General features: G+C 40.7%; 61 protein-coding genes and 5 riboswitches (2 of these 66 only partly in view). Of the genes, 14 read left to right on the top strand and 47 right to left on the bottom strand.

The window, feature by feature from the left end; genetic code table 11:
• The 5 genes from ptsP to MHI23_RS06685 all read right to left on the bottom strand — a co-directional run.
• On the bottom strand, window positions 1-1,585 hold the 5' portion of the coding sequence (ptsP, locus tag MHI23_RS06705; RefSeq protein ID WP_024426847.1) for a phosphoenolpyruvate--protein phosphotransferase. 134 nt of this gene lie to the left of the window's left edge; 1,585 of the gene's 1,719 nt are visible here — the first part of the coding sequence; the start codon lies at window positions 1,583-1,585; the stop codon falls past the left edge of the window.
• Complete coding sequence (locus MHI23_RS06700; protein WP_003211078.1) at window positions 1,585-1,851, bottom strand: phosphocarrier protein HPr; 267 nt, start codon at window positions 1,849-1,851, stop codon at window positions 1,585-1,587. The genes ptsP and MHI23_RS06700 overlap by 1 nt, the downstream gene beginning before the upstream one ends.
• A 93-nt stretch (window positions 1,852-1,944) precedes the next feature.
• Window positions 1,945-4,044: a glucose-specific PTS transporter subunit IIBC gene (ptsG, locus tag MHI23_RS06695; protein WP_024426846.1), complete on the bottom strand. Its 2,100-nt coding sequence runs from the start codon at window positions 4,042-4,044 to the stop codon at window positions 1,945-1,947.
• 202 nt (window positions 4,045-4,246) lie between these two features.
• Window positions 4,247-5,101 carry a transcription antiterminator gene (locus tag MHI23_RS06690; protein ID WP_024424695.1) on the bottom strand — a complete coding sequence of 285 codons (855 nt, stop codon included), beginning with the start codon at window positions 5,099-5,101 and terminating at the stop codon, window positions 4,247-4,249.
• A 55-nt stretch (window positions 5,102-5,156) separates the two neighbouring features.
• The gene (locus MHI23_RS06685) at window positions 5,157-6,146 is read right to left on the bottom strand and encodes a LacI family DNA-binding transcriptional regulator (protein WP_034623345.1); all 990 of its coding nucleotides are present in this window, start codon (window positions 6,144-6,146) and stop codon (window positions 5,157-5,159) included.
• A 93-nt stretch (window positions 6,147-6,239) separates the two neighbouring features.
• On the opposite strand from MHI23_RS06685, the gene MHI23_RS06680 reads away from it, so the two are divergent.
• Window positions 6,240-6,383 (top strand): hypothetical protein, encoded by a 144-nt coding sequence (locus MHI23_RS06680; protein WP_162842493.1) that lies wholly within the window; start codon window positions 6,240-6,242, stop codon window positions 6,381-6,383.
• Between the two features lie 54 nt (window positions 6,384-6,437).
• On the opposite strand, the gene MHI23_RS06675 is transcribed toward MHI23_RS06680, so the two are convergent.
• The 6 genes from MHI23_RS06675 to MHI23_RS06650 all read right to left on the bottom strand — a co-directional run bounded on the left by MHI23_RS06675 (window position 6,438) and on the right by MHI23_RS06650 (window position 12,971).
• Window positions 6,438-7,532 carry a Xaa-Pro peptidase family protein gene (locus MHI23_RS06675; protein ID WP_034623347.1) on the bottom strand — a complete coding sequence of 365 codons (1,095 nt, stop codon included), beginning with the start codon at window positions 7,530-7,532 and terminating at the stop codon, window positions 6,438-6,440.
• Between the two features lie 104 nt (window positions 7,533-7,636).
• Window positions 7,637-9,556, bottom strand: a complete 1,920-nt coding sequence (locus MHI23_RS06670) for a heavy metal translocating P-type ATPase (RefSeq protein ID WP_342492389.1) — start codon at window positions 9,554-9,556, stop codon at window positions 7,637-7,639.
• 289 nt (window positions 9,557-9,845) lie between these two features.
• Entirely contained in the window at window positions 9,846-10,334 is a 489-nt protein-coding gene (gene stoA, locus MHI23_RS06665) for an endospore biogenesis thiol-disulfide oxidoreductase StoA (protein WP_041116461.1), read from the bottom strand.
• A gap of 54 nt (window positions 10,335-10,388) precedes the next feature.
• Window positions 10,389-11,705, bottom strand: coding sequence for a polysaccharide biosynthesis protein (locus MHI23_RS06660; protein WP_024424690.1), 1,317 nt, complete (start codon window positions 11,703-11,705; stop codon window positions 10,389-10,391).
• A 113-nt stretch (window positions 11,706-11,818) separates the two neighbouring features.
• Window positions 11,819-12,469 carry a cell wall hydrolase gene (locus tag MHI23_RS06655; protein ID WP_024424689.1) on the bottom strand — a complete coding sequence of 217 codons (651 nt, stop codon included), beginning with the start codon at window positions 12,467-12,469 and terminating at the stop codon, window positions 11,819-11,821.
• 307 nt (window positions 12,470-12,776) lie between these two features.
• Entirely contained in the window at window positions 12,777-12,971 is a 195-nt protein-coding gene (locus MHI23_RS06650) for a hypothetical protein (protein WP_024424688.1), read from the bottom strand.
• Window positions 12,972-13,138: 167 nt separating this feature from the next.
• On the opposite strand from MHI23_RS06650, the gene MHI23_RS06645 reads away from it, so the two are divergent.
• Window positions 13,139-13,327, top strand: coding sequence for a DUF2187 family protein (locus MHI23_RS06645; RefSeq protein ID WP_003211747.1), 189 nt, complete (start codon window positions 13,139-13,141; stop codon window positions 13,325-13,327).
• A gap of 123 nt (window positions 13,328-13,450) precedes the next feature.
• Here the strand turns inward: MHI23_RS06645 and MHI23_RS06640 are convergent, their stop codons facing one another.
• Both MHI23_RS06640 and MHI23_RS06635 read right to left on the bottom strand, forming a co-directional pair.
• A complete protein-coding gene (locus tag MHI23_RS06640; RefSeq protein ID WP_024424687.1) occupies window positions 13,451-13,669 on the bottom strand; it encodes a hypothetical protein in 219 nt (72 codons plus the stop codon).
• 379 nt (window positions 13,670-14,048) lie between these two features.
• Window positions 14,049-14,795: a glucose 1-dehydrogenase gene (locus MHI23_RS06635; RefSeq protein WP_171464184.1), complete on the bottom strand. Its 747-nt coding sequence runs from the start codon at window positions 14,793-14,795 to the stop codon at window positions 14,049-14,051.
• 168 nt (window positions 14,796-14,963) lie between these two features.
• Here MHI23_RS06635 and MHI23_RS06630 point away from each other — a divergent pair, with 168 nt between their 5' ends.
• On the top strand, window positions 14,964-15,326 hold the full coding sequence (locus tag MHI23_RS06630; RefSeq protein ID WP_034667321.1) for a winged helix-turn-helix transcriptional regulator: 363 nt from the start codon (window positions 14,964-14,966) through the stop codon (window positions 15,324-15,326).
• 431 nt (window positions 15,327-15,757) lie between these two features.
• Here MHI23_RS06630 and queF read toward each other — a convergent pair whose 3' ends face one another.
• From queF to MHI23_RS06605, 5 genes are all read right to left on the bottom strand, one after another.
• The gene (queF, locus tag MHI23_RS06625; RefSeq protein WP_024426839.1) at window positions 15,758-16,255 is read right to left on the bottom strand and encodes a preQ(1) synthase; all 498 of its coding nucleotides are present in this window, start codon (window positions 16,253-16,255) and stop codon (window positions 15,758-15,760) included.
• Between the two features lie 15 nt (window positions 16,256-16,270).
• Window positions 16,271-17,002 (bottom strand): 7-carboxy-7-deazaguanine synthase QueE, encoded by a 732-nt coding sequence (gene queE / locus MHI23_RS06620; protein WP_056766298.1) that lies wholly within the window; start codon window positions 17,000-17,002, stop codon window positions 16,271-16,273.
• Entirely contained in the window at window positions 16,995-17,435 is a 441-nt protein-coding gene (queD, locus tag MHI23_RS06615) for a 6-carboxytetrahydropterin synthase QueD (protein WP_024424684.1), read from the bottom strand. Before queD ends, queE begins: the two co-directional genes overlap by 8 nt.
• Window positions 17,436-18,092, bottom strand: a complete 657-nt coding sequence (gene queC, locus MHI23_RS06610; RefSeq protein ID WP_024424683.1) for a 7-cyano-7-deazaguanine synthase QueC — start codon at window positions 18,090-18,092, stop codon at window positions 17,436-17,438. It lies immediately after the preceding gene.
• Window positions 18,093-18,250: 158 nt separating this feature from the next.
• Window positions 18,251-18,295: riboswitch (PreQ1 riboswitch) on the bottom strand.
• A 71-nt stretch (window positions 18,296-18,366) separates the two neighbouring features.
• The gene (locus MHI23_RS06605) at window positions 18,367-19,410 is read right to left on the bottom strand and encodes a hypothetical protein (RefSeq protein WP_098677356.1); all 1,044 of its coding nucleotides are present in this window, start codon (window positions 19,408-19,410) and stop codon (window positions 18,367-18,369) included.
• A 244-nt stretch (window positions 19,411-19,654) separates the two neighbouring features.
• Here MHI23_RS06605 and MHI23_RS06600 point away from each other — a divergent pair, with 244 nt between their 5' ends.
• The 3 genes from MHI23_RS06600 to motB all read left to right on the top strand — a co-directional run bounded on the left by MHI23_RS06600 (window position 19,655) and on the right by motB (window position 23,693).
• Window positions 19,655-21,757 (top strand): ATP-dependent Clp protease ATP-binding subunit, encoded by a 2,103-nt coding sequence (locus MHI23_RS06600; RefSeq protein ID WP_024426836.1) that lies wholly within the window; start codon window positions 19,655-19,657, stop codon window positions 21,755-21,757.
• Window positions 21,758-22,135: 378 nt separating this feature from the next.
• Window positions 22,136-22,930 (top strand): flagellar motor stator protein MotA, encoded by a 795-nt coding sequence (gene motA, locus MHI23_RS06595; protein WP_024424680.1) that lies wholly within the window; start codon window positions 22,136-22,138, stop codon window positions 22,928-22,930.
• Window positions 22,923-23,693: a flagellar motor protein MotB gene (gene motB, locus MHI23_RS06590; RefSeq protein ID WP_024424679.1), complete on the top strand. Its 771-nt coding sequence runs from the start codon at window positions 22,923-22,925 to the stop codon at window positions 23,691-23,693. The genes motA and motB overlap by 8 nt, the downstream gene beginning before the upstream one ends.
• A 192-nt stretch (window positions 23,694-23,885) precedes the next feature.
• Here the strand turns inward: motB and MHI23_RS06585 are convergent, their stop codons facing one another.
• Entirely contained in the window at window positions 23,886-24,341 is a 456-nt protein-coding gene (locus MHI23_RS06585) for a MarR family transcriptional regulator (protein ID WP_024424678.1), read from the bottom strand.
• Between the two features lie 204 nt (window positions 24,342-24,545).
• Between MHI23_RS06585 and MHI23_RS06580 the strand changes: the two genes are divergently transcribed.
• A complete protein-coding gene (locus MHI23_RS06580) occupies window positions 24,546-26,051 on the top strand; it encodes an ATP-binding protein (RefSeq protein ID WP_024424677.1) in 1,506 nt (501 codons plus the stop codon).
• A gap of 46 nt (window positions 26,052-26,097) precedes the next feature.
• On the opposite strand, the gene MHI23_RS06575 is transcribed toward MHI23_RS06580, so the two are convergent.
• The 6 genes from MHI23_RS06575 to MHI23_RS06550 form a co-directional block, all read right to left on the bottom strand.
• Complete coding sequence (locus tag MHI23_RS06575; RefSeq protein ID WP_024424676.1) at window positions 26,098-26,340, bottom strand: aspartyl-phosphate phosphatase Spo0E family protein; 243 nt, start codon at window positions 26,338-26,340, stop codon at window positions 26,098-26,100.
• 300 nt (window positions 26,341-26,640) lie between these two features.
• On the bottom strand, window positions 26,641-27,171 hold the full coding sequence (locus tag MHI23_RS06570) for a cupin domain-containing protein (RefSeq protein WP_024426834.1): 531 nt from the start codon (window positions 27,169-27,171) through the stop codon (window positions 26,641-26,643).
• Window positions 27,172-27,187: 16 nt separating this feature from the next.
• The gene (locus tag MHI23_RS06565; protein ID WP_024424675.1) at window positions 27,188-27,826 is read right to left on the bottom strand and encodes a methylthioribulose 1-phosphate dehydratase; all 639 of its coding nucleotides are present in this window, start codon (window positions 27,824-27,826) and stop codon (window positions 27,188-27,190) included.
• The gene (locus MHI23_RS06560) at window positions 27,790-28,485 is read right to left on the bottom strand and encodes a 2-hydroxy-3-keto-5-methylthiopentenyl-1-phosphate phosphatase (RefSeq protein WP_125586309.1); all 696 of its coding nucleotides are present in this window, start codon (window positions 28,483-28,485) and stop codon (window positions 27,790-27,792) included. Before MHI23_RS06560 ends, MHI23_RS06565 begins: the two co-directional genes overlap by 37 nt.
• Window positions 28,485-29,705 carry a 2,3-diketo-5-methylthiopentyl-1-phosphate enolase gene (gene mtnW / locus MHI23_RS06555; protein WP_125586311.1) on the bottom strand — a complete coding sequence of 407 codons (1,221 nt, stop codon included), beginning with the start codon at window positions 29,703-29,705 and terminating at the stop codon, window positions 28,485-28,487. The genes MHI23_RS06560 and mtnW overlap by 1 nt, the downstream gene beginning before the upstream one ends.
• A 102-nt stretch (window positions 29,706-29,807) precedes the next feature.
• Window positions 29,808-29,909: riboswitch (SAM riboswitch) on the bottom strand.
• Between the two features lie 44 nt (window positions 29,910-29,953).
• Window positions 29,954-31,144: a pyridoxal phosphate-dependent aminotransferase gene (locus tag MHI23_RS06550; protein WP_169510677.1), complete on the bottom strand. Its 1,191-nt coding sequence runs from the start codon at window positions 31,142-31,144 to the stop codon at window positions 29,954-29,956.
• A gap of 163 nt (window positions 31,145-31,307) precedes the next feature.
• A riboswitch (SAM riboswitch) is annotated at window positions 31,308-31,467 on the top strand.
• 79 nt (window positions 31,468-31,546) lie between these two features.
• On the opposite strand from MHI23_RS06550, the gene mtnK reads away from it, so the two are divergent.
• Together mtnK and mtnA are read left to right on the top strand one after the other, a co-directional pair.
• Window positions 31,547-32,740 carry an S-methyl-5-thioribose kinase gene (gene mtnK / locus MHI23_RS06545; RefSeq protein WP_024426830.1) on the top strand — a complete coding sequence of 398 codons (1,194 nt, stop codon included), beginning with the start codon at window positions 31,547-31,549 and terminating at the stop codon, window positions 32,738-32,740.
• A gap of 6 nt (window positions 32,741-32,746) precedes the next feature.
• Window positions 32,747-33,808, top strand: coding sequence for an S-methyl-5-thioribose-1-phosphate isomerase (gene mtnA / locus MHI23_RS06540; protein WP_024426829.1), 1,062 nt, complete (start codon window positions 32,747-32,749; stop codon window positions 33,806-33,808).
• 24 nt (window positions 33,809-33,832) lie between these two features.
• On the opposite strand, the gene MHI23_RS06535 is transcribed toward mtnA, so the two are convergent.
• The 3 genes from MHI23_RS06535 to MHI23_RS06525 all read right to left on the bottom strand — a co-directional run bounded on the left by MHI23_RS06535 (window position 33,833) and on the right by MHI23_RS06525 (window position 36,763).
• Window positions 33,833-33,970 (bottom strand): hypothetical protein, encoded by a 138-nt coding sequence (locus MHI23_RS06535; RefSeq protein WP_162860203.1) that lies wholly within the window; start codon window positions 33,968-33,970, stop codon window positions 33,833-33,835.
• 89 nt (window positions 33,971-34,059) lie between these two features.
• Window positions 34,060-34,551 (bottom strand): methylated-DNA--[protein]-cysteine S-methyltransferase, encoded by a 492-nt coding sequence (locus MHI23_RS06530; protein ID WP_024426828.1) that lies wholly within the window; start codon window positions 34,549-34,551, stop codon window positions 34,060-34,062.
• Window position 34,552: 1 nt separating this feature from the next.
• A complete protein-coding gene (locus MHI23_RS06525) occupies window positions 34,553-36,763 on the bottom strand; it encodes a PAS domain-containing sensor histidine kinase (RefSeq protein ID WP_034623371.1) in 2,211 nt (736 codons plus the stop codon).
• Between the two features lie 293 nt (window positions 36,764-37,056).
• On the opposite strand from MHI23_RS06525, the gene MHI23_RS06520 reads away from it, so the two are divergent.
• Window positions 37,057-38,076: an acyltransferase family protein gene (locus tag MHI23_RS06520; protein WP_041116436.1), complete on the top strand. Its 1,020-nt coding sequence runs from the start codon at window positions 37,057-37,059 to the stop codon at window positions 38,074-38,076.
• Between the two features lie 28 nt (window positions 38,077-38,104).
• Here MHI23_RS06520 and MHI23_RS06515 read toward each other — a convergent pair whose 3' ends face one another.
• From MHI23_RS06515 to htpX, 5 genes are all read right to left on the bottom strand, one after another.
• Entirely contained in the window at window positions 38,105-38,278 is a 174-nt protein-coding gene (locus tag MHI23_RS06515) for a hypothetical protein (RefSeq protein WP_166644678.1), read from the bottom strand.
• Window positions 38,271-38,435 carry a hypothetical protein gene (locus MHI23_RS06510; RefSeq protein ID WP_087975542.1) on the bottom strand — a complete coding sequence of 55 codons (165 nt, stop codon included), beginning with the start codon at window positions 38,433-38,435 and terminating at the stop codon, window positions 38,271-38,273. Before MHI23_RS06510 ends, MHI23_RS06515 begins: the two co-directional genes overlap by 8 nt.
• Window positions 38,436-38,441: 6 nt before the next feature.
• A complete protein-coding gene (locus MHI23_RS06505; protein ID WP_024424666.1) occupies window positions 38,442-38,960 on the bottom strand; it encodes a YetF domain-containing protein in 519 nt (172 codons plus the stop codon).
• Between the two features lie 98 nt (window positions 38,961-39,058).
• Window positions 39,059-40,405, bottom strand: coding sequence for a TrkH family potassium uptake protein (locus MHI23_RS06500; RefSeq protein WP_080652937.1), 1,347 nt, complete (start codon window positions 40,403-40,405; stop codon window positions 39,059-39,061).
• 144 nt (window positions 40,406-40,549) lie between these two features.
• A complete protein-coding gene (htpX, locus tag MHI23_RS06495; protein WP_024424664.1) occupies window positions 40,550-41,449 on the bottom strand; it encodes a protease HtpX in 900 nt (299 codons plus the stop codon).
• Window positions 41,450-41,727: 278 nt separating this feature from the next.
• Between htpX and MHI23_RS06490 the strand changes: the two genes are divergently transcribed.
• Window positions 41,728-42,444 carry a DUF1836 domain-containing protein gene (locus tag MHI23_RS06490; protein WP_025092320.1) on the top strand — a complete coding sequence of 239 codons (717 nt, stop codon included), beginning with the start codon at window positions 41,728-41,730 and terminating at the stop codon, window positions 42,442-42,444.
• Window positions 42,445-42,566: 122 nt separating this feature from the next.
• A complete protein-coding gene (locus tag MHI23_RS06485) occupies window positions 42,567-42,761 on the top strand; it encodes an alpha/beta-type small acid-soluble spore protein (RefSeq protein ID WP_024424662.1) in 195 nt (64 codons plus the stop codon).
• A gap of 38 nt (window positions 42,762-42,799) precedes the next feature.
• On the opposite strand, the gene MHI23_RS06480 is transcribed toward MHI23_RS06485, so the two are convergent.
• The 4 genes from MHI23_RS06480 to MHI23_RS06465 all read right to left on the bottom strand — a co-directional run bounded on the left by MHI23_RS06480 (window position 42,800) and on the right by MHI23_RS06465 (window position 46,631).
• Window positions 42,800-43,978, bottom strand: a complete 1,179-nt coding sequence (locus tag MHI23_RS06480; RefSeq protein WP_149125709.1) for an anti-sigma factor domain-containing protein — start codon at window positions 43,976-43,978, stop codon at window positions 42,800-42,802.
• Window positions 43,975-44,730 (bottom strand): RNA polymerase sigma factor SigI, encoded by a 756-nt coding sequence (gene sigI / locus MHI23_RS06475; protein WP_003210952.1) that lies wholly within the window; start codon window positions 44,728-44,730, stop codon window positions 43,975-43,977. Before sigI ends, MHI23_RS06480 begins: the two co-directional genes overlap by 4 nt.
• Window positions 44,731-44,945: 215 nt before the next feature.
• Window positions 44,946-45,737 carry a TerC family protein gene (locus MHI23_RS06470; RefSeq protein WP_342492388.1) on the bottom strand — a complete coding sequence of 264 codons (792 nt, stop codon included), beginning with the start codon at window positions 45,735-45,737 and terminating at the stop codon, window positions 44,946-44,948.
• A 31-nt stretch (window positions 45,738-45,768) separates the two neighbouring features.
• Window positions 45,769-45,939: riboswitch (yybP-ykoY riboswitch) on the bottom strand.
• A gap of 77 nt (window positions 45,940-46,016) precedes the next feature.
• Window positions 46,017-46,631, bottom strand: coding sequence for a DedA family protein (locus tag MHI23_RS06465; RefSeq protein ID WP_025092317.1), 615 nt, complete (start codon window positions 46,629-46,631; stop codon window positions 46,017-46,019).
• 246 nt (window positions 46,632-46,877) lie between these two features.
• Here MHI23_RS06465 and MHI23_RS06460 point away from each other — a divergent pair, with 246 nt between their 5' ends.
• A complete protein-coding gene (locus tag MHI23_RS06460; RefSeq protein WP_125586319.1) occupies window positions 46,878-49,298 on the top strand; it encodes an EAL domain-containing protein in 2,421 nt (806 codons plus the stop codon).
• Window positions 49,299-49,532: 234 nt separating this feature from the next.
• Here the strand turns inward: MHI23_RS06460 and MHI23_RS06455 are convergent, their stop codons facing one another.
• The 3 genes from MHI23_RS06455 to MHI23_RS06445 all read right to left on the bottom strand — a co-directional run bounded on the left by MHI23_RS06455 (window position 49,533) and on the right by MHI23_RS06445 (window position 50,711).
• A complete protein-coding gene (locus MHI23_RS06455; protein WP_087975546.1) occupies window positions 49,533-49,997 on the bottom strand; it encodes a MarR family transcriptional regulator in 465 nt (154 codons plus the stop codon).
• Window positions 49,998-50,353: 356 nt separating this feature from the next.
• The gene (locus MHI23_RS06450) at window positions 50,354-50,518 is read right to left on the bottom strand and encodes a hypothetical protein (protein WP_024426818.1); all 165 of its coding nucleotides are present in this window, start codon (window positions 50,516-50,518) and stop codon (window positions 50,354-50,356) included.
• Between the two features lie 37 nt (window positions 50,519-50,555).
• Window positions 50,556-50,711 carry a hypothetical protein gene (locus MHI23_RS06445; RefSeq protein ID WP_087977671.1) on the bottom strand — a complete coding sequence of 52 codons (156 nt, stop codon included), beginning with the start codon at window positions 50,709-50,711 and terminating at the stop codon, window positions 50,556-50,558.
• A gap of 192 nt (window positions 50,712-50,903) precedes the next feature.
• Here MHI23_RS06445 and MHI23_RS06440 point away from each other — a divergent pair, with 192 nt between their 5' ends.
• Entirely contained in the window at window positions 50,904-51,233 is a 330-nt protein-coding gene (locus MHI23_RS06440; RefSeq protein WP_024424656.1) for a MerR family transcriptional regulator, read from the top strand.
• Window positions 51,234-51,267: 34 nt separating this feature from the next.
• Here the strand turns inward: MHI23_RS06440 and MHI23_RS06435 are convergent, their stop codons facing one another.
• The 7 genes from MHI23_RS06435 to MHI23_RS06405 form a co-directional block, all read right to left on the bottom strand.
• Window positions 51,268-51,666 carry a hypothetical protein gene (locus tag MHI23_RS06435; RefSeq protein WP_024426817.1) on the bottom strand — a complete coding sequence of 133 codons (399 nt, stop codon included), beginning with the start codon at window positions 51,664-51,666 and terminating at the stop codon, window positions 51,268-51,270.
• A gap of 290 nt (window positions 51,667-51,956) precedes the next feature.
• A complete protein-coding gene (mgtE, locus tag MHI23_RS06430; RefSeq protein ID WP_024424654.1) occupies window positions 51,957-53,315 on the bottom strand; it encodes a magnesium transporter in 1,359 nt (452 codons plus the stop codon).
• Window positions 53,316-53,523: 208 nt separating this feature from the next.
• Window positions 53,524-53,688, bottom strand: a riboswitch (M-box (ykoK) riboswitch).
• Window positions 53,689-53,821: 133 nt separating this feature from the next.
• Window positions 53,822-53,962, bottom strand: coding sequence for a hypothetical protein (locus MHI23_RS06425; protein ID WP_003212346.1), 141 nt, complete (start codon window positions 53,960-53,962; stop codon window positions 53,822-53,824).
• Between the two features lie 282 nt (window positions 53,963-54,244).
• Window positions 54,245-54,763, bottom strand: a complete 519-nt coding sequence (locus MHI23_RS06420) for a PepSY domain-containing protein (protein ID WP_024424652.1) — start codon at window positions 54,761-54,763, stop codon at window positions 54,245-54,247.
• Window positions 54,764-54,856: 93 nt separating this feature from the next.
• Entirely contained in the window at window positions 54,857-55,546 is a 690-nt protein-coding gene (locus MHI23_RS06415; RefSeq protein WP_342492387.1) for a PepSY domain-containing protein, read from the bottom strand.
• A gap of 66 nt (window positions 55,547-55,612) precedes the next feature.
• Complete coding sequence (locus tag MHI23_RS06410; protein ID WP_056766267.1) at window positions 55,613-56,962, bottom strand: ATP-binding protein; 1,350 nt, start codon at window positions 56,960-56,962, stop codon at window positions 55,613-55,615.
• 3 nt (window positions 56,963-56,965) lie between these two features.
• Window positions 56,966-57,457, bottom strand: partial view of a response regulator transcription factor gene (locus MHI23_RS06405; RefSeq protein ID WP_024424649.1) — the 3' portion only. It continues 195 nt past the right edge of the window; only the last 492 of its 687 coding nucleotides appear in the window; its start codon lies off the right edge, out of view — the gene reads right to left on this strand; its stop codon occupies window positions 56,966-56,968.

The following is a 57,457-nucleotide window of genomic DNA, read 5'->3' as shown; positions in this document are numbered from 1 at the left end:
ATGTTGCACTCATTGAGAATTCATCTAATCCTAATCCAAGTAGAAGTGGGATTGCGATTTCATCTCCTGCCATCTCTCCGCACATACCGACCCATTTACCCTCTTTATGCGCTGCTTCGATCACAAGCGTAATAAGACGTAAAATCGCTGGGTTGTAAGGCTGATAAAGGTAAGACACTCGTTCGTTCATTCGATCAGCAGCCATTGTGTATTGAATCAAATCATTCGTTCCAATACTGAAGAAATCTACTTCTTTTGCAAATTGGTCTGCGATGACAGCTGTTGATGGAATTTCTACCATCATTCCGATTTCAATGGAATCAGAAACGTCTGTACCAGCGGCAACCAATGCTTCTTTTTCTTCAAGTAAAATGGCTTTTGCTTCTCTAAATTCTGATAACGTCGCGATCATAGGGAACATGATTTTCAAGTTTCCATATGTACTTGCACGAAGTAAGGCGCGTAGTTGTGTTCTGAAAATCTCCTGCTCTTCCAGGCAAAGGCGAATGGCTCTATAGCCAAGGAACGGGTTCATTTCTTTTGGAAGCTGCAAGTAAGGAAGTTCTTTATCGCCACCAATATCTAGTGTGCGGACAACCACTGCTTTCCCTTCCATCTTCTCTAAAACTGTTTTATAGGCATCAAACTGCTCTTCTTCTGTAGGAAGCTGGTCTCTGCCCATGTATAAAAATTCAGTACGGTACAATCCGACTGCTTCGCCGCCATTTTCAAGTACACCTTTTACATCTTCAGGTGTTCCGATATTTGCAGCTAGCTCTACGTGAACGCCGTCTTTTGTAACCGTTGGCTGGTCAACAAGTTTCGCCCATTCCGCTTTTTGAGCTAAGTAGTCTTCATGCTTTTTTTGATACGCTTTCACTTCATCTTCAGAAGGCTGAATGATGACGTCGCCGCTAATACCATCCACAATGATCAGATCATCGTTTTTCACCGTTTTTGTTGCTTCTTTTGTCCCAACAACTGCTGGAATCTCCATAGATCTTGCCATGATCGCTGAGTGAGAAGTACGACCGCCGATATCTGTTGCAAAGCCTTTGACAAATTGTCTGTTCAGCTGAGCAGTATCAGAAGGTGTTAAATCTTCAGCAATGATGATGACTTCTTCAGAAATCATGCTTGGGTTTGGAATGTCAACGCCTAGCAAATGGCCAGTCACACGTTTCGTTACGTCGCGAATATCCGCTGCACGTTCCTTCATGTATTCATTGTCCATTGCTTCGAACATTGTGACAAACATTGTCGCTGTTTCTTTTAAAGCAAACTCAGCATTTACTTTATCAGATTTGATTTTATCCTTTACTGGGTTTAGCAGTTCAGGATCACTTAACACAAGAAGGTGGGCAGAAAAGATATCTGCTTTGTCTTGGCCAAGCTCTTTTAGCGCATGCTCTTTAATTGCTTCAAGTTCTTGTTTAGAAACATGAATTGCTTCTTCAAAACGCTTCACTTCTGTCTCTGGATCATTGATGTCTTTTTGGTGAACTGTTAAATCTGGTTCTTCCAGACGATACGCTTTTGCAATCGCAACGCCTGCTGAAGCACCGATTCCTTTCAGTTGTTGCATTACTCGCCTAGGCCTTCACTTTTCATTGTGTCTTTAAGCGCAGCAAGTGCATCATTTTCATCAGAACCAGAAGCAGAGATTGTGATTGTAGCACCTTTCGCAATTCCTAGAGACATTACACCCATAATAGATTTCAGGTTCACTGTTTTACCATTATATTCTAAGTTGATATCAGCATCATATTTACTAGCAGTTTGTACAAGAACTGTTGCAGGACGTGCGTGAATTCCAGAATCTGCAGTTACTTTGAATGTTTGTTGAGCCATTTTTATCAATCTCCTTTTTATACAATTAATACATCCACAATATTATATCATACTGCCGAGCTTGTCATCTAACAAGAACGGCAGTTATGAAAATTATTTTGAAATTTTCATGATGTTTTCTTGTCCAGCTTTGATTTCACCGGATGCTTGAAGGTCAATAAATTGTCCTTCACTTAAGTTGGTAAATACAATTGGAGTCATCAAAGATGGTACTTCAGACTTAATTTTATCAATATCAACCTCTAAAAGTTTTTGACCGATTTCTACTTGATCTCCCTCTTGTACAAATGCTTCAAACCCTTCTCCTTTGAGGCCGACCGTATCAATTCCGAAGTGGATCAAAATTTCAAGTCCACCATCAGACTGCAGGCCAATGGCGTGTTTCGTCGGGAACACATTTAAGATCTTCCCTCTTACCGGTGAAACAACCGTTCCATCTGTTGGCAAGATGGCGAAACCGTCACCCATCATTTTCCCTGAGAATACTTGATCTGGTACATCTGTAATTGGATGAAGCTCCCCTGTAATTGGTGAAGCAAAAATTTCTTCCCCTTGCTCATTTTGAAGCGGTTTTGCAATAACTTCTTCAACCTGCTGGCTGACTTCTTCTTTTGCAGAAGGGTCTTTCGCTGGACGAGGCGTGCGGCCTGCAATGATGTCCTGCATTTGTGTTTTTAAGTTATCAGAGCGAGGGCCGAAAATGGCCTGAATGTTGTTCCCTACTTCGAGAACACCAGAAGCGCCAAGCTTTTTCAAACGGTCTTTATCCACTTTCTTCTGATCATTCACAGTGACACGTAAACGCGTGATACAAGCATCCAGGTGCTTAATGTTTTCTTGGTCACCCATTGCTTCAAGGATTTCATAAGGCAAGTCATTACCTTTTTCAGACTTCGCCTCACTTGCTCCATCTGCTGCTTCATCCTCGCGGCCTGGTGTTTTCAGATTAAATTTGCGAATAGCGAATCTAAATCCGAAGTAGTAAATGACAGCAAGTACGAGACCTACTGGAATGACGAGCCACCAAGCGGTTCTATTTGGCAGGATACCAAATAGGAAGAAGTCGATTAACCCTCCTGAGAAGGTCATCCCGATTTTCACGTTTAGAATATCCATTATCATAAAGGATAATCCAGCGAATACACAGTGAATCGCAAATAATACTGGTGCAACAAACAAGAATGAGAATTCAAGCGGTTCAGTGATCCCTGTAAGGAAAGAAGTAAGGGCCGCTGATCCCATAATTCCTGCTACTAGCTTTTTATTCTTTGGTTTTGCTTCATGGTAAATCGCAAGTGCTGCTGCTGGAAGACCGAACATCATGAACGGATATTTCCCTGTCATGAATGTACCAGCTGTCAGCTGTACACCATCTTTGATTTGCGCCATGAAAATACGCTGGTCACCACGGACAAGCTCTCCTGATAAGCTCTTGTAGCTAAAGAACTCATACCAGAATGGTGAGTAGAAAATGTGGTGCAGACCAAACGGAATTAATGATCGTTCAATGACACCGAATACAAAGGCAGCCAGCGGCTCATTCGCTGCGAGCAGTCCTGTTGAAAATGAGTTCAGTGCACCTTGGATTGGCGGCCAAATGACTAGCATCAATAGCCCTAAAATAAGTGCTGAAATAGAAGTAACGATTGGAACAAAACGCTTACCAGCAAAGAAGCCAAGATATTGCGGGAGCTCAATTTTGTAAAATTTATTATACATATAAGCTGCTAATACCCCGACGATAATCCCGCCAAAAACGCCGGTAGACAAGGTCGGTATGCCGAGCATATTAATATATGCTGGATGGCTTTCCTTGAAGAACTTAGCCAGTTTGAGTGAATCAGATGGAATGGATCCGTTAGCCATTAATACGGCACTCATCGTGACGTTCATGACAAGGTAACCGATGATAGCGGCAATCCCTGCCACTCCGTCTCCATTGGCAAGACCGATGGCAACCCCTACAGCAAATAATAGCGGAAGATTCGAGAAGACGATGTTCCCCGCATTCTCCATGACACTTGCAACAAGCTGAATTGTATCATTGCTTAAAAATTGAGCTACATCAATCAGCTGCGGATTTTGCATCGCATTCCCAAGTGCCAGTAAAATACCAGCAGCAGGAAGGATCGCAACTGGAAGCATGAGTGCTCGTCCAATTTTTTGCAACACACCAAAAAGTGATTTAAACACTGGTTGAACCTCCTTTTGTTTTCGCTTACAACATACATTTGGGATGCTCCCTGACGTACATTTCATAATTAACCGTTTACATTTCACTTTCAAACGCAAAAAAAGGCATGGTGATCTAAGGTTGCGCAAATAACAGGATCTTATCCTGTATTTACCTTAAGTCACTCATGCCTGATCGAATCAGTTACACGTTTCAAGGAAACTATGAAATTTTATTTGTCAATCTGTACAGATGAAGTGTCAGGTAGACAGCCTCAGCATCCTGTACAGGCTTTTTCAATGCATGCTGCAAAATTTTGATCATTTTCCAAGCAGTATTGTAGCATAAAGGATATTCATTTTTCAATAGATGAAGCAATTTTTCTGGCTCCTCTAATGATTCTCCCCGTTTAATACGCTCAATTGAAAACGTAATATGGCGTAATAAGCGTAAATAATGAATACTTTCTCTGTCTACTTTCATATGAAATGAATCTTCAATGACTTGGACCATTTGTGTAATGAGCTGCGAATGACGGTTCACTTCAGATAATGGCCTATTCGTCAAAGCTGAATGGATATGGAGCGCTATAAAGCCAATTTCTCCTTCTGGCAGCTTCGTTTCGACATCTGGCCGCTCGTTAATCAGTTCAACAACTTCCTTTGCAACCTCGTATTCTTTCGGGTAAAGCGATTGCGTCTCAAGCATAAAAGGGTTCGTGATATCATAGCCTTGCTGCACCCGCTTAAAACTAAACGCAATATGGTCGGTCAGTGCAACATGTATATGCTCATTCAATCGTTGTCCCATTTTTTCTCGTATATGATAAATGACGTCATTGGCAAGCTCGATCATGTTCTCATCAATATGATGAAGCAGTTGTTTATATTCTGTTTGTTCCTTCGTGTTTTTTAACACAAACATTTTTTCAAACACGTCTTGATCGAGAAGATCCCCCGATTTTTTACCGAAGCCGATCCCTTTCCCAATCAGAACCACTTCGCCCAAAGAAGGGTGTCTTGCGATGATGACATTATTATTTAACGCTTTATCAACGGTGAAGGATTCCATGAACATCCCCACCTCCTTCTTATTCAATCCCTCTTATCGTACAAAACAGATGAAACGTGCGTCAACGATTGTTTTTCAAAACGGTTGTTGTTCGCTCAATCAGGCGAAATGGCAGCATTCTTTTTTCTGATTTCTCTCCCTTTAATGCCCGGTCAAACAAGTCAAACGCTTCCTGTCCCATTTGTTTGAGGGGAATATGAATGCTGGAAATCCCCAAAGCCTCACTCAATTGGTTATTTTGAAAGCTGAGTATGGCTGGTGATTCTCCTACTTTTATGTCATGACGCTGCGCCTCTAATAAAAAGCCGGCAGAGACTTCGTCATTTGTAATAAATAAAGCTGTAGGACGATTTTTCATTTCCTGCCATTCTGCAAATAATTGCTTCCCATCAAGCAGGGATAACTTCCCTTCGATGATCCACTTCTCATCAATGGTCTGCCCGAGCGATTGCATCATGTCTTGATAAGCCTGAAGTCGCGACTCGCTATTCGCTCCTTCTGTTCTGGCGAGAACGATCGCAATTCGTTGATGGCCGCATGCCGCCAAATGATGCAGGCCTTCCTTAAATGCTTGATCATGCGCAATCGACACGGTTGAGCATTGATCGTGCGGTGCAGGATGACAAAATATAATCGGCCCTGATTCCTGCCACTTTAAAATGTGACCATCACTTAACGCATTTGAACAAAATATTAAACCATCTACACGGCGCTCTTTTAAACTCATTAACGCTTCTTTTTCTTTTAATGGGTCATATCCTGTTTGAAATAAAGCAAAATGCATGCCGCGCGCCTGTGCTTTTTCTGCAATACCTGTGACGAGTGCGCTGAAATAAGAGTGTTCAATGTTTGGAAGGACGATGCCAAGCATATTCGAATAGCCCTTCGCTAAATGGACCGCCTGGATGTTTCTTGTATACTTGAGCTCTTTCATCGCTTGTAGAACACGTTCTCTTTTTTCTTCTTTAACATAAGGATGCTCATTCAACACACGTGATACGGTTGTCACAGATACGCCCGCTCTTTTCGCAATCTCCCTTATGTTTGCCATTTTTTCTCCTACTTTCTCTTGATATGGTAAGCGTTTCATACTTTAAGATGTATGTGAGCTGAACAAATCACTGGATGGAAAGGGGAATTCAAGATGGGTTTCATCATATGGATTATATTATGTATGACTGTTTTGTTTTCTGCTCGTTTTGCATTACATCCTTTAGGAAAAGAACATAAAATCAAACCGTTTCAATCAATTGATGATTTTTTTGTTGATAAGGATCGAGAAGAGTGATAAAAAATCACGATGACACTTCCAAGACCTGGACGTTCATCGTGATTTTTTTCATTACTTGATGATCGTCAGCTCTTTCGGATAATTGGTTAAGGTGACTGGACCATCTGCCGTAATGAGAACATCATCTTCAATTCTTACGCCGCCGACTCCTGGGACATAAATTCCTGGTTCAATCGTATACACCATACCTTCTTGCAGAAGGTCGTCATTTGCCTGACTCATAGAAGGAAACTCATGAACAGAAACCCCTAACCCATGTCCAAGGCGATGAGGGAAATATTCACCATATCCCGCTTCTGTGATCAGCCCGCGGGCTTTTAAATCAAGATCACCGATTCTCACGCCGGGCTTACTCATTTCAAGTGCTGCCATTTCTGCATTTAAGACGGTTTGATAGATGTCCTTTTGCTTTTCAGAAGCTTCCTGATAGATAAATGTTCTTGTGATATCTGAGCAATATCCATCGACAATGACGCCAAGGTCAAATAACACAAAATCACCTTTTTTTAAGGCTGCCTGTCCCGGATTTCCATGAGGCTCGCCTGATTTTTCACCAAAGAGAACCATAGTTGAAAAGGACATACCTTGAATGCCTTTTTTCTTTAGTTCATATTCTATGACAGCGAGCACTTCTGTTTCTGTAATTCCTTCTTTTAAGGCGTTAACCCCAATTTTTACACCTTCATCTGCCAATTGAGCCGCTTTTTTCAGTGTAGCAATTTCAGATTCATCTTTAATCAGTCTAAGCTGATTGAGCGCATCTTCAGCCCGGACGAACGTTTCTGCCCCGGTAACAGCTTGGAGCTGTTCTGCTCTTTGAAGTGGAATCGATTCTTTTTCAATCGCAAGACGCGCCGTTTGAATGCCTCGTTTTTCTATCGCTGATTGAATGAAATCAAATGGATTCTCATGATCTTCATATCCAATAATATCGCCGGACCATCCTGCATTTTTTGCCTGCTCAACTTCCATTTTAGGCAAAATAAAAAATGGTTCTGCCTCTTGGAACACAAACAGCCCCATCACTCTTTCATGCGGCTCTGTGAAGTATCCAGATAGATAAAACACATTTTCCTTTGTATGTATAAATGCACCTTGAATGTCTTCTTTCTTAAGCCAAGAAGACAAGCTCTTCATTCGGTTCATCATGATCCTCCTCACACGTTTTACTACTGGTCTATTGTATCAGTTTTTGCTTTATTTCGCACAAAAGCGCACTGGCATGAATCCAGTGCGCCCTGATGATTGATTTAAGATGCACGAAGCAGACGCAGACCATTTAAAATGACCAAAATCGTACTTCCTTCATGCCCGATGACGCCAAAAGGCAAATCAAGCACTTGTAAGAAATTCGCACAAATTAACAGACAGATCACCGTTAATGAGAAAATAATGTTTTGCTTAATGATTCGATTCATTTTTCTTGAAAGACGGATCATCTTTGTTAGGTTATTTAAATTGTTCTTCATTAAGATGAGATCCGCTGTTTCTAAGGCAACATCTGTGCCTCCGCCCATCGCAACCCCAACATCTGCTGTGGCAAGCGCTGGTGCATCATTGATTCCGTCTCCTACCATGATGATTGAATTACCTTGTTTTTTTAATTGATTGACCTCATGTACCTTTTCATCTGGAAGACATTCAGCCACTACGGTTTGGATGCCGGCTTCCTGCGCAATCGCTTCAGCCGTTTTTTGCTGATCTCCTGTCAGCATGACAGTCTGGATGCCTAAATCATTTAGTTCTTGAATCATTTTTTTGGCTTCAGGTCTGATTTGATCCTTAAGGCCAAGACAGCCAACAACTTTTTCATCCTTTTGAACGTAGACCACTGTGTATCCTTGCGCGGAAAGGTCATCACCTGTCTCTTCAATCTCGCGGTCGATTGACGCCTTACCCGCAAAGTCTTTCTTCCCAATCCGCCACGTTTCTCCATTTAATTGTGCTTTCACACCAAATCCAGAGGTTTCTTCAATGGTGACATGGACTGTTCTTTCTGTTTGGTGCTCTTTTGCCATATCAGAAATTGCTTTCGCTAATGGGTGGTTTGATTGACTCTCAATTTGATAGAGTGCCTGGTAAAAAGCAGATTCATCCTGCCCTTTCGTCATGACAACTTGTTCTACGGCTGGCTTCCCGCTTGTAATCGTCCCCGTTTTATCAAAAGCAATCATACTGCTTGTGCCTAGTTTTTCTAAAAAGACGCTTCCTTTGACAAGCATCCCATTTCTTGCGCCATTTGAGATCAGTGACAGTGCGGCTGGCATAATGGATGCAACAAGAGCACAAGGTGAAGCAACGACCATAAACACCATTGCCCGATAGAAGGTTTCACTCATACTCCAGCCGAGTACAAAATGAGGCAGAACCATTAATACCGCAACGGTGATCAGCACACCTTTTACATAGGCCCCCTCGAATTTTTCGATAAATGCCTGGCTTGGCGAAACACTTTCTTGAGCGGATTCGACAAGTTTAATAATTTTATGGAATAACGTTTCTTCATTATGTTTCGTGACTTCCACTGTTAAGGAACCATTTAAATTCACTGTTCCTGCAAATACGTCTTCCCCCTGCCCTTTTTCCTGTGGAATAGATTCGCCTGTGAGGGCAGATTCATCCACACTTGTTCTCCCGCTTAAAATGACACCATCTGCTGCAATGCGTTCCCCAGCTTTGACCATAATCCGGTCACCTGGTGTTAATGAAGAAGCGGCGATTTGAATGGTCGTACCGTCTTCTTCAATTAAAGTTGCTTCATCTGGTGCAATGCTCATTAATGCTGTTAAATCTTTCTTGCTTTTATTTGACGTATACGTTTCAAGCGCACCACTCAGTGAGAAAATAAAAATTAAGATAGCGCCTTCTGCCCAATAGCCGATTAAAGCTGAGCCTATTGCTGCGAAAATCATTAAAAGTTCCACATTCAAGGTCTTCGACGAAATCGTTTCTTCAATTCCTTCCTTCGCCTTTGCAAAACCTCCAATAACAAATGCTAGGATGAAAAGAGGAATGCTCCACATGCTCTGATCCTTTAGAATCCATCCAATTAAAATGAGAATCCCCGAGATACCTGCTGCAATTAATTCTCCGTGCTGTGCCCATTTATGTAAGGACCATTTCGATTCCTTTTGATTTGTCGTTTGGTAAAGTGCTGCATTCTCATTCATGATTGTTTTCTCCTCTCTAATTGATAATCGTTTTCACATTATCAATCGTTGCCCGTTTCTTTTTCCATCTATATTTTCTGCTATTTCAAGCTTTTTATTGGTCTGTAACTCATTATAACAGGTTCTGATCAATTTTCAATTAATAATTATTATAATTTCTTTTTGATAATAATTATCATTATTGATATAGATCGTTCCGTCTTCTTCTGAGCACAGTGTATTCAGATGAAAAGCAAACGAACACAAAAAAGAACCAACAGAATTGGTTCTTTCACAAAAAGGATTTGTTCTACGAATTTGTCCACTCTTTGATTTGTTTTTTCGTCAGTGGACCTACATGATTTTTCACCACTTCTCCTTTTTCGTTAATCAAAAAGGTAGTTGGGATGGTGATGATTTGATATTTCTTCATCATTTCTCCGTGTTCATCTAGGATGATCGGGAATGTAAACCTTCTGTCTTTCACAAATTGGGCAACAGCATGTTTACTTTGTTCAGCACCTAGTAAATTCACGGTCAATATGTCAACATCACTCTGATTTTCTTTCACAATCTGTTCAAATTCAGGCAGCTCCATTTTGCAGGACGGGCACCATGTTGTCCAAAAATGCAAAATGGTCTTTTTTCCTTTTGCGGGAACCATCTGCATGTCACCATTTAATGTCGGCGCCTCTATCCTTGGCGCCATCACAGGCTCTTTTGCTTCTGCTGCTGCGCTCATGAGAAATAGAAGCACGCTCATCATCAGAAGACTGGCGGGTAGATTTTTACGATTCATCAGGATCTTCCTTCCCAGTTTTCTTATAGCTTGCCCGCTCGATGATGATGACATTCAAGCTTTTTTCAATGTAAGGAACATTGAAACGCCGAGCTCCTTACAAATCGTCGCATAATGCAGCGCAGTCAACAGCAGCATGCCTGTGTTCATCCCTAAAATGACCCCCATCATATTCAAGCTTTCAATTGAACCAAGGAAATACACCATAGAAAAAGAGACGACATGCACCCATATATTATGTAGGAACACATCTTTGATGAGCCCCATTCCGATTAAACATGCTTGAAAAGGCATCACAAACAGATGGCATAAAAAGTATGGCCAAAGCAGCTGTAAATAGACAGCAGCTTGCGGTGAATCAAAAAAAAGCTGTGTGAGCGGGTAAGCAAAATAATACATCACCATCACTGCCGGCACCCCATATCCAAACGTTATGAGAATCGCCTGTCTAACACGTTTTTTCACAAGATCATACTGGCCTAAAGCATAGGCTTCAGAGACACTCGGAATCATCACAATCATGATGGAATGAGCGATAAACGCCGGGAAAAAACCGATCGACATTGCGACACCAGCCAGCATGCCGTAATGATCAACAGCAAGTGTTCCAGAAATGCCTGCTGCCACGAGCGCTCCTTTGATTAAAAATGGTTCAACCGCATTGGCAATCGCATGAAAGATGCGCATGCCCGTTGTCGGAATGGAAACGGCTAATAGGCGCTTTCGCACATCACTTCCTCTTAATTCAACAGACCTGACATTCACAGCATTTTTTGCCATGACGTATTGGGAGTATAAATAAATAAAGACAACAAGATCACTCGCAACAATGACACCAATGGCGATGAGTACTGCTGTTTCAATATCAAACGAATACCAATGAAAAAACAAAAACAAGCAGATAAGCTGGATCGTTTTCTTCAGCATATTGGCTAAAGCAATTCTGCCCATTTGCTGCTTTCCCATAAAATAGCCGCGGGCAATGGAGGTAAACGCAATAATCGGGATAAGTGACAGCACTAGGCCCTTCATCAGCGGATGATACGACTGAAACACTGGAATGAAAGGCAGTACAATGGCTGCTATAGCTGTTGTTGTACTTGTCACCACAAGTGTCATTTTAAAGGCATGACGGAGCATACTTTTGTGGAGACGCTCATGTGATTCTGCAATGAATTTAGAAATGGAGACTGGCAGCTCTAAGCTGGCGATCACTAGGACAAGCATGATGATTGGAAGGATACTCATATACAAACCCATTCCATGTTCTCCAAGCTCTCTCGCTAAAATCATATTGACTAAAAACTCTATACACTCCGCAATAAAAGCTGCGACAGATAGCAGAATGACCCCTTTTACAAATCGATTCATGTAGCCTCCCCTTGTCTAAAGCAAATTCTTTTCACATTCTATGAGACAAGTCCAAAAAATATTTTAATAATTGAAGACAAAAAAAGAGCAATCTCATTGATCGCTCTTTTTCTTTATACGGCAAACACGTGACGTCCGATGCGTTCTACAATTTTGCGGGAACGAATCCAATGATCTGTTGCCGTTTTTGGATTATAAAAATAGATAGCCTTTGTTGTTCTGTCATGCTCTTTTACTACCTGCTTCACCGCTTTAATGGAATCTTGATCTGCCTTATCATGAATGCTTCCATTTGATACTGGCTGGAAGGCATTTCGCTGATAAATCACACCTTTAACGCTGTCAGGAAAAGAACGATGCTCCACCCTGTTTAAAACAACGCTTGCCACCGCTTTTTTCCCTTCGTAAGATTCACCTTTCGCTTCAGCATGTACCAATCGAGAAAGCAAATCCATTTCTTCATTAGAATACTGTTTGCCGCTTGCCTTATTCGTCGTTTCAGATTTTACTTTTTTCTTTTGCTTCGGTTTTGAAGACTTTTCTTCTGTTGACGTACTTAGCAATTTCACTTTTGGCTGACGCTTTTCTTCAGAAAATGCTGGGATGACTTGATCGTGGTCTTGATCTATATATGAAAGCTGATGTTTAACAGGTGCTTGTGAAAGTTCGTGACTTAATGTGCCTTGCTGCTCTTGTATATTGTCCATCTTCATTGCTGCAACGAGCATAAGGATGACAAAAAGAGCTGTATGAATTTTAATCATTCGCCTTTTTCCTCCTTTAATCAAAAGTAGGCTGTAAGATACTTGTCCACTCTAACAAGAGCTCATTCTATTTTCACGCACAAAGATTTACATGCCTGTCCAAATTCCGTCATTAAATGGCATGTCCTAGTTGAGCGCACATAAAATGGAATTGTTAGCGCTTAAAAAGGTCCCTTTTTCACCTATCATCATCCTTATGCTCCTGATTATGGGTTATTACATTTTCTTTTCATATGTATCAGAGTGGTTTGAAGTGTGACAAAAGAACGAAAATAAAAAAGCTTTCTCTCATCAATGAGAAAAAGCTTTAGCTTCTTGCTTCTGTAAGATATTCAAAAATAACATCTCCACCATGTTTGGCAATCCCGCGAAAATGTTTAAAATCATCTTGATTCACCAAAACAGAACGAAACGTTAAAAAGTCATCTTTTTGGATGGTCACCTGTTTTTCTGTCCCATTCCGTAAAGATTCGAGGATGGTGAGGATTTGTTCTTCAGTCAAAAAAACCGCTCCTTTTCAGCCATGATCAATTATTAAATATACCATTCGTTAGAAGAGCATACAACGAAAACAAAACAAAAACGTCTTTATCCTTTACATTGGTATGAAAATATTGCAAAATACTTTTTAATAGGGAATGAAATCTGTTTTTAAAGGAGAGGGATCGGTTGAAGATTGCAAAAATTGGAAATGTGATCGAATTTAGAAATGGTTTAACAGGTGTAGTTGAAAAAGTGAATGAAAACTCTGTCATTGTGGATGTCACTATTATGGACAACTATAGAGATTTAGAACTGGATTCACTAACAGTCGTTAATCATAAAAACTATAAAATCATCAAAGACTCCGTACATTAATTTGCAATCCTCAATTCAGACGATCGGTACATACGTATATATAAAGCAAATTTGGCTCGTTTGACAACTTTGCTCTATTTGAACAATCACATATGAAAAAGACTGATACCACTTAAAGAGGGGTCAGTCTTTTTGCGTATGAAAGGTTTGCATTTCCGCCTTCGTCTTGTACATCTCGACTTCCTCGGGTGTGATCACTCCTTTATCAATCAAGAGGGCAATCACTCCAAGCAATGTGGAGGCACTCCATTTATACCGTTCTTTGTTTTGATGTTCAAGCATTTGAAGCTCTTCCTTTAGTTCCATTAGCAGCTGCTCTGCCCGCTCTTCTTTGTTTGCCAACTCAAACGCCTCCGTTTCTCATTCATTGCCTCTATTTTATCTTACATCAAATGAGATAAGCAAAAAAGCATCATCCCTCTTTACAAACATACGTTCTGTCATGTATAATATGTTTACGAGCTGGTAGCCCCCAGCCGTCCTAGCAAGTTCTATTCCCATTCGTATGAGAAGAGTGACATGACTCTTCTCTTTTTTTATGGTTGATTCGCAAAAAAAGACATGCATCCGGCATGTCTTTTCCTTCTTTCTCATTTTACATATCCATCATCAAACTTAGTTTGCAGCATTTATGGTTACTCAGGACATAAGGAAAACGACTTTTTTATACGACTCAAGGAAATCCCCATTAAGGACGATTTGTAATCCCTTCGCAGTGACATTATACCTGTGCTAGCCCGCCATCTACGAACAATTCAACACCCGTCAAGTAACTGCTTTCGTCTGATGCAAGGAAAGATACAGCGTTTGCTACTTCTTCAGGTGTCCCAACTTTTCCAACTGGAACAGTATTTCTGGCATTTTCCATCGCTCCTTCAAGTGCATCACCAAAAAGCTCATCGTATGCAGGTGTAAGAATCACTCCTGGACTTACCACATTTACACGAATTTCAGTACCTTTTAGGTCAAGAATCCAGTTGCGAACTAGTGCTCTTAATGCTGCTTTAGATGCTCCATATACACTAAATGCTGGGTTGCCAATTGATCCAGCAGTAGAGCCCGTTACAATAATAGAACCTACTTTGTCCGGGAATAGTGATAGCGCTTTTTGAACAGTAAAAATGGTTCCTTTCACGTTAATGTCGAACGTTCTATCAACCTGCTCTTCAGTAATTTCACCTAATGGAAGGAAGTTGCCGATGCCTGCATTAGCAAAAAGGATGTCCAACTTACCTTTTTCCTGCTTTATCATGTCATATAGTTTGTCTAAGTCTTCAAGCTTAGAAATATCACCTTGAACACCGGTTACGTTCTTGCCAATTTGGTTAACAGCTTTATCAAGTTCGTTTTGTCTACGTCCCGTGATATAAACATATGCACCTTCGTTTACAAATTTTTTTGCTGTAGCAAGACCAATCCCACTTGTTCCACCCGTTACAAGCGCTATTTTACCTTCAAATTTCCTCATACTTAACACTCCTTTAGAATTCATATTATTTTATGTCTAGTACCTTTAAGTACTTGAAGAACAACTTACAAGTAATAGTATCCTTCAGTAAGCACATTATCGGAAGTACCCACTTTTTTGTGATATAGTAACTAAAAAGTAACAAATGTGGAATGGAGAGCTTTAGACATGAAAAAATTTAGCTGTGGGTTTGAAGTGACAAAGGAAGTGATTGGCGGAAAATGGAAAGGACTTGTATTATACTTTTTAATGAATGGACCAAAGAGAACGAGTGAATTAAAGCGCATTATCCCAAATATAACTCAGAAAATGCTGATTCAAACTCTTAGAGAGCTTGAAGCCAGTGGACTTGTGACAAGAAAGATGTATAATCAAGTACCGCCGAAGGTTGAATATTCATCCACTGAACTTGGAAAATCTCTTAAACCTATCTTGCAGGAGCTCTGTCAATGGGGGAGCCATTATGCGGAGCAAGAGTATGCAGAAGGTGAATATGAAATTGTACAACCAGAACAACTAAAGTTAGGATAAATGTAGCTGCTGAAGTAAATGCTAAACAACTTCAATAGCCTCACCTAACAGATGAGGAACAGTCATGAAATAAATGAGATTGTCAACTTTTAAAGTGAAGTTCTAATCAGAAGTGTCATGGACTATATTCAGGAGAGCTTTGATGAAATTCAAAAATGAGCTGTTTCAAATGTTAAAGAGAAGGTTCAGAAACTTAACCAAACAATAATGCCTATGATCTCATAATAGGCATTTTTTCTTTCGGATAAAAAAGAAAAGACGTACAAATTGTACGCCTTCATCTGCCTCTGTACTATCAATTGTTCACTGCATAAAAGCCACAGTTCAGGTTGCACCTCAGGTCACACTTTTTCATACAATTCCCATGAGTATTTTCAGGTGTACTTTTTCTACTTTAATGTGACACCAATTCGTTTCACACAGCGGAATAATTACCGATTATCAATCGTCTCCGGATACATATCATGGTTCATCATACGGTATTCTGCCATTTCCTCATATTTCGTCCCAGGTTTCCCGTAGTTCGTATACGGGTCAATGGAAATACCGCCTCTTGGCGTAAATTTGCCCCAAACTTCAATATACCTTGGGTCCATCAATTCAATCAGGTCGTTCATAATAATGTTCATACAGTCCTCATGGAAGTCACCATGGTTACGGAAGCTGAACAAATATAATTTTAACGATTTACTTTCGACCATGATTTCATTTGGGATATAGCTGATATAAACTGTCGCAAAATCTGGCTGACCTGTTTGTGGACAAAGTGATGTAAATTCTGGGCAATTGAATTTCACAAAGTAATCTCTATTTGTATGTTTATTCGGAAACGTTTCAAGCACTTGTGGTGCATAATCAAACAAATAATTGGTTCCTTGGTTTCCTAGTAACGTGACACCTTCTAATTCTTCTGGTTTTCTTGTCGTCATGTCATCTCTTCCTTTCTATACGCCTCGTTTATTTCCCCACAATAACGTGTGCAGCTGCGGCAGCACTCTTACGCGGTTTAAGTCTGGATCTTGCGCGACTTGATCGACAAGCGCTTCATATTTCTTTAATAAATGCGTTAATAAGTACGCATCATCACCTGTCGTTGTGTCATCATTTCCTACCTGCAAATAAAAAGGAAGCTCAGGATATTTCGCATGAACATCCTTCGCATACGCCAGATCACGATCGTCAAAAATCACGACTTTCAAGCTAGCATGCTGCAATCTATTCCCGCTTTTCAGCTCATCTATAATACGTGTTAGTTTCGTAAAATCTGTTTTCATATTCGAGCTTGGTGGCTTAGGAGAAATGGTTAAATCATCAATTTTCAAAAACCATTCCTGATACATCGTTCCTTGTGTTTCAAGCGCTGTATCAATTCCTTCTTCATGCAGCAAATCAATAAGGGATTCCATTTGTTTTAAAAGCGCCGGGTTTCCCCCTGAAATGGTGACATGAGAAAAAGCCTGTCCGCCTATTCTTTTTAATTCTTTGACAATGTCTTCTGCCTCAAGCCACTGAATGTCATGCTTCGCTGAGCCATCCCATGTAAAAGAGGAATCGCACCAGCTGCACGAGTAGTCACAGCCAGCCGTTCTGACAAACATGGTTTTTTGTCCAATGACCATTCCTTCTCCTTGAATGGTTGGACCAAAGATTTCTAATACGGGAATCGCTTTAGCCATTGATCTCAACTCGTTTCGGACGGTAAATGCAATAGCTTGTTGGTGTCTCTCTGACAAAGACCTGAACACATGTCGGCTTGTTCGCTAAAGTCGATAAATACGCTGCGACTTTGTCATGTACGGTCTTTGCCACCACCTCAGTGGTTGGCATCGCGTATCGATCGTTTGATGAGAATTCCTCATGATCATTGAGCAGCGTGTGATCATACTGCCCATGAATGAGCTTCTTCAATGTACTGAAATTGACAAGGAAACCCGATTCATCTAGCTCGTCTCCCGCAATCGTGATATTGATGGTGTACGTATGACCATGAACACGGCTGCATGCGCCCGCATCTTCCCGCGGGATAAAATGGGCAGCAGATACATGCATGTCTTTATTTAATTCAAATGAAAATGGATGATCGGTTTGTGGATAGATTTGAGAAAGCATTTATTTTGCCTCCTTCATTTCCATATAAGTGTCATAGCCATTTTTCCGCAGCTTACACGCAGGACATTCCCCGCAGCCATCAGAGATGATGCCGTTATAGCAAGTGAGCGTTTCATTTTTCACAAAATCCAGCGCATTAAGCTCGTCTGCCAGCTTCCATGTTTCTGCTTTATTCAGCCACATCAGTGGTGTATGAATCACAAATGGTTTTTCCATTGCTAAATTCACTGTGACGTTGCAAGATTTCACAAACTCGTCACGGCAATCTGGATAGCCGCTAAAGTCTGTCTCACAAACACCTGTGATAATATGTCTTGCTCCAATTTGATACGCTAATATAGAGGCGAAGGATAAGAACACTAAGTTTCTTCCTGGTACAAATGTGGAAGGAAGCTCCCCTTCTTTTTCCTCAATGTCAATGTCATCTCTTGTTAAAGCATTAGGTGCCAGTTGATTTAAAAGTGACATATCTAATAGATGATTCTTCACACCTAATTTGTCAGCGATTCTTTTGGCGACATCAATTTCTTCTTGATGACGCTGATTATAATGAAAGGTCACTGTTTCTACCTCTTCAAATTGTTGAAGTGCCCATAATAAACAGGTCGTACTGTCCTGTCCCCCGCTAAAGACAACGACTGCTTTTTCATTTTTCATTTTCTGTTCTCCTCCTTTTGCAGATGGTACAACCGTACAACACTGCATCTGAAAGGCTCCTGAAAACCCCTATTTTTCTCAAAAGAAAAGACACCTTTACATGTGTATGAGGTGTCCCAGCCATAAAAAATAAAAAATGCCACATCCAAGGATACGGCAAGTCCTTAGTTTTTTATAGAGGGTTTTGCTAGAACCTCTCCCGTCTTCACGGATTTTTGTTCAATTTTCACAGAGGATAGTGTACCACATATTTTTCTTGCAGGCTATCCTTTCTTTACTTATCTAGCGGTGCAGGCACTTTTTTTAGACAAAGAAAGAGGATAAAAAAGATGCTGACATAGCCAAAAACCGGATAAACCGTTGAAATCAGTGTACCGTAACCAATTTTACTAATCACATAGCAGCATATGAGAATAAGGGATATCGTAAAGATGCTGTTCATTCGGATATATGCCCTCACTTGTCTCTCCAGCCCGTATAAATTGCCTATGACGGATGTAAAAACTTCACCGAAGATGACAAATAAATAAATGAGATGAATCGAGTTTGCAACTTGATACACCACCTGGGCCATTGGAATATCAAACGCCTCCAGCATATCTAATGAAGAAAGAGATAAGAAGCAAGCAAGCAAAATGAGTGTCAGCATGACACCCCCAAGCACCGCTCCCTTTTTAATGACTGCTTCAGAGGTCATTTCATTTGCGACGGGTACTAACACTGCCTGTGACAGTGCTAAATTAAAGGCACCATATGACACTGCTGATAATATCCACTCGCCCTCACCCATTTGCAGCGCAAGAACATAACTTTCACTGCTGCTAAACACAAATGAATCAAGAAACACGATCATTGAAAAGAAAATCAGCATTGGAACGACAAGCACGTTGACGCCAAATAACCCTTTTGATCCTTTAAAGAGTACAATGACGCTCAGAATGATCGTCAAAAAGATCCCATATTCCTTCGATATACCAAGTTGTTCTTCAAAAATAGCCCCTGCGCCTGAAATCATCACTGAGGTGACACCAAGTAAAATAAAAAACATGACAATATTAATATAACGACTCGCAGCTGTGCCAAATAAAAAACGATTCATATCTTGATAAGATTCTGCTTCGATTCGTTTCGAAATCAGCATCATTTTTGCACCAAGACCAGTAAAAATAACACCGCTAATCAGGATTCCTAATAGTCCAATCCAGCCAAAACGAACAAAAAATTCTACGATTTCTTTTCCTGTCGCAAACCCAGCTCCAACCACTGTTCCTACATATACAAAGGCAAGCTGAAAAGCGGATTCATTTGAACGTTTCATGTGACCCCTCCGCACCCATCACTTTCGATTGTTCCTTTTTTATCCTATGAGACAAGTTCCTTGAAAAGAAGGACAAACCATGATTAAATGCAAAAAAGGATTTTTATTCCCCTTTGAGCAAAACAGTTGAAAGTCAAAATAGGTCAGAGTATACTATAGTCAAAGATGGTCAAACAATAGACCATTTTCTTTAACATTCATTGGTCAAATAAAGTCAAACTTTATTTTAAGGAGGTCATGGCAAATGCGTTGTCAACATTGTCAAGTAAATGAAGCAACTATTCGCCTGAATATGCAAGTAAATTCGTCCCGAAGCCAAATGGTTTTATGTGAAGACTGCTATACCTCTTTGATGGAGCAGTCAAAAATGAAAATGGGACCTCAGCTCTTTGGAGGAAGTTCATTCTTCTCTCAGGCAGCAGGTCATGCCCCAAACATGGAGCAGCCAAAGCAAAAAGGCTTACTCGATGAGCTTGGCCGTAACTTAACAGATGGAGCAAATGCTGGTTTAATTGATCCAGTCATTGGCCGTGATGAAGAAGTCGCAAGAGTCATTGAGATTTTAAATAGAAGAAATAAAAATAACCCTGTTCTTATTGGTGAACCAGGTGTTGGGAAAACAGCGATCGCAGAAGGACTCGCGCTCAAAATTGCGAGCGGCGATGTGCCAAATAAATTAAAGAACAAACAAATCTATTTATTAGATGTCTCCTCACTTGTCGCAAACACAGGTGTACGCGGTCAATTTGAGGAAAGAATGAAGCAGTTAATCAAAGAACTGCAAAGCCGTAAAAATATCATCTTATTTGTAGATGAAATCCATCTTCTTGTGGGCGCAGGATCTGCAGAAGGATCAATGGATGCTGGAAACATTTTAAAACCAGCCCTTGCAAGAGGTGAACTGCAGCTAGTAGGTGCGACGACATTAAAAGAATATCGCCAAATTGAAAAAGATGCTGCACTCGAACGGCGCTTCCAGCCCGTCATCGTAGATGAGCCAACACAAGATGAAGCGATCGACATCTTAAAAGGCATTCAAGATAAATACGAGGCCTATCATGGTGTCACCTATTCAGATGAAGCAATCAAAGCTTGTGTTCAATTATCTTCGCGGTATATTCAAGACCGTCATTTACCAGATAAAGCCATTGATTTAATGGATGAAGCTGGTTCAAAAGCGAACCTTTCCATTGATGCAGCAAGTGAAGATGAGCTGACAAATCGATTAGCGGAAATTGCCGCGGAAAAACAAGCTGCGCTAAAAGAAGAACAATATGAAAAAGCAGCGAAGCTTCGCGATGAAGAAGAAGCCATTGAAGCAAGACTTCAAAACAAAACAACTGAAAAAGAGCATATCGTTACAGCAGAGGACATTCAGGCCATTGTGGAACAAAAAACAGGCATTCCTGTCGGGAAACTCCAAGCAGACGAACAAACCAAAATGAAAGAAATTGACGTCCGTCTAAAAGCACGAGTGATTGGGCAGGAGCATGCGGTTGATAAAGTGGCCAAAGCCGTGAAAAGAAGCAGAGCTGGATTAAAATCGAAACATAGACCAACAGGCTCCTTCCTTTTCGTTGGACCAACAGGTGTCGGGAAAACCGAATTGTCTAAAACGTTAGCTGAAGAATTATTCGGTTCAAGAGATGCGATCATTCGTTTAGATATGAGTGAGTACATGGAAAAACACTCTGTGTCCAAACTCATCGGTTCTCCTCCTGGTTACGTTGGACATGATGAAGCCGGCCAGCTGACTGAAAAAGTGCGCAGAAAACCATACAGCATCATTTTGCTGGATGAAATCGAAAAAGCACACCCAGATGTACAGCACATGTTCCTGCAAATCATGGAAGACGGCCGCTTAACAGACAGCCAAGGCAGAACGGTCAGCTTTAAAGATACAGTCATTATCATGACAAGTAACGCAGGCACCGCAGATAAAACAGTCAAAGTGGGCTTCCAATCTGATCAGGAAGAAGCGTTTGAGGAACAATCACTCATTGATTCACTGAGCAGCTACTTCAAACCAGAATTTTTGAACCGTTTTGACAGCATCATTCAATTTGATTCACTAGACAGAGAGGACTTAGTGAAGATTGTTGATCTTCTGCTCAATGAGCTGTCAGAGCAATTAAAAGAGCAGAATTTAACAGTTCATGTCACAAATGAAGCAAAAGAAAAGATCGCAGAGCTTGGATATCATCCTGCATTTGGTGCTCGTCCACTTCGAAGAACCATCCAAGAGCACGTTGAAGACCAAATGACGGAAATCCTGCTTGAAGAGGAGCAGCTTTCTGGATTTACTGTGGATGTTGAACATGACGAAATCGTCGTAAAAAAAGGATAACTACATCTTCAGGATGATATGCACCTCCATCATGTTGCGGCGTCTAAGTTCCATCTGAACGCCGACGCTCCCCCGCCTCTTTTCCTTTACGATAAAAGAAAAAGAGGTGGATCACATGATGAATTGGAGCTACGATCTTATCAAAATCATATATGAAGAAAAATTAAAAGAACTGCTTCATTTAGATGAACCAGCTCAAAACGATTAAATGGAGACTCCCTTTATATGAGAGGGAGTTTCTTCTTTTACATATTTAGAAAGCGCTTTCGTCAAAAATTCTTCACAGAAACTGTCTTAATTTTATATTCTTACTAAAACCATTCTAGAACACACCGATATTAACTATAGAAAAAGATAGTTAAAGGATTTGGTGAGATAATGGACAAAACATCGTTAATTGGTATTATTTTAGCATTTATTGCACTGGGTGTCGGTATGGTTTTGAAAGGTGTGAGTCTAACTGCTCTTCTCAACCCGGCGGCTATATTAATCATTATTGTTGGAACGGTTGCAGCTGTTGTCATCGCATTCCCTTCTAGTGAAATTAAGAAAACACCAAAATTGTTCGGAAAAATTTTCAAAGACAGCCAGCTTCCAACGATTCAAGAAATGATCCCTCTATTTTCAAACTGGGCACAAATTGCGCGTCGTGAAGGTCTTTTGGCATTAGAAGCAAGTCTTGAGGAAGTCGATGATGATTTTCTAAAGAACGGGTTAAGCATGGCAGTTGACGGCCAAAGTGCTGAATTTATTCGAGACGTCTTAACAGAAGAAGTTGACGCCATGTCTGAACGACACCAGTCAGGTGCATTAATCTTTACACAAGCTGGTACATACGCTCCGACGCTAGGGGTACTTGGCGCCGTTGTCGGACTTATTGCCGCACTTGCCAACATGGGAGATATTGAGGCACTTGGACATGCAATCAGTGCTGCCTTCGTCGCCACACTGCTTGGGATTTTTACTGGGTATGTATTATGGCATCCATTTGCCAACAAGCTGAAGCGTAAATCAAAGGAAGAAGTAAAGCTTCGTCTAATTATGATCGAAGGTATTCTGTCTGTTCTTGAAGGTCAGTCTCCAAAAGTCATTGAACAAAAACTTCTTATGTACTTACCAGCAAAAGAGCGTGCAAATCTTGTCATTGAAGAAGGAGAAAATCAAAATGGCTAGGAAACGTAAAAACCATGATCATGAAGACCATGTAGATGAATCTTGGCTTATCCCTTATGCCGATCTTCTGACGCTTCTTCTCGCCCTCTTCATTGTGCTTTTTGCATCTAGTTCAATTGATGCGGCAAAATATGAACAGATGGCTAAGTCTTTTAATGTAGTTTTTACTGGCGGTACCGGTGTTATGGATCAATCCAGCATGCAAAGCACGGAAGAAACTGAAAACAGCAACCAGGTCAAGAAAGCAGCCGAGGAAGAGAAAGATGAAGAAGCCAAAGCAAAGGCTAGGGACCAAGCGGTTCTCACAAAGGTCAAAAAGCAGGTCGATTCATTCATTGCAAATAAAAAACTTGGTGCCAAGCTCGAAACAAAGCTTACGGATGAAGGACTTCTCATTACGATTGAAGACAGTATCTTCTTTGATTCTGGGCGGGCAGTTATTCGCCCTCAAGATGTCCCGTTAGCAAAAGAAATCTCAAAACTGCTCGTCATTAATCCCGCACGTGACATTGTCATTAGCGGACATACAGATAATGTACCGATCAGAAATTCAGAATTTGAATCAAACTGGTATTTAAGCGCCATTCGCGCTGTGAACTTTTTAAATATTCTTCTTGAAAACAGCAATCTAAACCAAGAGAACTTTAGTACAAAAGGATACGGCGAATTCAAACCGATTGCCTCAAACGATACAGCAGAAGGCAGAAGTAAAAACCGGCGTGTAGAAGTACTCATTTTACCGATTGAGAAAAAAGCGAAATAAAAAAAGAAGCCAGGGGCTTCTTTACAGATTGTTGACAAAGGGCTAAAATGATCTCTATTTTAGCCCTTTGTCTTCTTTTCAGCGTGATAGAATACCTTTGCAGTCTAGGAACGAGCACCGGCACGCAGGACTAACGCCAAATGCGAGGGATTGCCTGCACGCTGAAAAGGAAGCCGGCGGCTTCCTTTTTATTTAGTCTTGATGATCATATAAATGCTTTGCACGCAGCCCTACATGTTTGAGCATATCAATGCAGACATCTTTCTCTTCTTCGCTCAGGACACTGATCATCTCATGAATTTCTTTCGCATGATCTGGGAAGATGTCATCAAGCAAAGCTCGTCCCTGCTTGGTAATATGCGCAAATGTCACTCTGCGGTCTTCTGCACAAGCCTTGCGACTGAGAAGTTCTTTCTTCTCCAATTTATCGACCACATACGTGATGCTGCCGCTTGCAAGTAAAATCTTATCACCGATTTGCTGAAGCGGCTGATCACCTTTATGATATAGCAATTCTAGCACAGCAAATTCAGTTGGATTCAGCCCGTGCTTCACAATATGTTTGTTCATGTGATGATTAATTGAGCGATAGGCACGTGATAATACAATAAATAGTTTCAATGATTTTTCAACATTATGATTTTCCATTTTTTATCATCCTTTATGAAATGCAACCTACTAATGTGACATTAATAAACAATAAGTAAAATGTCAACATTTTGATCCATCTTTAGCACGAAAATGAGACCAGAACGAATCACCTAATTTTTTAAAAATCACACAAGTCATCGTAATAAAGATAGGTTCAATGCTATAATAAGTCTATTAGGTAATACGTTGGAGCGATGAATGATGAGTATACTGAAAGGGTTTTGGAAGAAGATCAGGCTTTACCTTATTTTGGTCATGCTTCCAACCCTAATCATTAGTTATTTTATCTACGAAAAAGAAACTGAAAAAATCGATTTAAAGAACAAACAAACCGCTACACTTATGTTAAATATTCACAAAAACCAAATGAATTATTTAATAAGTGAGACAGAAGCGAGATTAACTTCCCTTGCCATGGGATTTGACCAGCCGCTTGAGACGAAAAAAGTACAAAACATCCTAGAGAAAATCTATAAACAAGAACCTCGTTTTTCAGGTCTGTATCTCCTAGACAAAAAAGGAAATGTAACAGCAAGCACCACCCCGTTAAAGGAAAAAATCAACCTATCATTCAGAGATTACTTTAAACGCATTCAAGTGACCAAGCAGACCGTGATCACAGACAACTATGTGAGCCGAATTACAAAACAGCGGATTCTCTCCATTTGTGTGCCTGTTCTCGATGAAAACGAAGAGGTCACCAATGTACTGATTGCCGCCATTCAAATTGATTATTTAAGAAATATTATGAATGTATTGAACCCTGATCTTCATTTTAAGATGCTGAATCAAAATGGACATGTTGTGTTCACAAGCGGTCCACAGCCAGTACCCGAGGGCGGCAGCACCGTGTCTACATATTTAGATGAAAACAGCTGGAAGCTGGAGGTTTTTCCGCAGCGTGCTTCAACTAGTGAAGTGCTGTCTGTGATGCTCATCCCTTTATCCAGTGCGTTTATTTTATTAAATATTTTATTCACACTCGTCCAATATATCGTGTTAAGGCGGCAAACTCAGCAGGAGCGTCATGAAAATGAAGCGCAAAAGCTTGAATTGATCGGAACACTCGCAGCAAGTACAGCACACGAAATTCGCAACCCATTAACAGGGATTAGCGGATTTATCCAGCTATTGCAAAAGAAGTATCATTCAGAAGAAGATCAGCTCTATTTTTCTGTCATCGAGGAAGAAATTAAACGGATCAACCAAATCGTCAGTGAATTTCTTGTACTAGGAAAACCAACGGCAGAAAAATGGCAGAACAACTCTGTAAAAGAAATTGTAAGTGAAATCATGCCGATCGTTTTCTCTGAGGCAAACCTTTATAATGTGGAAGTGGATTTGCAAATCAATACGATTCAAGATGTGGGCGTGTATTGCACAAAGGATCATATTAAACAAGTCGTTTTAAATGTAGCAAAGAACTCTTTAGAAGCGATGCCAAACGGCGGTCATTTGAAGATTGTGATCGAAGCTGAAAAAGAACATGTCATCATTAAAGTAGAGGATACAGGTGAAGGCATACCAGAAGAGATGTTAAAGCACATCTTCCTCCCCTTTATTACGTCGAAGGAAAAAGGCACAGGTCTTGGGCTTGTCGTGTGTAAACGAATCATTTCGATGTATGGCGGAACAATTGATATTCATAGCGAAGTGAATAAAGGAACGACTGTCATGATCATGCTTCCTTCTGCTCACTCAGCATAACTGAAGATGTCAGCCGGTTTTGCTTATGCAAGACCGGTTTTTCATGTCAATAAGAGGGGCGGTTCACAGATAAAAGACTCATTTGAGACACAAGATCATGAAAGGAGGGGGCAGATTGTTTCTCATGAAAAAGAAGATGCTGATACTCATTCATCAGGTTGTCCAGTTCTTGACTATATTTAATTGTCTTCTCACCAGTGTACCCTTCCACTTGAGCAGCTTCTACCATTTGTTTTCTCTTCTCATCAATGGACATCAGCAATTGTTCTTTCCTTACATAAATATTCATGATCTCAGCTCCCGCAATGAATTCGACTGTCTATGCTCAAAATGATCCGACACCAAAATTATACTTTATTTGTAAATTAAATTAAATATGCTTATTTTATTTAATTTTTTACAGCCTAAAGACCTTTTACCCAATCAAATTTGGGGGTAAACTTCAAATTTGGACAGGACTGACACATTGATTAAACAGAATTTTATCCTATGCAGAAGATCAAAATCAACTATTTTCTTTCTCATTTTATGTCTAATTTCCTAAAAAAAAGCTGATCTTCCGCCTCATGCGGAATGATCAGCTCTATCATTAAACCGTTTCTTCCTCGTAAATCGGCACCCAGCCCTCAGTTGTGACAAATATGCGAACTGCGACCACTTTGCGATCCTCTTGAAGTGTAAAGTAATGACGAATGTTTGGCGGCACAGAAATTAAATCACCTGGATTCAATCTCACATCAAAAAAGACGCCATCCTTGCCTTGAATAGCAAAGATTCCGTGCCCGCTCACAATAAAGCGTACTTCATCATCTGTATGGTGATGCTCACGTTTAAAGTTTTGGAGCAGCTCATCAAGATTTGGAGTGGCATCAGACAATGAAATGACATCCTGCGCTTTGTACCCTCTTTTTTCAGAAATACTTTGGATTTCCTTTTGGAAAACAGTCAAAATCTCTTCCTTTTCCTCATCGGTTAAATCATACTTTTCTGATAAACGGTTTGGCAGCTTTTCAATATCCCAATGCTCATAAATGACCCCTTGGTTTTCTAAATATGATGCTACCTCTTGTTCGTTCTCAAGTAATGTGTTCTCTTCGTTATGAATCAAAATCGTCGCCATATGTTTTTCCTCCTTTTTATCTTACAAGCTGCTGTTGATAAAGCGCTAATTTTAAGTGATAGCTAAATAAAAATTCATATGCTTCTAATACTCGTTTTGCTTCAAAGGCTGTTTTTCCCCAGACCGTGATGCCATGATTGCGAATGAGTACAGCACCAGATGACGCCTCTAGTGTCAGATGTTTGGCAAATTGCTCTGCAAGCTGCGGAATATGAGCTGGATTTTCAATAATCGGAATCGACACTTCTGCATCCTCTTCCCAATAACCAAGCGCTTTGATGATTTCGTTGCCTTTAAAACGAATCTCTCCCTTATCCCCATATAGCTCTGACATCACATTATTATCGATTGTATGGACATGGAGGCAGCAGCCTGCTTTCGTCCGTTCATACACGTAAGTGTGAAGCAGTGTTTCAGCTGATGGTCTAAGCGGTTCGTTCGGATGATGGGGCTGGCCTGCTGCATTTACTAGCACAAAATCTTCGTTTGTTTCTTTTCGTTTATCTTTGCCGCTTGCTGTCACCAAAAACGTGATTGGATCATCCGACACCTTGATCGATAAATTACCGCTTGTTCCGAAAAACCAATCTCTTTGGGCCAGTTCACGTTTAACGTCTGCTAGCTCCTGCCAGCGTTTGCTCTTTGCGTCTGCCATTCCTTCACTTCCTTTATTTGAACAAATTGCGCGTGTAGATCAATAAATGTTTCATACTCCTTATGTACGAGCCCGAGCTCTTGACATTCATTGAGCAAGTAGTCTCGTGCAAACGTAAGATCCGCATGCTTCGCCGCCTCCACATCAGTCACTGAATCTCCGATCATGATGATGAAGTCATCCTCACGAGTCAGCTTTCGAATGATTGAGGGCTTGCAGCATCCGCAGCCATTTTGACATTGCGTATCACAGGCATGCGGCCATTCAATCTGAATATGGTCTTCCCCAAATGATGCATGGTTGCAATAAATATCGTCTCGATCGACAATGCCTTCGAGGATAGGGTAGACAAAAAAGTCCATCCCCCCGCTCAGTACATAGAAAGGAATATCTGCTTTTTTTACCTCATCCACAAATTGCTTAAATCCTTCTCGAATCTCTGTATCCTCTAAAATAAATGATTGAATGGCATCCTTTTGATCACTTGTCAGTAATTGAAACATTTGCCCGACGCCTTCTTGAATGGTGATTTCTTTTGACAGGACACCATCCTTCAGCTTCGTCCATTCACTTGGTGCAAACTGTTTCATGATGCGGATGATATTATCATTTTTTGTAATTGTTCCATCAAAATCACAACATACAATTGGTTTTTTCATTATTCTGCTACCCTTCCCCAAAGATCAAGTGCCGCTTTTAAGTCTTGGCAGGAAGCCGCCTTATCTTGGATGGACTCTTCATGAATCACGGCATCAATGATCGAACGAAATGCCTTCCCTCCGCCGATGGCTCCCCGCGGATGTCCGTGAATGCCTCCACCTGCATTTATCACATGATCAATTCCAAAATCTTTGATTAATACTGGAACCATTCCTGGATGAATGCCTGCTGACGGGACAGGGAATGTTTTTTGAACCGTATCCTCTTTTACGCAAGCTTCATAGATTCCAAGGGCATCTTTTTTCGGAAGTGCAACCGACCCATAAGGTGAGGGGAAAAGGCTCAAATCAGCGCCAGCATATCGATTTAATTTGCCTAAAAGAAGAGAATGCGAGAATCCATATTCAGGAGAGGATGTCAAAGCACCACTCACAGCGGGATGCGCCATAATCGGCAGTGGAATGTCTGGGTCCTCAGCTAGGCTTTGCATGACATCCAGGCCGTAAGCAAAGACATTGAATAAGAGCGCATCTGCCCCAAGTTCAGCGGCCTTTCTCGCCCGATCCTTCAGGTCAAAGGTTCTGCCCGTTAAATTGACAGCATACAGCGTGCGGTGTCCTGTCTCTTCATAGGTTTCTTTTAAAATCGCTTTTCCTTCTTTGATTCGCTCTTCAAAAGGAGCTAATGGACTTTCAAATAAAATTTCATCGTCTTTGATGAAGTCAACCCCGCCTAATGCCTGTAAACGGAGCTGCTCTTTTAAATCCTGCATATCACGGCCGATAACGCCTTTAAAAATACTCATCAATAATGGACGATCAAACACATTTACCTTTTTTCGAATGCCATCAATTCCAAATACAGGTCCTGGCAGGCTTTTTTTAAATTCTTCAGAAAATTGGATATCGACTAGCTTCACTTTTCCGTCTAGTGAAAGCTTTCCAAAAATCGTCGTGAAAACAGCTGGTAAATCAGCTGAAAAGTTTGTCTCAGGATAAGCAATCGTCACCTCTGATTGATAAAGACCATTTTCGGCTGGAGCAGCCTTTTCTAATACTTTTTCAACTCGGCCTTTATGCTTTTGAAGCTGCTCCTTTTTGAGCTGCGGCAAATCCGTCCATGATCCAACTGTTAAACCAAGCGCGATCTGCTCTGCTTTTCGATTTATTTGTTCATCCTCTCGATGTGTTAATACGTATGTTGCCAGTAATTCACTCACTAGGAATCCCCTTTCGATTGCGTCATGCATATGTTCAATAAAAAAACCTCTTCAAGTGCTTCTTGAGCGCCTTAAAGAGGTTGTTTCGTGTCATTCGTCCGAATCTTATCTCTCAGCGCTTGCTGCAAGAATTAGCACCGTGCTTCATGGAAGTCGGTTGCCGGGCTTCATTGGGCTAGTCCCTCTGCCTACTCTTGATAAGAATATTCAATTTTCTTAAATATTGCCTGAATTATCGCACCATTTTTTTATGTTGTCAATGGCTTTTTTTCAAACAGATTCAAAGCAGCGATGCGCTGAGCAGCTTCTTGTAACCGCTCCTCACTTGTTAGAAGCCCTGCTCTCACGTACCCTTCACCGTGATCACCAAAGCCATTACCTGGCGCAACCACAACATGTGCCTTCTCTAATAATAAGTCAGAAAAGGCTTCAGATGTATATCCTTCCGGCACCTTTAACCAAGCAAAAAATGATCCCTTTGGTGCACTGACTTCCCAGCCAATTTCTTTGCAGGCAGCAATCCATACATTCCGCCTTTTCTCATATCGATCATTTTGCACCTGTACGCACGTTTGATCGCTTAATAGGGCTTCCGCTGCTGCGTCTTGAGTGGCTTTAAACAGGGAGACAAACAGATGATCCTGATAAAGCTCAATGGCTTCAATAACAGATGAATTTCCAGCTGCAAATCCTACTCTCCACCCTGCCATATTGTACGTTTTAGACAATGTGTAAATTTCTATTCCCGTCTCTTTCGCTCCCTCTATTTGCAGAAAGCTGAGCGGCTTTTCTCCATCAAATCCAATGCCGCCATATGCAAAATCATGGACAACACATAGCTTGTGATCTTTCGCAAATGTAACGGTTTCTTCAAAAAATGAACGGCTTGCCGTAGCCCCCGTCGGATTGTTGGGGTAATTTAAGTACATTAATTTTGCCTTTTTCTTATCATCCTCAGGCAGCAAATCGTAGTCAGGTAAAAAATCATTTTTTTCAAGAAGTGGCATGGTTACCATATGCGCTCCAGCAAGCACAGCGCCTGACCAATAATCAGGATAGCCAGGATCAGGGACAAGAAGCGTATCACCCGGATTCAGCAGGCATTGCGGCAGCTCAACAAGCCCTGCTTTCCCGCCAAATAAAATCGCAATTTCCGTCTTTGGATCAAGTGTGACGCCATATTCTCTTTCATAAAAAGCGGCAGCAGCCTTTTTTAATTTCGCTGTTCCACGGAATGAGGAGTATTGATGATTTTCAGGTTTTGCTACCGCTTTCTGCATGGCTTTTACAATGTGCGGAGGAGTTGGCTGATCAGGATTTCCCTGCCCCAAATTAATGATATCTGCCCCTTCCTGCACTTTTTTCTGCACCTTTTGGACAAGGGACGCAAAAAATTGTTTCGGTAATTGTTTCAACACATCTGATTGCTGGAATTCCATTTCTTCACCTTCTATTCAAGTTACGTGACAATACAATCACTGTAATGGATTGTTTTATGAATTGTAAAGCAATTTTGAAAAAAGATTGACATGTAAAGCAACGCTCTGATAATATCTTGAATTAAGAAATGCAAACAGACACGAAACAATTACATATTGATTTCTCTTATCGAGAGTTGGGCGAGGGATTTGGCCTTTTGACCCCAACAGCAACCGACCGTTAATACCACTGTGAAGTGGGGCGCAGCAAGTAACGCGCCAAGACAATTGTCTTATAGGGCACGGTGCTAATTCCATCAGACGTATGTGCTGAGAGATAAGAGAGGCTTTGAGCATACACACCATCAAGCCTCTTTCTCTCAGGAGAAAGAGGCTTTTTTATATGATTTGGAGGGGAAGCAATTGGTTACACTTACGGCATCATATGAAGAACTAACAGAAAGCTCGGCAGTTGCACTCGCAATTAGACTTGGTTTGATCCAAGAAAGCAGCCATTTGACATGTACTGAAATTGGTGACGGGAATTTAAATTACGTCTTTCATATTTATGATCACAAACAAGAAAAAGGATTGATCATCAAGCAGGCGCTGCCTTATGCAAAGGTGGTTGGGGAGAGCTGGCCGCTTACATTAGACCGGGCAAGAATTGAAAGTGCCGCCCTGATCAAGCAGTCAGAATATGCGCCGCATCTCGTACCAGCAGTCTATTATTCAGATACAGCTCTTGCAGTGACAGCCATGGAGGATCTCTCTCACTTAGAAATCGTCAGAAAAGGGCTAATTGCCGGAAAACAATATCCGCATTTATCTGATCATGTTGGAGAATTTTTAGGAAAAACACTTTTTTACACATCTGACTTTGCTACAAATCCTAAAATCAAAAAACAATTTGTGAAGCAGTTTACGAACCCTGACCTGTGTGATATTACAGAAAAACTCGTCTTCACAGACCCTTTCTTTGATAGTGAAACAAATGACTTCGAAGAAGAATTAAGAGAATCAGCAGAAGCGCTTTGGAAAGATCTTGAGCTGCAAGCCAAAGCAGCGGAATTGAAGCGTATCTTCCTGACATCAGCTGAAACATTGGTTCATGGAGATCTTCATACAGGCAGTATTTTTGCAAATGAGACTGAAACGAAAATCATTGATCCAGAATTCGCGTTTTACGGTCCCTTTGGATTCGATATCGGCCACTTTATCGCCAATCTGTTCCTGAATGCTTTATCTCGCGAGAATGAACACGAGCAGCAGCACCTTTTTGACCATGTCGTCAATGTATGGGCAACATTCAAAGAAGTGTTCACAAAAGCTTGGAAAGAGGACAGCATTGAAGCGTTTAGTGTATCGGACAGCTTTTTAGAAACAACCTTTGACCGGATTTTAAAAGAAGCGACAGGCTTTGCCGGCTGTGAGCTTGTCCGCCGAACAATCGGTCTTGCTCATGCCGCTGATCTTGATGCGATTCCATCACCAACTAGACGGATTCAGCAGAAAAAAACAGCACTGACACTTGGAAAAACATTTATCAAACAATATCATACAGTGGAAACAGCGTCTGATCTCGTCGCATTATTCCAGCCATCTGTAAAGGAGTGACGGGTTTTGTCAAAAGAATTTGAAGTCCCCCGTTCTGTCGAATGGGAAGAAAACCGTATTCACATTTTAAATCAGCAAAAATTACCGGCCGAAACCGTATTTGAGCATTTATATACGAAAGAAGATGTGTATGATGCGATTGTGTCATTAAAAGTACGCGGAGCGCCTGCGATTGGCATTACAGCAGCTTTTGGGCTGGCGCTTAGTGCGCAAGCCATTGAGACAGAAGAAATGGATGTTTTTAAACAAGAAGTCATTCGAATCAAAGAATATTTAAACAGTGCTCGTCCAACCGCTGTGAACCTCGCCTGGGCATTAGACCGGCTGCTGCAGCGGATTCAGCGTGCAGCATCAGTGAATGCAGCCAAAACAGACCTTGTCCATGAAGCCATTCAAATTCAAATTGAAGATGAAGAAACATGCAGACAAATCGGTCAAAATGCTCTTCAGCTCTTTAAATCAGGTGACCGTATCATGACCATTTGTAATGCAGGCTCCATCGCAACGAGCCGGTACGGAACAGCCCTTGCTCCCTTTTATTTAGCCAAAAAGAAAAATCTTGATCTTCACATTTATGCATGTGAAACACGCCCTGTTCTTCAAGGTGCTCGTCTGACAACATGGGAGCTTATGCAAGGCGGCGTGGATGTGACGCTCATTACAGATAACATGGCAGCCCATACGATGAAGGAAAAGCAAATTTCTGCTGTCATTGTTGGTGCTGACCGTATCGCCCGTAATGGAGATACAGCGAATAAGATTGGAACGTTAGGTCTTGCCGTTCTAGCCAAGCATTTTAACATTCCGTTTTTTGTAGCAGCACCGCTTTCAACCTTTGATGTATCCACCCGCGACGGGTCAGATATTCCAATTGAAGAGCGCGACCCGCTGGAAGTAAAGGAATTAAACGGCGTCCCCATTGCACCGCCTGATGTTCAGGTATTCAATCCCGCCTTTGATGTCACTCCTCATCATCTTATTTCAGGCATCATTACAGAAAAGGGAATTATCACATCGAACTATGCAGAAGAGATTGATGCTCTTTTCGCCGAAAGCATCTCTCAATAATCGCAAAAAAGCGCCGTGTTCTTGTCATTTAAGAGCACCGCGCTTTTTTGTTTCTTGATTCGTTTTTGTTAAGATTTCTTTTTTTTGTTCTTCCGTCAAAACGTTCATTTTGACACATAGTGATGTAACGGCATACATTTTGCCTTTTTTGCCCCAAAACATGCCAGCGCCCTCCTTTTTCCCTCAACCAACTTTTTTAGCTTAATAAAAGGATATGTCGCTTGACAAACATTTGGAACAGGTCAATCGATTTATTTTTGAACAAATGGGATGCCTTCTAATTCAAGGAGGACCGCTTTCATGTCTGTCTTCGATCCTGCATAGCCCGTCAAAGATCGGTCTTTTCCAATCACCCTGTGACATGGGATAAAAATAGGTAATGCATTTCGTCTGTTAGCTTGTCCGATGGCTCTTACAGCCTTTGGATTGCCAATCGCTTCTGCAATGTCTGCATAGCTTTTTGATTCACCATATGGTATGGCCGACAATGCTCCCCACACCTGCTCTTGGAACGGAGAACCTGTTTGGTTAAGCGGGAGATCGAATATTTGACGCTCACCCTTGAAATATTCATCTAGCTGTTTTTTCGCTTCTTGTAAGACAGGCGTATCTGCTTGCTTTAGATTCGCTGCCTGCTTTTTTGCTAAAAACGGTTCATCATCAAACATCACCTCGATGATGGCACCATCCTTTTCTAGTATGTATAATTCCCCGATAGGTGCGTGATAGACGGTATAATACACGTTACTGCTCTCCTTCTTGTTTCTGCTGCCTAAGTGGTAGCGTGAGATGGAAGACGGTTCCTACGCCTTCCTCACTTTCTACCTCAATAGTTCCTTGATGCTCTTCAATAATTTTATAACTAACCATTAAGCCAAGTCCAGTTCCTCTTTCTTTCGTTGTATAAAAAGGCTCACCTAGACGCTTTAGCTTATCTTCTGCCATTCCGCAGCCTTCATCACGCAGTGAAATGACAATATGCTCCTCGCCCTTCCGCTGAATGCTCACATAAACATTTCCTTTGCGCGGCATGACTTCAATTGCATTTTTTAAAATGTTAATAAAGACCTGCTTTAATTGGTTTTGTTCACAATAAATGAGCGGAATCTCATCCAGCACATTGAGATGCATTTGAACATTGCCAAGATTCGCCTGTGCGTGCAGAAGATCCATCGTGTCTTTCACAATCTGCACCACATTTTTTTCTTCATATACAATGGCTTGCGGTTTCGCTAAAATCAAAAATTCGGTGATGATGGATTCAATTCTTTTCAGCTCTGATGTGATGACATTGAAATAGAGCGAATACTCCCCTTCTATATTTCCTTTTAACAGCTGAATGAAGCCTTTTAAGGCTGTCATCGGGTTTCTAATTTCATGAGCAATTCCAGCGGCAAGCTCTCCGACCACATGAAGGGTATCTGATTTTCTCACCCGCTCTTCTAATTCCTTCCGCTCTGTCACATCTCTAAAGATCGCCAAATTCATATTATGGATAATGTTGCGTTTAAAAGAGAATTCCAGGATACGCTGATCTGGATGATTCAGTACAAACGGAACCTCATTATCCATTTCATCTAATGACATCGCCTCGGCAGGCTGAGCCAAATTTTCTATTTGATAAGGGGCAAGGATGTGGAAAAGATTCATTTCTGTTAAATGATCGTCCTTCAATTGAAGCAGCTCGCTGGCAGATGGATTGACTTCAATGATTCGATATTGATTATCAAAAAGAACAATGCCGTCCATTGATCCATTAAATACTTTGCGGAATTTAAGCTCACTTTCGCGCAGCTCCTGCTCCATTCTTTTTCGATCACTTACATTACGTAAAATGGTTAAGTGCTGTCCTTCTAATACCGCATGCTTTGATGTAAACTCAAGCTCTTTATACTGTCCATTTGCCATTTTGAACAATAGCTCTTCCCTTATTTCATGATTCCGGATATAGCGTCTTCTTGTTGGTCTATATCTCTTATCAGATTTGACGAGAAAGTCGGTAAGTTTTTTGCCAATCAGCGAGTGCATTGGTAATTCAAAAATTCGGCAGGCTGATTCATTGGCTCTCACAATCTCTCCATCGTCCGCCCATATGATGATGGCATCCATTGCATTTTCGAAAATTTCTCTAAAGCGTTCTTCACTTTTTAACAGCTTCTCTTCCATCAGCCTTTTTTCTGTAATATCCCGCATGATGGACATATAAAAACCACTCATCACATTTGATGTAATGGTGAGTTCGAATAATTTGTGCTGGCCAGATTGTAGAGTAACAGGAAGCTCTCCTTTTGCTTTTCCTGTTTCTTTAAGTGACGTCAAAAGGTGCTGCAAGGCGGGAAGATTTTCTTCTTCGACAAATTCATGTAAATAGCGATCGGTTAAATCAGTCTTTTGCAGCTCAAAGCTCTGACAAAAAGAATGATTCGCATCAATCATGCAGCCATCCTGATCAAAAATGACCATCCCATCAATCGCTCGGTCAAACAAATCTTTGAACAGCTGCTCATTCATGGAGCGTTCTCGTTCTAATATTTTCTTTGATGAAATATCTCGCATAACCACTATATATTGCTGATTCATGGTGTCGTGCTCTGCGACAAATTCAATGTATTTTGTTTCGCCATTTTCCAGCTGAATGGAGATTTCTCTTTTTAACGTACCTTTTCGAAAAAATAGATCGAGTGAGCATTCAACTTTATCTTTCGGGATGCCGTATAGGAAATCTAGAACGGATTTATTGAGGAGATCTTCTTTCGGTGTCTGGACAAGCCTGCATGTTGCTTCGTTGGCTTGGATGATGTTGAGGTGCTGATCAAATATAAAAATGGCATCTAGCGTCTTATTTAACAGCATTTTTTGCTGCATCAACTCAGTTCGCAAATATTCGTTCTCTTTTTCTAATTTTCTGATATCTCCCGCAGGGGTTAACCTATTGCCATCGAGCGTTTCAGTCATTCTCTTACACTCCTTTTCCAGCCTCATTCCTCTACAATATTTCTACAATATTTTCATTGTTCCTTCATTCGACTCATAAAAAAAGATAACTTTTTACACGAAGACTGTCTCATTTATTTCATTTGGATGACAGGATTGTATAACGATTCACTTTTCTTACGCTTCTTTTACAACCGTTCTACAATTTCACATCAAATAGCGAATTAAGCGAAAATGTATTTTAGAATGAGGCAAATAAGGGAACAGTGCACTTAGAACATTTATGTTCGAAAACGAGCAGGAAAGGTGATGTTATGGCATCTTCACGAGATAGTTATTTTGATAATGCGAAATTCCTTCTGATTTTTCTAGTTGTTTTTGGTCATTTGTTACGATCATTCATTCATGATAATGACTGGATGCTCTATTTATACAAGTTTATTTATACCTTTCACATGCCCGCCTTTATTTTAGTTTCTGGCTTTTTTGCAAAAGGGTTTAGAAAACCGGGCTTTATGAAAAAAGTCGCCGTTAAGCTGATCATCCCATATTTAATCTTTCAGGTGATCTATTCGGTTTACTATTATCTATTACAGGATCAAAGCATGGCCAATTTAAATCCAATTGATCCGCAATGGTCCTTATGGTTTTTAATTAGTTTATTCTTTTGGAACTTGCTGCTTATTCCTTTTTCAAAACTGCCGTTCCACTGGGCGATGATCGTCAGTTTATCAATTGCATTACTTGTCGGTTATGTGGACAGCATCAGCGATACACTCAGCTTATCACGTACGTTTGTCTTCTTGCCTATGTTTTTAGCTGGATTTTATTTAAAAAAGCAGCATTTTGAATTCATCCGTACAAGCAAAGGAAAGCTTGCAGCACTTTTTGTATTAATGGCTGTGTTCCTGTTTTGCTACTTCTATGAATTTGATTATTCCTTCTTATTTGGCTCAAAGTCGTATGCTTCTCTTGGAGATGAAGGAATGATTGCGGCGATGAAACGAATGGCATGGTATTTGCTTGCATTTGGCGCTACATTCAGCTTCTTTGCATTAGTTCCAACACGCCGTTTCTTCTTTACAAAATGGGGAACAAGAACGTTATATGTTTATTTATTACATGGCTTTGTGATCAAGTTGCTAAGAACCACTTGGTTTGATGACTGGGCGCTAAATGCAGCAAGTGTACTCATTTTATTGCTGCTGACCATTTTGTTAACCTTTACCCTGTCTAGCACTTTTGTCAAAACCGTTGCACAGCCAGTGATTGAGCTCAAAATGACCAATCTCATGCGAACAATCACCGGCAGGCAAGGCAGTTATATCAAATAAAAAACGATCCTTCATGGATCGTTTTTTTCTATTTCTTATTCTGCTGACATGCAGCATCTTTCTTTGGCTTCACCAATGTATCAATCCATTTGCTGCTGTTAATATCTCCAAGCTCACTGCCAAATTCCTCTTCTAAAATATCTGGGTCCATTGGCTTTTTATGGTCCTTCATCTCTTTGCTCTTCATATGCTTCTTAGTCACGAGATGCTCCCCCTTGTTTTCCTTTATGAGAATTTCGGTTTGCCTGACGATCTCTTGATTGTTCGTCAAATTGAGTTTGTCCTTGATCATGTGCCATGCTTTCTGTCGGCGTCATATTATTTGTTAATGCTTCATTTTTCGCTGCTTTTCTTTTCATCTGCATTCAGTCCTTTTTTGACAGGTTTAGTTCTTCTCTTAATTGGTCAAGGAGTTCTTTCATTTGCTTGACCGTCACTGGCTTTTCCTCAGGTTTTAACTCATAGCCAATTTGTCCATTGGCTTCTAGCGTGGCTTTTTTGAGACAGCTGATGTCAGTGATGCCTTGCTGCTTTAAACGCATTTTAAATTGATCCCTTGTGAGCCTTGTTTTCTTCAGCTTATGATCAAGCATTTCGCCATCCTGTAAAATCACGACCGATTTTCCTGAAAGCAATTTTTCAAAAAAATCCGATTGAATTGACAGCTTTTCCATAATGACAAGTGCCACAATAAAGATGGTAGCTGCATAAATGGTTTCAAGTAAATTATGCTCAATAAAGGGTTGGATAATAATCGATCCGATTGAAATCATAATCACTGTTTGTTGTACAGTTAATTGACTAATGGATTTAGGCCCTGCTATTCTCAGCAGCAAGGTACCAACTAGCAGCATGACAATTGCTTTCCATAATACATCCAGCACGTCTCGTTCACCTCTTACCTATAGATTGCGAACATCCCATATGATTTAGCCAGTTAGATAATGGAAATAAAAAAACAGCATTCAAAATGGAATGCTGTTTAACCAATAATGACGCGCTCTTTCGGATAATGATAATTTGCTTCGCTTTCTCTCCGGCCTATTAAATATAAAAAGCTTGGAATACCGATCCGGCCAATAAACATGACCACCATGATAATACATTTACCAAACACAGTGAGATCTGAGGTGATCCCAAGCGACAGCCCCGTTGTTCCGAAAGCAGAGCAAACTTCAAATAAATTTTCAAGAAGTGTATTATGCTCTGTTAAGGATAACAGGAACGTAGCGCCAAAGACCAAAATAAACGCCATCATGGTTACCATAAGGGATTTATTAATATCCGCTTGATGAAGCTCTCTCTTGAAGATTTTAATGGACTTATTTCCCCTAGCAAAATGAAACAAGGCGAGTAAATTAAGAGCAAACGTAGTTGTCCGAATGCCGCCCCCCACAGAGCTTGGGGAAGCCCCGATAAACATGAGCATACATAAAAATAAAAGCGTCGGTTCCGTCAGCTGCGTAATATCTAACGTTGTCAGCCCCCCGCTTCTTGTTGCAGTCGATTGAAACAAAGAATAGAACAAGATTTCGTGCCAGCTTTTCCCTACAAAGCTAAACCCGGCTTCAAGTGCATAGATTCCAATCGCTCCAACAACGACAAGGCCGCCGAACGTGAGCGTGGTGATTTTTGTAAACAATGAGAACGATGCGTGCTTACGGTCCTGATTGAACAAATAATCTTTTACTTCCACAAGCACAGGAAAGCCAATCGCTCCAAAGATGATCAGCAGCATCGTAATAAACTGGACGAAATAATCATCTTTGTAAGGGATAAGAGAACTCCCTGTAATATCGAAGCCCCCATTGGTTGTCGCACTAATACTTGAGAAGAAGCCATGCAAGAAAGCGCTTTGCACATCGTAATACTTGAGAAAATACATACTTAAAATCAGCCCGCCGACAAACTCAATCAGCAAAATTAAATATAAGACCTGCTTCATTAGTTTCACAATTCCAGATAAATTGCTTTGGTTTTGATCTGCCATGATCAGCTTTCTTTCTTTAATTCCAATTCTTTTTCGCATGACAAGCCATACGAAGGTACCGAGCGTCATAATGCCGATGCCTCCAATTTGCAGAACAAACGCAAGGATCCACATCCCTGCCACACTAAATGTTTGTGAGGTGTCGACAACAGTCAGTCCTGTAACACTTACCGCACTCACCGCTGTAAACAAGGCATCAATGAATGTCCATTTGACTCCCTCTTGATGAGCCACTGGCAGGCTGAGAAGAATAAACGACACGGTCACAGCAAGAAAATAATAAAGGGCAATCAACTGAAAAGCTGACAGCCGGTCAATTAGCTTTTTTATAGGATTCATTGTCATTCCTTCTTTTATCTATCTTTTCGAATACCTTTATCATTTTAATGAAAAGAGACATGATTTTAAAGCTATTTTATGCTTTATTTTCTTTTTCATCAAAAAGAAAAAGACATCCTGTTAAAGAATGTCTTTTCGTCTTTCTTATTTTGCTTCTAGTCTTCTGATTCTTTCGTTCAAATCAGGGTGTGTTGAGAAAAGAGAAGCTTTTCGTTTACCGCTGATTTTCAGCGTAGCGACTGCTGTTTGATCATCATCTTTGATTCTTGACGTGTACGCCTCAAGTGAACGAAGCGCATGAATCATTTTGTCTTTACCTGCAAGGTCGGCTCCGCCGCGGTCTGCATGGAATTCACGGTGTCTAGAATATGCAAACACGACAAGGCTTCCTAGGATAGAGAAAATGATTTGGAAAACAATCACAGCGATAAAGTGAACAATCGGCACAAGCTCTTCACGTGAAACAAAACGGCTTGCGATCCATGCCGCAATTCTTGAAAGGAACACAACGAACGTGTTGACGATTCCTTGAAGCAGCGTCATCGTCACCATATCACCATTCGCAACGTGAGCGACTTCGTGGGCGATTACACCTTCAACTGCTGCATCATCCATTTCATGAAGCAATCCAGTTGATACCGCAACAAGTGATCTTCTCTTAGAAGGACCTGTTGCAAATGCATTGACTTCAGATGATTGATAAATACCAACCTCAGGCATTTTAGAAAGGCCTGCTGCTCTTGAAAGTCTGTGCACGCGGTCAACAAGCTGCTGCTCATCATATGTTAATGAATCCTTTTCTGGATTTAACACGCGTACACCCATCATCATTTTTGCCATCCAGCGAGACATTGCAAGTGACATAAACGAGCCAACAAAACCAACAACTGCACTGAATACAAGAAGATAAAGGATATTAAGTCTTCCGTCTGCTCCTATATAAGAACCAACACCAGTTGCTGCACTAATAACCGACAGTACAATACCAATCGTAGTGATAACAAGAATGTTCGTTAATATAAACAGAAATATTCTCTTACCCATACATAACCTCCGCTGTCATATTAAGTTCAAATGAACTTATTAATAAAATTATAAAAATAAACGTCTCAAATTGCAAGGAAAAAGGAATCACTTTCTCTGTTTATCATAACGGCTAAAGCCCCATCACATCAATATTTACGACATTTGCCCCAGCAGAAAAGTGTACAAATTGTGACGCACAGGTTTGAATTTGAGTTTATTTTGCATTTTCATCAAAAAGAGACTATGATGTTGAATTAGATCAATAATCACGTTTTGACGTACAAATGAGGTGGAACATGGTTACTTTTAAATTAACGAGAATTGACATGACAAGACTTCTGTATTCTCTAAAAGGAGAGGGAGATCTGACTCCGCTTCAGCTTTTGAAACTATCTGTAAAAAATGGCAAGGATCATGACTATGATGAATTAAAGATCCCGTCTTTTTTTGAGAAGCTTGAACGGCGGAAGCAAAAATCAGAGCATGGTCTTTCTACAAATGAAATTGTTGAGCTTGGCAACTTGTGTGAGCTGACTTCTCTTAAATCGACGGCGATTCAAAATTGGATCAAACGTGATATTAAAGATATGATTGGCCATCCAGAGCTTGGCAAGAAGTACTCTATTGATCAGGTCGTTATTTTATTAATTGTCAGGGATTTAAAATCAGTTTTTGACTTCGATACCATTCGTATGATCTTATCTGCCTTATTTAACACCATCACAGATCGAACAGATGATATTATTAGTCCAATCCGTTTTTATGAAGCATATGCGCACGTCCTTGATTTTATTTATCACCATACACAATTTCCATTAAAGGAAACAAATTTACGAGAAATAACTGAGGAGCAGACAGACAAACTCCATGACGAGTTTACAGAATTGACGAAGAGCCAATGGAATTTGATTAAAGGCATTATCAGTTCTACCGTCTTCTCTGTATTTACTTCTCATTTGCAAAGTACAGCTCAAGAAATGATGTATAATACGCTTCAGCTGAATAAGGGATAAATAAGAACCGAGGTGACCTTCATCATCTCGGTTTTTTGTACAGCAATTGCCAGCATAAATGTGCGGCTTTTTTTTCAAAATAAGAAGGCGCAACAAACATGAGGTGAAAGGAGGAATATGACATGGCAAATCGAAATCAACTTCTTGTTCCTGGAGTAGAACAAGCTTTAGATCAATTTAAATACGAGATCGCTCAAGAATTTGGCGTCACTCTCGGTTCAGATACAGTCTCACGTGCAAACGGTTCTGTTGGCGGTGAAATCACAAAAAGACTCGTTCAACAGGCTCAATCACAAATGGGCAATCAATCTAAATAAAGACATGGTGAAATACGCCGGAGCTAATCTGGCGTTTTTTATTGTTCATATGTGTGCTCATGCCGGTTATCGCGATAAGGAAACGGTGCACCTTTCCCTTTTTGCTTCACATGTTCTCTTTTTTGTTCAGCGGATGGATTGTTCTGATCCCTGCCGTTTTTTTTTGCATGTTTTTCCGCATCACCACGTGATGTGCCGTTCCAGTGTCTTCTTTCATCAGGATTAGTTGATTGATTTTTTTTTTGCTCTTTATCGAAAGAATGATCCTTTTCTTCCTTTATCTTGTTGTCTTTGCTTGCATCATCAGGTTTTTGAGGCTTTTGAACAGATCCTTGCTCTTCCCTCTCTGCCTCCTTCTGCTCTTTGTCCTCAGCTTCAGGAGCCTCTTGATCTGGCTGCATCTCTTCGCTATCGTCTGTCTTTACGTCTTCTTGTTTGTCTTTTTCTGCTTGTTCTTCATCATGTTTCTTAGGATCTTCTTCCTTCACAGCATCGTTATCTGCTCCGTCTTCATCCTTTTTGATGTCTTCATGTTCTTGATCTTGCATTTCTTGATTTCTAATATATGTTCCTGTTGAAATACCTGCCTTTTGAGCCTTTTCTCTTGTTTCCATGTCACTTTCCACAGTTTCCAGCTTATAATTGCGTTTTTGATATTCACCAGAAATGGTGTTAATTTTGCTTTTTACGTTTGTTTTATATGTATTGTCCTGCTTGTTTTCATAAACGGTTGAAATATAAATACTTTTAGAATGGTTCACATATCCTTTTTTGTCACAGTCATCTATAATTTCCTGGACGACTTTGGTCATGTCGTTTTTTTCTAAATCCTTCATACTCGCCAGTACTTGCTTTGCATCTTTATTCAGCGGTGTGACACCGATCACTTGATAATTGTGATCAAGCTTCAGCTCAAAGCTTGGGTTAATATCAATTGTCATATACGCATATGCTTTTTGACTTGAGAAAGATGGCATCATAGTAAAAATTACGACAATAATCGCTGCTATTGATAGGATTCCTGCATTTAACGGACGTAAACGAAGCAGGTCAAAAAAACCGGCTCTTTTTCTTTCGAGACGTGATTCATTCGGAAATGTCACTTCTTGGCCGATTTCATAGTTTTGCTCTTCATATTTAGTCCGCAGAAATTGTCCATCAGGGGTCAGCAGCGTGACATATTTTTTGTTTTTCTCTACTATAATGCCTCTTCTCATGAATTAAGCACCCCTTTAAGGTAATCTTTCAAATACACATAATCACCTGTCATAATGATCGCCATCGCAATGATATATTTTCTATTTCTCTCAATCGTTTTGCGGCTGACTTCCACTAACTTTTCCAGCTGTTTGACAGGCAATTGTTTCTTCTGAAATAAAATGGTTCTCAGCTCATCGTGTTCAACGAGTGTATGGGCTACTTTAATGGCATTTTGCCTGGCATCTGCATGCTTTGGTGAATGCTCAAGCAGCTCTTGAAACGTGAGACCGTATACTTTCAATCGTTCTTTAAAATGTTCAATCTCTTCTCTTCTATGTTCTTGTTCAATTAAACGCCTATATTCATTTGCGGAGAGCTCGGCTTCAATCATGCTTTGAGAGTATTCGCCGTTCTCACTTTCTTGCAGGTCCATTTGAACCGTTGGCGCATTTCTTGCTTCTTTTCGAATATAGTCAATCACTTTTCTTTTAATAATTAATTCTGCGAAAGCAAGCAGTGAGTTTCCTTTTTCGGCAGAGTATTTTTCTATCGCTTCATTAAAGGCTATTAAGCCTATGCTGAATTCATCATCTTTTTCATCTATATATCGTTTACAAACGGATGAAACCGTCTTAGCGACAAATGGTTTGTATTGCTCTATTAATGCATTTTGCAGTTCGATATCACCTTGTTGAATACTGATAGCCGACTGCTCTAATGTTTGCTTTTTCTTTCCTTTTTTAAACAAAAGGCTAAGCAATGGTTTCACCTCAGTTCTCCCTATATTACTCATTTATGATAGCTAATTTATGAGGGAAGCGCAAAGGAAGAAATGAGGAATTCATTTCCTGTTACTCAATTATGACATGTATGTCACCATCTACTTTACAATGTTTCGTCTAAAAGCAAAGAAATAAGGGGGTATCTCCCCCTTATTTGTAATATACGTGTTATGAAAATGAAATGATATTTCTTTCAAAAAACCTACTCTCCCAGGCGTGCCTCTTGCTTCTCCTCGTTTTCCTGCCCGCCTTTTCTTGATGGACTTGATAAAAACCAGCCAAATGCTGCAATTGCGAGAAGCACTGTCCAGAAAATGACTTTCCATAATGCTGAATGGATAAAATGAGACGATACGACCTCAATAGCTGGATGTGACAGTGTATAAAGCGTGAGCTTCACACCCACCCATCCGACAATGACAAATGCTGCTGTTTCTAGGCTCGGTCTTGTTTTGAGCAGTTTCACAAAGACAGTTGCTGCAAATCGCATAATCACAAGACCAATGATACCGCCTAAAAGAATGACAATAAATTGACCGCCATCGAGTCCACCGATTTGCGGAAGACTTGTTTTTGGCAGTGTCACAGCTAAAGCGACGGCCGCTAAAATGGAATCTACGGCAAAAGCAATGTCAGCCAGCTCTACTTTCACGACTGTTGCCCAGAAGCCGCTTTGTTTCACATTTGTTTCAGTTTCCTTTTTCTTAAATACGTGCGATTTTAAAATATGGTGAATGGAAATATAAAGAAGATAAATTGCACCAATGGCTTGAACTTGCCACACATCCACTAAAAACGAAATAAGAAACAGAGAACCAAACCGCATGACAAACGCACCTGCAAGTCCGTAAAACAATGCCTTTTTTCTTTGTTTTTCAGGAAGGTGTTTGACCATCACGGCCATGACCAGCGCGTTATCAGCTGCTAAAATCCCTTCTAATCCAATCAGTACGAGCAGAACCCACCCGTACTCTAAAATAATAGCTGCATCCATCATCATTCCTCCTTGTTTTTATCTATTGTCCCACAACAGACAAAGGCTTATGAATGCAAAAAAGACCTTTGCCTGTAATGGCAAAGGTCTTGCTAGACATGTGATATGTAGATTCATGCCAACAAAGCCGATGAACATCAGTCCATGTAATGACGACTTTGTTTCCGGTAAAAACCGGACGCTACTCCCCTTTGGCGGGATTTAGAATATTTAGATTACTTATATCATAATCAATAGACACTGGATTGTCAACAGCTGACTTTCTGTTCGATCCATTGATTAGGCAGTTGGCGTTTCTGTTTTTCTTTTTCTTCGTTTTATCAATAGGTAGACAACAAACAATAACACAACACCGATCCCAATTGGTAAAAGATAAGGATCTATCATGGCGCCAACCTCTTTCCAATTCTCCCCAAGCATAAACCCAAGATACACATACACAAACGTAATTGGTGTAATTGCCAAAAAGGTATACAGGCAAAAGACCCACACATTCATCTTGGCAATACCGCACGGGATGGAGATCAGCGTTCTGACTCCTGGTATGAACCGGCCGCTGAATGCGACGAATCCGCCATGCTTTTCAAAGAAAGCATCCGATTTATCAAGCGACTCAGGTTTTATAAAAAAGTACTTTCCATATTTATTTAAAAAGGGTCTGCCGCCGTAACGTCCTAACCAGTACAAGGTCAAAGGACCAGCCACACCGCCAATAGAGCCGGCCGCCACAACACCGATAAAGGCCATGTCCCCTTCTGAGACCCAGTAACCCGCAAGAGGCAAAACCACTTCAGCAGGTACAAATTCAATGCATAATGCGAGGAAGATGCCAAAGTATGACAAGTTCTTAAAGGCATCAGCTAAAGAAATAATAAAATCTTCGATGTTTATCAATCCCTTTCACACATAATCATTTGACTGATTCTATCTCTTTTAGAATCACACCATATATTAAACGAATAAAACCGAAGAAACGATTCGCTTTTCGTCGTTTTTTTACATTAAATTTGATTTTACTATAAAAGAAGGGTGAAAAAAACGTTGATTGTTGTATTTAAGTGAAGGAAAGGTGAACACAGAAGCCATTCGATCCGATATATTAAGTATATGTTTGTTTTAAAGTACAGGAGGTTTTCTTACATGACCCATTTAACAGGAAGCTACAATGGATGGCTTGTCTTTCTGTCAATCGCTGTCGCCGCTGTCGCCTCCTACTCAGCTCTTCATATAGCCAGCAGGGTAGCACAGTCAAGCGGTGCAAAGAAAAAGGTATGGCTGCTCATTGGTGCAATGATCATGGGAATGGGGATATGGTCGATGCATTTTATTGGCATGATGGCATTTCAAATGCGTGTTGGCATCACATATGATACATCCTTACTGATTTTATCGATTTTGGCCTCATTTATCGGATCCTTGATCGCTTTTTCAATATGCATTCAAAAGCAGCTCTCTAGAAGACGGCTGCTCATTAGTTCAATCACCATGGGTTCAGCTATTTGCAGCATGCATTATCTTGGAATGGAATCAATGGCCAATGTCTCAATCAGCTATGATCCAGTCCTCTTTTTTCTTTCGTTTTTCATTGCTGCCATTACCTCCTACTTCTCATTGAAACTCTTCTTTCGTGTTGACCGCACGAAAAGTAAACGGGAGAATTATCTTTTAAAGGGTCTTGGTTCAATGTTGATGGGCGGTGCTATAGCAGGTATGCATTATACTGGTATGGCTGCCTCTACCATGTTTTATCATTCAAATGGACAGGCTGCTATAGGTGGATCTCTTGAAATGTCGCCATTCAGTCTGTCGATTTTTGTCGGCTTAATGACACTTATAGTCCAAACACTGATGATTTTTGGTGCCTATATTGATCACCGGATCATGACGCAGTCAGATCAGCTGAAAGAAAATGAACAACGGTTTCAATCGCTTATCAAACATAATATAGACGGCATTATCGTGCTATCTGTCGATCGAAAGGTTCTTTCTGCAAATGACTCTGGTAAACAAATCTTAGAGTTGTACAATTCTAAGATTGGTGATGATGTCAGCCAATATGTGATGCCGACTGAGTTGTGGGAAGAATTTATTTCTCAGTCAAAAAAAGCTATCACACGTGAAGCAGAACTGAAAACAGCAGATCGTTTTTATTATTATCATGTCACTTACATACCTGTTCATGTGAACAATTCACTCGACAGCATTTATCTTGTTTTAAAAGATTTAACGCAGCAGCGGATTGCAGAAAAAGAAATTCATGTGATGGCACATTATGATGCACTAACAGAGCTTCCTAACCGCCGCCACGGCATCAATCATTTAAATGATGTTCTCTCCGCTCAAGAAAAGTCAAAAACGTCAACAGCGGTTCTGTTTCTGGACTTAAATCGTTTTAAAATTATTAATGATGCACTCGGGCATAACATAGGAGATTTACTGCTGAAAGCTGCCGCAAACAGACTGACGCAATGTTTACCGGACAATGGCTTTATCGCAAGACTTGGCGGTGATGAATTTTTAATGATCTTTCCCCACATGGATCATGATACACATAAAATCGAACAATTTTCTAAGAATATCATCCATCAATTTGAACGTCCTTTTTTCATCCAGAACCATCAGCTTATTACGTCAATCAGCATTGGGATCGCTATCTCTCCGCAAAATGGCAAAGACGGGATGGAGCTGATGAGAAAAGCCGATATGGCCATGTATTTATCCAAAAAACATAAGCAGAGCCGTTATGAGTTCTTTACCGAATCCATGGAAAGATTAAGTGAGGACAGGTTAAACCGGGAGCTGGAGCTGAGGGATGCCATTCAAAGAGAGCAATTTGTCCTTCACTACCAGCCTCAAGTCAGTGCCAAAACTAGAAAGATGACTGGGGTTGAAGCCCTTTTGAGAATGAAGGCACCAGATGGGTCCTTAAAATCACCTGAGGCTTTTATTGAGCTGGCAGAGGAATCAGGTCTGATCATTGATATTGGCAGATGGGTCATTGATACGGCTGGCAAACAGGCAAAAAAGTGGTATGACGATGGGCTGAAAATTCCTGTGGCTGTCAATTTATCTGCGAAACAATTCAATTCTGAAGACTTAATTGATTTGATCAAGCTCACACTGAAAAAATACGACCTGAAACCGTCACTCTTGGAGCTTGAAGTCACAGAAAGTATGACAATGGACAATATCAAGCAATCAAAACAGGTGTTAACATCGCTAAAACAGCTTGGCGTCCGCATTAGTATTGATGATTTCGGTACAGGCCACAGCTCATTAAGCTATTTAAAGGATTTACCGATTCATCGACTGAAAATTGATAAATCCTTTATTGAGGATATTTTAAGTGATTCAAAGTCTGAACAGATTACAGGGGCTATTATAGCGATGGGACACCAGTTATCTCTCGAAGTGATAGCAGAAGGTGTTGAAACGTTTGCACAGGCTCAGCTATTATCTGCCCAGGGCTGTGACGACCTGCAGGGGTTTTATTATGCCAAACCGCTGCCAGCAAGCGATATTGAAAAATTCATCGCCTATCCGGCGCTGCTTGACACATAAAAAAGGTGCCAATGATGGCATCTTCCAGCGTGCAGACAAACCCTCGCATTCGGTGTCAGTCCTGCGTGCCGGTGCTCACGAATGCTCAATTCGCTCCGCTCCGGTACTCGTCCCTCCTAGACTTCAAAGGTTTTCTGTCACGCTGAGCTGAGAAGAAGACAAAGGGCTAAAATAAAGATCACTTTAGCCCTTTGTCAACAATTTAAAAGGTGCCAATGATGGCACCTTTTCGTTTTATCTAAATAATAAATGCTGACTGTGAATACCTGCTTTTTTCAATAGACTAATCAATTGTTCTTGCTCTTCACGCGTCAGACCAGAGAATGCACGCGCAATCCGAAGTGAGTGGATCGGATAAATCTTGTCAAGATAGCTTCGCCCTTTTTCCGTTAAATGGGCATAAACCGACCGTTTATCCTTGGGGTCCTGTTCTCTTTCAATGAAACCATTTCGTTCTAATTTGTCAATTACGTACGTCACATTCCCGCTGACAAGCAGGAGTCTTGAGCCGATTTGCTGAAGCTTTTGAGCACCTCTTGTGTACAGTAATTCAAGAACGGCAAATTCAGTTGGATTAAACCCATGCTCTTTGCTGTCTCTAATACTGTGTTCTGAAACGCTTTTAAATGCTCTTGCAAAAACCTTGTAAAGCGTCATTGAGCGTTCTACTTCTTCTTCATTAAACGATAGTCTCATCACATATCTACCTCTTATAATATTTTTTTAACTTCAAGGCTGTCTTGCGGTGCAGTTGGAGCCTTTCGTAAAAAATAGAAGTACGTTTTTGAAAACCCTTTCAACCACATAAGTGACTCCATTCGTGTTATGTATAAGGTTTCGATATAAACTTTTAAAATCCTTCTTATTTTTCACAATCATCTCGAAAAAAAGCTTTTTCAGCAAACCATCAAGATGCGACACACTTTAACAAAATCTGTAAAGAATCTATGGTTTCTTGCACTTCATTCGCCAAATTTCTACAAAATTCAATATTGCTATAATATTAAACAAAAAAAAGAACCCTTTATGTGACATACGCACATTTCAAGGGATTTTTACAGACAGCGTTCTGTTTTGTTGAAAAAGAAATGATACTCTTTTTTTAGGTCACTAATTGTCATGTTCTTGGCCGCATCAGGGCTGTAAACCCCTAATGAACATAGCTGCTTCGTATAATAATGTCTTTCCTTTGCTAAAGCTTCTTTTAATATACGCCGCACCGATTATCCCTCCTATCAAGTGATTTGGATCGGGTGCTTATGAAGACTTCTTATACAAATCATTTTGCATGGCTCTTAGAAGCGCATGTGCATTCTGACCTGCAGCCTGCATGAATTGCTCAAGCAATTCATCCCTCTTCACATCTAATGCGATGATTTCTTTTGCCATACGAATGATCTGTGCTTCCTCCATCATATGCTCCTCCTCCTATGTCAATTCACCATGATTATATGCCGCCGTAAGATGTATTGCACACTCCCTGTAATCTTTCCTCCCATGGTTTTTTCATTTTTTTCGTTTTTGTGTTATATTTTCTAACAAACGATAGGTTTTTTCACTTCTCGTTCTATATAATATGAAGAAAAGACTTGCAGGGGTGAGTATATGACGCAGGAAGATGTATCTTATAAAGATAAAAAAGTCATTTCAATCGGGATTGTCAGTGAGCTAACAGGGCTTTCCGTCAGGCAAATCCGATATTATGAGGAACGTAAACTCATTTACCCCCAGCGCTCAACAAGAGGCACACGGAAATATTCTTTTGCAGATGTTGAACGTTTGATGGACATCGCCAATAAACGGGAAGACGGTGTGCAGACAGCTGAAATTTTAAAAGACATGAAGAAAAAAGAACAAGCGCTAAAAAGCGGACAATTTAAGAAAAAAATGCTGGAAGGTCAGATTAACGCACACTTTCGGTATAAAAATCGTTAAACAAAAAAAGAATCGCTCTTTTGAACGATTCTTTTTATTTAGAGGAAGCTTCAGTACCTTCTACAACCCCTACAAAGTCAATCAGCACGCCACCTCTTTCAGGATCTTCTTTCACCCGCAGGGCAAGTGCCTTTTTCTTCCCGGTTTTTGCATCTTCGTAATTCGCATGGAACACATGAATGCTGGCTTCTTCCAATTGAAAATCCTCATAAGAAAGCGTGTCTATGCCCCATTCTTTTTTCAGTTTCAGAATGTCATCCGGGCTCGGGACCGCACCTTCGACGTAGATGTCTTCCATTTTTCTTTTATTTCCTTCGGTGATGGCTTCAAGCATATGCTCTGCAGCCACTAGCCTTCGGTCTTTCCCCTCGTCCTCCCTTTGACATGCACTCAGCAAAAACATACACATCAAAACGAATAAGAATTTCTTCATGTTTCTCTCCCACCTTCTCCTTAAAATGTAAAGGATGGAAGCGCTATATGCAATCTTTATACAAAAAAAGACTGTAAAACGTCATGTTTTACAGTCTTAGATTGTGGACAAGGGATGGTCCTTTGTCTACCTTTCAGCGCGATCTGAAAACCTTTGAAGTCAAGGAAGAACGAGTACCGGAGCGGAGCGAATTGAACATTCGTGAGCACCGGCACGCAAGGACTGACACCGAATGCAAGGGTTTGTCAGCGCGCTGAGACTGCAAAACGTCATGTTTTACAGTCTTCTTGCTACATAAGTGTATGAAGGAACGCTGTCGCAATACCAAAATAGATAAGCAGTGATAAAATATCATTCAATGTTGTAATCAGCGGCCCAGATGCAATCGCAGGATCGACGTTTAATCTGTGTAAAATAATAGGCACGATCGTACCAGCCATCGTTCCAATAATCAGTGTGGCAAGCAGTGAGGAACCGACAACAAATCCTAAAATCATATTGCCCTGCCACACCATTGCGACGACTGTAATAATGATGGAACAGACAATCCCAATGTAAATACTTGTTCGGAGCTCTCTAAAAATCAGGCGCATAATGGTTTTTTTCGTTAATTCTTCTTTTGAAAGTCCTCTAATGACGACGGCAAGCGACTGTGTGCCTGTATTCCCTGTCATTCCTGCAATCATTGGCATGAAGAAGGCTAAGGCGACGACTTGCTGAAGGGTATCTTCAAAGTAATTTAAAATACTGCCTGAAATCAGCCCAATGAATAAGAGCAAAATGAGCCACGGGAGACGGCGGTATGCCGCAACAAAAGCGGGCGTGTCGAATGTAATATCTTTACCAGAGGCAGCGAACTTCTCATAGTCTTCTCCTGCCTCTTGAATGACGACATCAATGATATCATCGACTGTGACGATTCCGACAAGGACATTGTTCTCTTCTACAACAGGAATGGCAAGAAAATCATACCGTTCAATCAGCTTTGCGATTTCTTCCTGATCTTGAAAAGCTCCAACGGCAATGACTCTTGTAAACATAAGATCCTGCACTTTTTCATCTGGTTCACCTAAAATGAGATCCCGGTACGACAGAACCCCTACAAGCTGCTTTTGATCATTAATGACATATAAATAGTTGATCGATTCTGCAATTTCAGCAAAGCTTTTCAGCTTTACAACTGCGTCCTGAACCGTATAGTGCTGAGGAATCCAAACGTACCGGTTGGTCATGATCCGGCCTGCTGTCTCAGCAGGATAATTCATAAGAAGCTGGACGGCCTTTGATTCCTCCGCCTCCATGTTTGATAAAAGTTGGTCTTTCAGCTCATCATCCATTTCATCAAACAAGTTGGCTAGGTCATCGTTATCCATTTTGTTTGTGACGAAGGTGGCTTTGTCTTTTCCTACTTTTTCAAGCACAATTTCTTGGTATTCGCGCTCAAGCTCACCCATCATTTCCGTCACATCATCGATTGTTAAAAAGCTGAGGAAACGGCCGCGGTGTTTTTCTGGAAGTTCTTTAAATAAATAGGCCATATCATATGGCTGAAGTTCTTCCATAATGTTTTTAAATTCTTTGCGTTTGCCATCTCTTAATAAAATAATGATTCTTAAAATGAGTTCATCGTACGTAATGTTCTGTATCATCGCTGTTACCTCCCCAAAGTCAGGAGATACCCGAATCCCTTAGAATGTGCGGGGGTCAGGATCTCCTCTGTCTGATGCGTCAATCTGATCTTTTGACATACTCTTTATGTGTCTCGAATCGGGATGATCCATCCCCACACCTCCTTTTCTCATAAAAAAGCACCTTCAACCGAATGAAGGCGCTTTGTAAGCATGACAAAATAAACACTTGCTCCTTCAATCGTAGAGCTTTAGCACTGTATGGCATAGGATCAAATCCAGCTGCATTAAAAATCACCTTATGTCGATGATTTCTGTTGACCCATTGGCGTCTTTGGACATTTTTGGGCAGCAGCGTATCTCCATACAGGAGCCTCACCTAACGAAGTCTCATATTGTTAACACACTGAGATTACAGAAAAAGCGGAATGATGTCAATAAGCAAGATGCCAAGTATCCTTATGTATTCGCTTACTTTTCAAAAAAAGAGCGATAAACAGCTCAGCCATCGCCCTTTTCATGTCTTTTTATTCCTCTTCCGGCTGATTCATATCCTCTTGGGAGAGGAGATGAAAGGAATCATGCAAAAACAAAGCATATCCTTCTCCATCAGGATGCGGAACGTATTCCGCGTGATCCATTGTTTGCTCTTCTTCTTTTTTCTTCATATTCTCTCGCCTCCTTTCCCGTAGTTTGTCCCAATGAAAAAACCTTACACATGAAAGTGTAAGGTTTGCAGATTGTTGACAAAGGGCTAAAATGATCTTTATTTTAGCCCTTTGTCTTCTATTCAGCGTGATAGAAAACCTTTGCAGCCCTAGGAAGGGCGAGCACCGGAGCGGAGCGAATGAAACATTCGTGAGCACCGGAGCGCAGACCTGACACCGAATGCGAGGGTTTGTCTACACGATGAAAACCTTACACATGAAAGTGTAAGGTTTGGTCATAGCTTAATCATCCCATTCTTGCTTCAGGATTTTGCCTGTTTTAGCGGAAATCTCAAAATCAACTTCCTCGCCGCTTGGTGTTGTGATTTCAATTTCGTAAATGTAAACACCATTTTCTTTATCTAGATCAGAATCTGTGACTGTGCCTTTTACTTTTGCAAGAGCAATTTTTTCAGCCTGTTTTTTCGTGATCTTCACGTTCTGTTTCTTTTCTTTGACTGGATCATTCAGCGCTTTTCCAGTTTTTGCATCGACATATACTTTATATTCAAAGCCGCCTTTTTTGATCTCGACCTCATACACCCATTTTCCTTTTTTACGCTCAAGATCCACATCATCCACATAGCCTTTCACCACTTTTAAGGCTGCTTTTTCAGCTTGTTTCTTTGAAACAAATGACGATTTCTTTTGCACGACTTGCTCGGCGTTTGCTGTTTGATTTGTATTTTGCGCTTGAAGTGTGAAACCACCTGCGACAAGAGTTCCCGTTAATGCTGTAGCTACTAGTACTTTTTTCATCATGTTCAATTCCTCCTCTGTTTGATTTCTTCTATATCTTAAGAAAACAAGATGATAAAGGAAGGAAAGAAACATGAGAATATCATGAGAAAAGGATTAGTTTTCGTACGTAATGCCCTCAATGTCTCCTGTATAGGCGTTCACAAGCACCTCTGCCTCTCTGCCGTCAGGCAAATCCAGCTCTACCTCAAATACGAGCATACCGCTGAATGTTTCAAGATCAGCATCATCCACTGTTCCGCCAACTTCTTTGACGGCAATTTGGATGGCTTCCTCGACGGTGATTTTCGTGAGCTTCTTTTCTTTAGAGGTTGGTTTTTTCTTTTCTGCTTCAAGCACCTTAAATGACTGTTTGCCGACCTCGACTTGATACAATTCTTTTTTTGATTGGATGGTAAAAATGAAACGATCTGACGTCTCCTTTTTTTGAATGACGGTTCCGCTCACCTTTTTAACAGCCGCCTCTTCCGCCTGGAGCTCAGCATTTTTTTCATTTGGCTTCTGATAGCTTTTTAACTGTCTAATTTCTTTCATTTGACCGCTTGCAGAAGATGCAATGATTTGATAGATGCCATTTGCATTTTCCAACGTCATTGTGTAGTCCTGTTTATGATTGATTAAATCAATATGTGTAATGTTTCCATTATAGTCTTTTGAGATCATTTTTTTCATTTCTGCTTCAGTTAATATTTTTTGATCAATGGTTTGGATCATGAGCATTGCAAAGGCCGCAAGAATCACAAGACATCCTGCGAGCGCAAGCACCATTTTCGTTTTTCTAGACATGCAGCGCCTCCTTCCTATTTCCTATTTTATAAGGAGGAAATGAGAAATTGATGAGAAAAGACCCATTTATTTCTGAAAAAGAATGGTCATGGCTGTTCCTTCGCCGATACGGCTGTCTACCTTCAGCTCGGCTTCATGTTCTTCTGCAATTTGCTTCGCAATTGAAAGACCGAGTCCGGTTCCGCCCGTCTCACTGTTTCTCGCTTCATCCACACGGAAAAAGCGGTCAAAGATTTTCGGCAGATCCTCTTCTTTTATGCCAATTCCTTGATCAATCACTGAAATAAATGGCTTGTCTCCTGCCCATCCGCAGGTCACATCAACTGGCTCTCTGCTATATTTGACCGCATTATCAATTAAGATAGTCAAAAGCTGTTTGATTTTCTCTTCGTCTCCTTCTGCGATCAGCGGCTGATCTGTCTGCACATGAGATTGAATCGTTCGATTGGTAGCCACTTCAAGTGTATGACATAGCTGCTTGCACAAATGACCAAGATCAACCGGCTTCATATCCAAGTATAACGGCTGGCCGTTTTTCGCCAATGTCAGTAATTGATCTGTCAGTCTTTTCATTTTTTTCGCTTCATCATGAATCGCTTGGGAGGATTCTTCTACAACCTCTGGACGTGTTTGCCCCCAGCGTTTGAGTAAATTGCTGTAGCTCATAATGACGGTAATCGGTGTCTTCAATTCATGGGAGGCATCATGCAAAAATTGCTGTTCTTTTTCATAATGCTTCTCGAGAATCTCGGACATTTCATTAAAGGTTTGTCCCATTTGATATAGTTCATCCTTTGAATCGCCTGTTAATTCAATTCGTTTAAACGCCTTCTCTTTCATACTTGCCTTCATGGTACTCGTCATTCTGCTAATCGGCCTGACAATTTGCTTTGTTAAAACGTGGCCTGCAAAATAGGAAAGCACAATAAACAAAACGCCGGTAGCGATTAAAATCATTTTTAATAACGCTAAGTTCTCTTCCGTATTTTCGATTTCTTCATATACTTGAAGCGACATAATCTCACCATTTGTCCAAATGACCGGAATAGCAGCGAACGCAATCATATGCTTATTGTATTCTTTGATTTCTGCTGTCTGGCCAGATTCGTATGTAAAAGGCAGTGAGCTAAACGTTGATTCCTTTGTGACAGTCAGTTTTGACTCTCCCGTTTCTGTCACGACACGGATCATACCATTTTGAGGCAGGTACGCCTTCAGCAGCTCCGAGGACGGAAGACCCTCTTCCTCTGATTTTTTTAAAGCAATCGCAATATTTTCAGCCACCTCAGACAAGCGGGACATATCTTTTTGCGTCAAGGTCATCGAAAAAATAAAATAAATGGCTGTATGAAACAAGAGCACCATTAAAAACAAAGACAACGACGTATAAAGCTGAATCTTATTTTTTAATCTCATTCTTTATCCTTTCATCACATAACCCACACCTCTCACTGTGTGAATCAGCTGTTTTTCGAATGGGTAATCGATTTTTTTCCTTAAATAACGGATATAGACATCTACCACGTTTGTATCACCGAAATAATCAAAACCCCAAACCGCTGTTAAAAGCTGATCTCTTGTGAGCACTTGCTGCTGATGGTTCAGTAAGTGAACAAGCAGGTCATATTCTCTCGGTGTGAGTTCAAGCATTTGCCCAGCCCTTTGTATTTCTCTTGTTTTCTCGTTGACCGTTAAGTCTGCTATGCTCAGCTCTGTCTCCTTTTCTTCTTGTGCATGTATATTCAACCTTAGCTGTGCACGAATTCGTGCTAATAATTCTTCTATATCAAAAGGTTTTGTTATATAATCATTCGCCCCAAGATCGAGCCCGCTAACTTTATCAGGAACACTTCCCCTTGCTGTAATCAAAATAATAGGTGTCGCTGTATTTGTCTTTCGAACCCTTCTCAG

It is taken from the genome of Bacillus sp. FSL M7-0003 (assembly GCF_038628485.1).
In the GTDB taxonomy this organism is placed as follows: Bacteria; Bacillota; Bacilli; order Bacillales; family Bacillaceae; genus Bacillus; species Bacillus safensis.
Note: the sequence above shows the minus strand (reverse complement) of the source record. Positions and strands in the feature narration are given on the sequence as shown.

Coding starts and splice junctions, on each gene's coding strand:
- MHI23_RS06565 (WP_024424675.1), bottom strand. CDS start 27,826: ATGGCAGACGCAAAGAGCAAACGCTGGCAGGAGCTAGCAGACGTTAAA.
- MHI23_RS06580 (WP_024424677.1), top strand. CDS start 24,546: ATGAGTATACTGAAAGGGTTTTGGAAGAAGATCAGGCTTTACCTTATT.
- MHI23_RS06605 (WP_098677356.1), bottom strand. CDS start 19,410: ATGAAACGTTCAAATGAATCCGCTTTTCAGCTTGCCTTTGTATATGTA.
- MHI23_RS06500 (WP_080652937.1), bottom strand. CDS start 40,405: ATGAATCCTATAAAAAAGCTAATTGACCGGCTGTCAGCTTTTCAGTTG.
- MHI23_RS06470 (WP_342492388.1), bottom strand. CDS start 45,737: ATGGATGCAGCTATTATTTTAGAGTACGGGTGGGTTCTGCTCGTACTG.
- MHI23_RS06575 (WP_024424676.1), bottom strand. CDS start 26,340: ATGAATATTTATGTAAGGAAAGAACAATTGCTGATGTCCATTGATGAG.
- MHI23_RS06630 (WP_034667321.1), top strand. CDS start 14,964: ATGAAAAAATTTAGCTGTGGGTTTGAAGTGACAAAGGAAGTGATTGGC.
- MHI23_RS06440 (WP_024424656.1), top strand. CDS start 50,904: ATGACGCAGGAAGATGTATCTTATAAAGATAAAAAAGTCATTTCAATC.
- queE (WP_056766298.1), bottom strand. CDS start 17,002: ATGGCTAAAGCGATTCCCGTATTAGAAATCTTTGGTCCAACCATTCAA.
- mgtE (WP_024424654.1), bottom strand. CDS start 53,315: ATGATACAGAACATTACGTACGATGAACTCATTTTAAGAATCATTATT.
- MHI23_RS06490 (WP_025092320.1), top strand. CDS start 41,728: ATGGTTACTTTTAAATTAACGAGAATTGACATGACAAGACTTCTGTAT.
- MHI23_RS06685 (WP_034623345.1), bottom strand. CDS start 6,146: ATGGCAAACATAAGGGAGATTGCGAAAAGAGCGGGCGTATCTGTGACA.
- MHI23_RS06410 (WP_056766267.1), bottom strand. CDS start 56,962: ATGAGATTAAAAAATAAGATTCAGCTTTATACGTCGTTGTCTTTGTTT.
- MHI23_RS06520 (WP_041116436.1), top strand. CDS start 37,057: ATGGCATCTTCACGAGATAGTTATTTTGATAATGCGAAATTCCTTCTG.
- MHI23_RS06445 (WP_087977671.1), bottom strand. CDS start 50,711: ATGGAGGAAGCACAGATCATTCGTATGGCAAAAGAAATCATCGCATTA.
- stoA (WP_041116461.1), bottom strand. CDS start 10,334: ATGAATCGTAAAAATCTACCCGCCAGTCTTCTGATGATGAGCGTGCTT.
- MHI23_RS06485 (WP_024424662.1), top strand. CDS start 42,567: ATGGCAAATCGAAATCAACTTCTTGTTCCTGGAGTAGAACAAGCTTTA.
- MHI23_RS06420 (WP_024424652.1), bottom strand. CDS start 54,763: ATGATGAAAAAAGTACTAGTAGCTACAGCATTAACGGGAACTCTTGTC.
- MHI23_RS06415 (WP_342492387.1), bottom strand. CDS start 55,546: ATGTCTAGAAAAACGAAAATGGTGCTTGCGCTCGCAGGATGTCTTGTG.
- MHI23_RS06560 (WP_125586309.1), bottom strand. CDS start 28,485: ATGAAAAAACCAATTGTATGTTGTGATTTTGATGGAACAATTACAAAA.
- MHI23_RS06600 (WP_024426836.1), top strand. CDS start 19,655: ATGCGTTGTCAACATTGTCAAGTAAATGAAGCAACTATTCGCCTGAAT.
- MHI23_RS06460 (WP_125586319.1), top strand. CDS start 46,878: ATGACCCATTTAACAGGAAGCTACAATGGATGGCTTGTCTTTCTGTCA.
- motB (WP_024424679.1), top strand. CDS start 22,923: ATGGCTAGGAAACGTAAAAACCATGATCATGAAGACCATGTAGATGAA.
- MHI23_RS06700 (WP_003211078.1), bottom strand. CDS start 1,851: ATGGCTCAACAAACATTCAAAGTAACTGCAGATTCTGGAATTCACGCA.
- queF (WP_024426839.1), bottom strand. CDS start 16,255: ATGACGACAAGAAAACCAGAAGAATTAGAAGGTGTCACGTTACTAGGA.
- MHI23_RS06535 (WP_162860203.1), bottom strand. CDS start 33,970: ATGTTTTGGGGCAAAAAAGGCAAAATGTATGCCGTTACATCACTATGT.
- MHI23_RS06435 (WP_024426817.1), bottom strand. CDS start 51,666: ATGAAGAAATTCTTATTCGTTTTGATGTGTATGTTTTTGCTGAGTGCA.
- MHI23_RS06550 (WP_169510677.1), bottom strand. CDS start 31,144: ATGGAATTCCAGCAATCAGATGTGTTGAAACAATTACCGAAACAATTT.
- MHI23_RS06570 (WP_024426834.1), bottom strand. CDS start 27,171: ATGGCGACGATTTTGATTCATAACGAAGAGAACACATTACTTGAGAAC.
- MHI23_RS06525 (WP_034623371.1), bottom strand. CDS start 36,763: ATGACTGAAACGCTCGATGGCAATAGGTTAACCCCTGCGGGAGATATC.
- MHI23_RS06670 (WP_342492389.1), bottom strand. CDS start 9,556: ATGAATGAGAATGCAGCACTTTACCAAACGACAAATCAAAAGGAATCG.
- queC (WP_024424683.1), bottom strand. CDS start 18,092: ATGAAAAATGAAAAAGCAGTCGTTGTCTTTAGCGGGGGACAGGACAGT.
- MHI23_RS06585 (WP_024424678.1), bottom strand. CDS start 24,341: ATGGAAAATCATAATGTTGAAAAATCATTGAAACTATTTATTGTATTA.
- MHI23_RS06635 (WP_171464184.1), bottom strand. CDS start 14,795: ATGAGGAAATTTGAAGGTAAAATAGCGCTTGTAACGGGTGGAACAAGT.
- MHI23_RS06480 (WP_149125709.1), bottom strand. CDS start 43,978: ATGAGAAGAGGCATTATAGTAGAGAAAAACAAAAAATATGTCACGCTG.
- htpX (WP_024424664.1), bottom strand. CDS start 41,449: ATGGGTAAGAGAATATTTCTGTTTATATTAACGAACATTCTTGTTATC.
- motA (WP_024424680.1), top strand. CDS start 22,136: ATGGACAAAACATCGTTAATTGGTATTATTTTAGCATTTATTGCACTG.
- MHI23_RS06680 (WP_162842493.1), top strand. CDS start 6,240: ATGGGTTTCATCATATGGATTATATTATGTATGACTGTTTTGTTTTCT.
- MHI23_RS06655 (WP_024424689.1), bottom strand. CDS start 12,469: ATGATTAAAATTCATACAGCTCTTTTTGTCATCCTTATGCTCGTTGCA.
- MHI23_RS06675 (WP_034623347.1), bottom strand. CDS start 7,532: ATGAACCGAATGAAGAGCTTGTCTTCTTGGCTTAAGAAAGAAGACATT.
- MHI23_RS06425 (WP_003212346.1), bottom strand. CDS start 53,962: ATGAAGAAAAAAGAAGAAGAGCAAACAATGGATCACGCGGAATACGTT.
- MHI23_RS06660 (WP_024424690.1), bottom strand. CDS start 11,705: ATGAATCGATTTGTAAAAGGGGTCATTCTGCTATCTGTCGCAGCTTTT.
- queD (WP_024424684.1), bottom strand. CDS start 17,435: ATGCTTTCTCAAATCTATCCACAAACCGATCATCCATTTTCATTTGAA.
- MHI23_RS06690 (WP_024424695.1), bottom strand. CDS start 5,101: ATGTTCATGGAATCCTTCACCGTTGATAAAGCGTTAAATAATAATGTC.
- MHI23_RS06510 (WP_087975542.1), bottom strand. CDS start 38,435: ATGAAAAGAAAAGCAGCGAAAAATGAAGCATTAACAAATAATATGACG.